General features: G+C 44.9%; 34 protein-coding genes. 22 read left to right on the top strand and 12 right to left on the bottom strand.

The genetic code is table 11. The features are described from left to right. Window positions 1-229: 229 nt before the first annotated feature. Window positions 230-463: a hypothetical protein gene (locus tag RIC07_RS09855; protein ID WP_446394362.1), complete on the top strand. Its 234-nt coding sequence runs from the start codon at window positions 230-232 to the stop codon at window positions 461-463. Here RIC07_RS09855 and RIC07_RS09850 read toward each other — a convergent pair. The 3 genes from RIC07_RS09850 to RIC07_RS09840 form a co-directional block, all read right to left on the bottom strand. After that, the gene (locus tag RIC07_RS09850; RefSeq protein ID WP_446349997.1) at window positions 451-2,166 is read right to left on the bottom strand and encodes a R3H domain-containing nucleic acid-binding protein; all 1,716 of its coding nucleotides are present in this window, start codon (window positions 2,164-2,166) and stop codon (window positions 451-453) included. The genes RIC07_RS09855 and RIC07_RS09850 overlap by 13 nt on opposite strands. Window positions 2,167-2,357: 191 nt before the next feature. Next, window positions 2,358-3,596, bottom strand: coding sequence for a circadian clock protein LdpA (gene ldpA / locus RIC07_RS09845; protein ID WP_446394361.1), 1,239 nt, complete (start codon window positions 3,594-3,596; stop codon window positions 2,358-2,360). A gap of 608 nt (window positions 3,597-4,204) precedes the next feature. Next, window positions 4,205-4,690: a hypothetical protein gene (locus RIC07_RS09840; RefSeq protein WP_446394360.1), complete on the bottom strand. Its 486-nt coding sequence runs from the start codon at window positions 4,688-4,690 to the stop codon at window positions 4,205-4,207. 708 nt (window positions 4,691-5,398) lie between these two features. Here RIC07_RS09840 and RIC07_RS09835 point away from each other — a divergent pair. The 3 genes from RIC07_RS09835 (at window position 5,399) to RIC07_RS09825 (ending at window position 10,468) form a co-directional block, all read left to right on the top strand. Then, window positions 5,399-9,520: a response regulator gene (locus RIC07_RS09835; protein WP_446394359.1), complete on the top strand. Its 4,122-nt coding sequence runs from the start codon at window positions 5,399-5,401 to the stop codon at window positions 9,518-9,520. Window positions 9,521-9,633: 113 nt separating this feature from the next. Further along, window positions 9,634-10,227, top strand: a complete 594-nt coding sequence (locus tag RIC07_RS09830; protein WP_446394358.1) for a hypothetical protein — start codon at window positions 9,634-9,636, stop codon at window positions 10,225-10,227. 58 nt (window positions 10,228-10,285) lie between these two features. Then, window positions 10,286-10,468, top strand: a complete 183-nt coding sequence (locus RIC07_RS09825; RefSeq protein WP_446394357.1) for a hypothetical protein — start codon at window positions 10,286-10,288, stop codon at window positions 10,466-10,468. Window positions 10,469-10,940: 472 nt separating this feature from the next. Here the strand turns inward: RIC07_RS09825 and RIC07_RS09820 are convergent, their stop codons facing one another. After that, entirely contained in the window at window positions 10,941-11,780 is an 840-nt protein-coding gene (locus RIC07_RS09820) for an SDR family oxidoreductase (protein ID WP_446394356.1), read from the bottom strand. Window positions 11,781-12,180: 400 nt separating this feature from the next. On the opposite strand from RIC07_RS09820, the gene RIC07_RS09815 reads away from it, so the two are divergent. The 12 genes from RIC07_RS09815 to RIC07_RS09760 all read left to right on the top strand — a co-directional run bounded on the left by RIC07_RS09815 (window position 12,181) and on the right by RIC07_RS09760 (window position 28,476). After that, entirely contained in the window at window positions 12,181-12,555 is a 375-nt protein-coding gene (locus RIC07_RS09815; protein WP_446394355.1) for a response regulator transcription factor, read from the top strand. Window positions 12,556-12,616: 61 nt separating this feature from the next. After that, the gene (locus RIC07_RS09810) at window positions 12,617-12,772 is read left to right on the top strand and encodes a hypothetical protein (protein WP_446394354.1); all 156 of its coding nucleotides are present in this window, start codon (window positions 12,617-12,619) and stop codon (window positions 12,770-12,772) included. Continuing rightward, window positions 12,741-14,984: a PAS domain-containing sensor histidine kinase gene (locus tag RIC07_RS09805; RefSeq protein WP_446394353.1), complete on the top strand. Its 2,244-nt coding sequence runs from the start codon at window positions 12,741-12,743 to the stop codon at window positions 14,982-14,984. Before RIC07_RS09810 ends, RIC07_RS09805 begins: the two co-directional genes overlap by 32 nt. Further along, a complete protein-coding gene (locus RIC07_RS09800) occupies window positions 14,981-16,705 on the top strand; it encodes an EAL domain-containing response regulator (RefSeq protein ID WP_446394352.1) in 1,725 nt (574 codons plus the stop codon). Before RIC07_RS09805 ends, RIC07_RS09800 begins: the two co-directional genes overlap by 4 nt. A gap of 122 nt (window positions 16,706-16,827) precedes the next feature. After that, complete coding sequence (locus RIC07_RS09795; protein WP_446394351.1) at window positions 16,828-17,922, top strand: hybrid sensor histidine kinase/response regulator; 1,095 nt, start codon at window positions 16,828-16,830, stop codon at window positions 17,920-17,922. 33 nt (window positions 17,923-17,955) lie between these two features. Next, window positions 17,956-18,171, top strand: a complete 216-nt coding sequence (locus tag RIC07_RS09790) for a hypothetical protein (RefSeq protein ID WP_446394350.1) — start codon at window positions 17,956-17,958, stop codon at window positions 18,169-18,171. 33 nt (window positions 18,172-18,204) lie between these two features. Next, entirely contained in the window at window positions 18,205-18,972 is a 768-nt protein-coding gene (locus tag RIC07_RS09785) for a YebC/PmpR family DNA-binding transcriptional regulator (protein WP_446394349.1), read from the top strand. Between the two features lie 14 nt (window positions 18,973-18,986). After that, window positions 18,987-19,565 (top strand): Uma2 family endonuclease, encoded by a 579-nt coding sequence (locus RIC07_RS09780; RefSeq protein WP_446394348.1) that lies wholly within the window; start codon window positions 18,987-18,989, stop codon window positions 19,563-19,565. Between the two features lie 219 nt (window positions 19,566-19,784). Beyond that, on the top strand, window positions 19,785-22,025 hold the full coding sequence (locus tag RIC07_RS09775) for a TOMM precursor leader peptide-binding protein (RefSeq protein WP_446394347.1): 2,241 nt from the start codon (window positions 19,785-19,787) through the stop codon (window positions 22,023-22,025). A 251-nt stretch (window positions 22,026-22,276) separates the two neighbouring features. After that, the gene (locus tag RIC07_RS09770) at window positions 22,277-23,713 is read left to right on the top strand and encodes a SagB family peptide dehydrogenase (RefSeq protein WP_446394346.1); all 1,437 of its coding nucleotides are present in this window, start codon (window positions 22,277-22,279) and stop codon (window positions 23,711-23,713) included. 290 nt (window positions 23,714-24,003) lie between these two features. Next, window positions 24,004-24,360 (top strand): hypothetical protein, encoded by a 357-nt coding sequence (locus tag RIC07_RS09765; RefSeq protein ID WP_446394345.1) that lies wholly within the window; start codon window positions 24,004-24,006, stop codon window positions 24,358-24,360. A gap of 195 nt (window positions 24,361-24,555) precedes the next feature. After that, window positions 24,556-28,476 (top strand): two-component regulator propeller domain-containing protein, encoded by a 3,921-nt coding sequence (locus RIC07_RS09760; RefSeq protein ID WP_446394344.1) that lies wholly within the window; start codon window positions 24,556-24,558, stop codon window positions 28,474-28,476. Window positions 28,477-28,633: 157 nt separating this feature from the next. Here RIC07_RS09760 and RIC07_RS09755 read toward each other — a convergent pair whose 3' ends face one another. After that, window positions 28,634-28,831, bottom strand: coding sequence for a hypothetical protein (locus RIC07_RS09755; protein ID WP_446394343.1), 198 nt, complete (start codon window positions 28,829-28,831; stop codon window positions 28,634-28,636). Further along, window positions 28,821-29,915: a DJ-1/PfpI/YhbO family deglycase/protease gene (locus RIC07_RS09750; RefSeq protein WP_446394342.1), complete on the bottom strand. Its 1,095-nt coding sequence runs from the start codon at window positions 29,913-29,915 to the stop codon at window positions 28,821-28,823. The genes RIC07_RS09755 and RIC07_RS09750 overlap by 11 nt, the downstream gene beginning before the upstream one ends. Window positions 29,916-30,151: 236 nt before the next feature. Between RIC07_RS09750 and RIC07_RS09745 the strand changes: the two genes are divergently transcribed. After that, entirely contained in the window at window positions 30,152-30,556 is a 405-nt protein-coding gene (locus RIC07_RS09745) for a DUF6335 family protein (RefSeq protein WP_446394341.1), read from the top strand. Window positions 30,557-31,046: 490 nt separating this feature from the next. On the opposite strand, the gene pyk is transcribed toward RIC07_RS09745, so the two are convergent. From pyk to RIC07_RS09725, 4 genes are all read right to left on the bottom strand, one after another. Continuing rightward, window positions 31,047-32,480, bottom strand: a complete 1,434-nt coding sequence (gene pyk / locus RIC07_RS09740; protein WP_446394340.1) for a pyruvate kinase — start codon at window positions 32,478-32,480, stop codon at window positions 31,047-31,049. 76 nt (window positions 32,481-32,556) lie between these two features. Continuing rightward, window positions 32,557-33,837 carry a M16 family metallopeptidase gene (locus RIC07_RS09735; RefSeq protein ID WP_446394339.1) on the bottom strand — a complete coding sequence of 427 codons (1,281 nt, stop codon included), beginning with the start codon at window positions 33,835-33,837 and terminating at the stop codon, window positions 32,557-32,559. Between the two features lie 375 nt (window positions 33,838-34,212). Continuing rightward, window positions 34,213-34,581 carry an aspartyl protease gene (locus tag RIC07_RS09730; protein WP_446394338.1) on the bottom strand — a complete coding sequence of 123 codons (369 nt, stop codon included), beginning with the start codon at window positions 34,579-34,581 and terminating at the stop codon, window positions 34,213-34,215. After that, complete coding sequence (locus RIC07_RS09725) at window positions 34,578-34,895, bottom strand: hypothetical protein (RefSeq protein WP_446383844.1); 318 nt, start codon at window positions 34,893-34,895, stop codon at window positions 34,578-34,580. Before RIC07_RS09725 ends, RIC07_RS09730 begins: the two co-directional genes overlap by 4 nt. Window positions 34,896-35,276: 381 nt before the next feature. Between RIC07_RS09725 and RIC07_RS09720 the strand changes: the two genes are divergently transcribed. The 5 genes from RIC07_RS09720 to RIC07_RS09700 all read left to right on the top strand — a co-directional run bounded on the left by RIC07_RS09720 (window position 35,277) and on the right by RIC07_RS09700 (window position 40,404). Next, window positions 35,277-36,254, top strand: a complete 978-nt coding sequence (locus tag RIC07_RS09720; protein WP_446394337.1) for a carbohydrate ABC transporter permease — start codon at window positions 35,277-35,279, stop codon at window positions 36,252-36,254. After that, the gene (locus RIC07_RS09715; RefSeq protein WP_446394336.1) at window positions 36,251-37,153 is read left to right on the top strand and encodes a carbohydrate ABC transporter permease; all 903 of its coding nucleotides are present in this window, start codon (window positions 36,251-36,253) and stop codon (window positions 37,151-37,153) included. The genes RIC07_RS09720 and RIC07_RS09715 overlap by 4 nt, the downstream gene beginning before the upstream one ends. Window positions 37,154-37,295: 142 nt before the next feature. Next, a complete protein-coding gene (locus RIC07_RS09710) occupies window positions 37,296-38,399 on the top strand; it encodes an ABC transporter ATP-binding protein (protein ID WP_446394335.1) in 1,104 nt (367 codons plus the stop codon). A 53-nt stretch (window positions 38,400-38,452) separates the two neighbouring features. Further along, complete coding sequence (locus RIC07_RS09705; protein WP_446394334.1) at window positions 38,453-39,643, top strand: AAA family ATPase; 1,191 nt, start codon at window positions 38,453-38,455, stop codon at window positions 39,641-39,643. Beyond that, a complete protein-coding gene (locus RIC07_RS09700; protein WP_446394333.1) occupies window positions 39,643-40,404 on the top strand; it encodes a DUF4276 family protein in 762 nt (253 codons plus the stop codon). The genes RIC07_RS09705 and RIC07_RS09700 overlap by 1 nt, the downstream gene beginning before the upstream one ends. Window positions 40,405-40,641: 237 nt before the next feature. Here RIC07_RS09700 and RIC07_RS09695 read toward each other — a convergent pair whose 3' ends face one another. After that, window positions 40,642-44,973: an amino acid adenylation domain-containing protein gene (locus RIC07_RS09695; RefSeq protein WP_446394332.1), complete on the bottom strand. Its 4,332-nt coding sequence runs from the start codon at window positions 44,971-44,973 to the stop codon at window positions 40,642-40,644. A 234-nt stretch (window positions 44,974-45,207) separates the two neighbouring features. Further along, window positions 45,208-46,189, bottom strand: a 982-nt coding sequence (locus tag RIC07_RS09690; protein ID WP_446394331.1) for a M10 family metallopeptidase C-terminal domain-containing protein, incomplete at its 5' end; no start/stop codon positions are given.

Raw genomic sequence — 46,189 nt, 5'->3', positions numbered from 1 at the left:
TATAGCCATTAGAACCAAGCCAAGTTTCGCATTGTATCCAAAAAATGGAGGTAAACAATTTGATACTCATTGCAAATATCTCAACACTATTCATAAAGCGGATGGCTTCGCCTTTTCATTTGTTGGCGGCGATTCCTCCAGCGCTTGACCTATCGGTACAAGCGTGGGACCCTCGCCGCATTTTTGCTGGCACAACTTTAACCTACCGATTAACGCTGGAGATTCACTAATGAGATTAATTCGCGAAATTGTTCAAGAAGCGGAAAAGACTGGCTACCTGACCCTACAAGCTGAAGACCAATTGCGTCAGCTTTTAGCGAACAAGTACGACTGGGAAGACTTTACAGCGTTTATCCAATTGCAGCAAGCGGTGATGGAAGAGCGGGTGAAGCAAGAGTCTCGTGAGCTACTCTACACGCTATCCTCTTGCTCCACTCCTACCCCTTGCCCTCAAGCGGGGTAGATTCGCAAGCGGCGATTGGGTTCATCACCAAAACTATCGGACTTGAGGCGATAGTGTTCCACCAGTTCGTGCTGCATCTTTCGCACTTTTGGCGATCGCGGCAGTAATTCGACGGGCTGTCCATTAGGAATCACGATTTGCTCCACGGCTAACCGGGCTTCTTCTAGCGCCTCAATCTCATCATCACTGCCACTTTGGGTAAACAACCGCAAATCCGCTGCATCGGGAACTCCAGGATCATCCATATCCAACATCCGCCGCAGGGCGCGACTCACTTGGGGAACGGTGCTGGCTTTAACGGCGTGAATTGGGATTTGCCGGGAGCGGGCAATTGAGCGCAGTTTCGAGTGACTTTTAACATGCGATCGCAAGCCTAAAATGGCATCGGCGCTATCCATGTCCTTGGTTAAGACAACGGGTAAATTTAGCACCCGAATCACCTGCTCAATTTGATGGCGACTCACCCCATACGGATAGACATGGAGGGGCAAATCTTCACCATTGGGTCCAATCGTGTCTATAACCTCGCCAACGGAATTGGGTTGTTGCCAAGAATCATGAAGCAGCTGATCAAAATAACTGGTTTGAGCCGCAGCCGATGATGAGGAACGCGATAGTGGTTGCATCTGTCCCGACGAACGCCAGCCACTTGGTTGTGCCACTAAACCGGACTGGGTACGGCGCTCCAGGGGAGCGGGTGCATCGGGGAATTCACGGGTAATAATTACCTTATTCTGCTCATCCACCGTCCGCACTTGGGGATTCGGTTTGCGTCCCCGCAGTAGCGCATCCACGGTATCCGCCACACTCTCATGCACTACCCAGCGCTGACGCTCCAGCATTTCCACGGCAATCTCAAACGTGGGCGGGGCTTTGCGTTCCAATACCGTCTTTTGAGAACCTCGGCGTCTGGCTTCATCATCACCCAAAGTTACGGCTTGAATCCCACCGACTAAATCGGAGAGCGTAGGATTTTTAATCAGATTCTCGATTTGGTTTCCATGGGCTGTTCCCACCAACTGCACCCCCCGTTCTGCGATCGTGCGAGCGGCGAGGGCTTCGAGTTCGGTGCCAATTTCATCAATGACAATCACTTCCGGCATGTGATTTTCTACCGCTTCAATCATCACCTGATGCTGAAGTTCTGGACGCGACACTTGCATCCGCCGAGCTCGACCAATGGCAGGATGGGGAATATCGCCATCGCCAGCAATTTCATTGGAGGTATCAATAATTACCACCCGTTTTTGCAGATCATCTGCCAGCACCCGGGCAATTTCGCGTAACGCCGTCGTTTTGCCCACACCTGGACGCCCCAACATCAAAATTGATTGACCCCGTTCGACGAGATCATGAATCAGACCAATAGTGCCAAACACCGCTCGTCCGACGCGACAGGTTAACCCGATAATGTCGCCGGGGCGATTGCGAATCGCGCTAATCCGGTGTAAGGTTTTCTCCAGTCCGGCTCGATTATCCCCACTGAAATGCCCAACCCGCTCAACACAATAGTTTAATTGTTCAGCGGTGACGGGGGTTTCGGACAGATATTCGGCACCAGAGGGGAAACGCACCTCAGGAAATCGACCCAAATCCATCACCACTTCAATTAAATTGTCGCGATGGGGGTGTTGCTCCAGGATTTGGCGAATATCCTCTGGCAAAATAGCGAGTAATTTTTGGAGATCCTCAGTAATCTGCATCCCAGCTAAATTGGTGGTGTTAGATAAGGCTTGATTGGATAACGATTGGGGATGGGATGGGTTCATCCCGTTGGCATTCACCATAGGCTTGTCATTCGTCATTTGTCTTATGTCATACTCGCTCCCTTGAGAAGCAAGCTACGTCCTTTGTCATTCGTCCTTTGTCCTTTGTTTATGTAAGGGTTTGAGGACTATTGACAGAACCTACTGAGTTCGGGTTGAACAGGCTTAGGCACAGACTTCAGTGGAGACACCAAGGAATGGGCTAGAGCCACGGCTTTTGCCAGCCGATGCGGATCATTTTCCAGGTTTGCCCTTGATGATAATGGAAATGCTTGGAAATTGATATTATGATTTGCTTCATGGTATTGATCGAGTTGGTCTAAAATTGGAGCCAGTAATACCCGGGCATAGCTTCCGTAAGCCACACCCGCGACAAAGGGCTGGATGGGGTTAGCGGTAGCGTCTTCTGGGGTTCCAGGGTTGAGGAGTCCTGCTGCTTTGAGTTTACTGACGGTATGGTGATTGGTTCCACCCGCCAGTTGCACGTATCCAGGTAAGTTGGCGGATAACACCTTTTGTGCCAGTTTCACGGCTTTGCGCGTGGTTCCTGTACCAATATCACCGCTCATGGGTTTGCCATCGGTTTGCCAGAGGAGGGGACAAGGTAAGGGCGTGATCAGGTGATAAAGTTCCCAGAGATAATCAATCATGCCCTCACCATCTGGACAACTGATAGCCAACAACTTCAGGGTATGCATCCAGGGAGCGATCGCGCCCCAGAGTCGTTTAAAATCGGTAAAATGCCCGACTTGGGTGTGAATTTCCAAAGCATCAACGCCCGTTGAAAGAATCAGTTCCGCTAACGTTGTGGGGGTGGATACATAGGAGCGAGTATAGATCAGTTGACTGGGGCAAACGGGTAAGCAACGTCCGCAGCCATAACAGCGTTGATCAATAACACCGGAGAATCCCTTGGGCGAGTGAGGATAGGTGAGGGGTTGGTCAGGTTTCGCCTGTTTTAGGGACTCCGGCGGAGTTGGCGGTGGCTCAAAGACAATGGCTTGAGCCGGACAAATCGTTTGGCAAGGGCGAGGACAGTCTGGAGGACAAGCATTGGGATTAAATTCAGCTTTGCGAAAATGGGGATCTTCCCCATCATTTAAACTGACCATTAACCAGGGTTGGTTACTGTATCCCATGCCTTGTGCTTGACCGGACTCCACCAGACTTGTCGCCACCCCTAAGGCTGTCTTTGCCGCCGCAATTACGGCAGGGTCAGCTGCCACATCAATACAATCAGCCCCAGCTAGAGTATACGCCAAGGTGAGGTTACGAACGGCAGGGAGGTGCTGAAAACTAGCGCCACAGATGAGCTTGAACCAGCGACCTTCCCTTAGGGATTGTAAGGGAGTGTACAGTTTAGTCACCCTTATATGCTAATTCCTTGTGCCAAAAATGGGGAGATTTATTTCTCAAGAAACCTGGGGGATAATCAGCCCTAGGGTTTAGGGTTAAGGTGGGGATGCTACCCCTGCGATCGCGACACTGATCGGTTAATGTCGCCATATCTAGGCAGTTGAGTTGGCAGTTCCCCTAAATCTGGGGAGTGAATCCCGACGGGGGTGTTTCTCATCTCCGACATGAATGAACCTGAATTTCACGTTTAAGTTTTGTAACATTAATGAATCCGGTTGATCCAGTACAGACATGCCATGGGGCATCTCTACTGATTCCCACAAAAAGACCCCGCTCTGTTCATTTGGCGGAGTCAACCTTAACTCTCTACTACACTAAAAAGATTACTGTAATCCCAGGGCTAGATCTATGAAGTTTCGGTAAAGTTCAGGGAGAAAAGGTTAAAGATTCTGTAAAGCTACTCCCCCTCAACCCCTCAACCCCTCAACCCATCACCGTAATTATGGGTATTCAACCGGACATGATATTGTTAAGCTGCAAGTCCCCAATATCCCAGAGTGACAATAGAGTGATAGAGTCATGGCAAGACTGTACCTCTATAGACATAAACAGATTTTTACTATTCATCCCCATCCAATGACTCTTCCGGAATATCTAAGATTGGCGAATTCCCCAGCGCATCAAGTCTTTCCCGATTAAAGCCAATGTGGATTTTATGCAGTTGAGCTAATTGTTGGTCAACCGATAAAATAAACTGATCCACGTTAGGGCGATCAAACTGCTGAATGATTTTGGGTGTTTCGGTGATTACTGTTCCCGTCGCCAAAAAACTGTAAATCTTATTTCTCAACGCTACATATTCTTGGTATTGGCGAAAATTATCCCTAAAGTTTTCTTCATACTTAAAAATTCGGGGAATTTCTCGAAACAATAAGGCACTGGTTGACGCCACGAGAAAAATACTAATCAATCCCTTATTGGCTTGTTTCCATCCCTCACGAGTAATGACAAACAGGCAAATCCCTGCCAAAATAGCCGCCCCAGTAGCTAAAGATGTGTTAGTGTTTGGATTGGGATTCGGTGTTTTATCGGAGGACTGACTCATCAGAATATCCTCTTCAGGCGGGTTGGTAAATAACGCAGACGGAAAACTTAGACCTGTTCAGCGTTTGGACGATTGATTGATTCTCCTTTCATTGCAAACAGCGTGAATATTAGTCTTTCTCAACTATGATAGTGATATCCGTAACGTTGGCGAGGATCTTTGATTACATTATTTTAACGTGTCATCAATGCTGCATTGTTGATCTAGCCAGGGTTTAGCGAATTTTTTCCCTTGGGGAGAGCGGCTGGGGGGTTGAGCTTAAGTTAACACGGATGAGCAATGCCTTGCCCCGACGACATTTCCTTGTCCTTCCACCTGGTATCCCTCCGCACCTCTGCTTCCCTGCTTGCCCAGCCAAAGCATCTATTATAGATAAGGTGTTAGGGATAAAGATTTCTTACAGGTTGTGCTAATAAATAGAGAGAAATGGATGATTTACCGTTAGCTATTAATCTTTTGCCATTTTCTACAGGAAACGGAATTCGATCAACTCACGGATCGACCTGTGCATTAGCCGGATAAGAATGGGCAGACTAGACAAGTAGACTAGGGGCAGGATCAAACTAATTGAGATCTCCAATACCTTGAGACGGACTCCTCCCCAACCCTCCCTTTGTCAAGGGGAGGGAACTCAAACTTTGCTCTGCTCACGGCAAAAACTCTTGATTGATCAGCGAGTCAATCTGCTGGATTATTGAAGGACTGACAATGCCAGATTTATTAACAACACTGTTGTATATTCCTCACGGTCATTGCTACTTGTGGCAAACGAATTTAGTTTCCCTACATGTTATTTCTGACGCCTTAATCGCGCTGGCTTATTTTTCAATTCCTGTTACTCTGCTTTACTTTGTTAGTCAGCGAGAGGATGTCCCGTTTCCCAGAGTATTTTTCTTATTTGGTGCTTTTATTATTGCCTGTGGAATGACTCATGCTATGGGAGTCTGGACACTTTGGTTTCCAGATTATTGGCTCTCTGGCTTGATTAAAGCGTTTACGGCTCTGGTTTCTTGTTACACGGCGTTAGTTCTGATTCCGCTGATTCCCCAAGCCTTGGCGCTACCCAGCCCCGCTCAATTACAAGCGGCGAATCAGGCGTTGGAAATTGAAATCCGCGATCGCAAGCAAGCAGAAGCCGAGGTGCGTAGTCTGAATGCTCAACTTGAGGAGCGTGTGAATGAGCGCACCAAGGAATTGAGACAGGTGAATCAGAAGTTAGAGCGGGAAATCACAGAACGTATCCAAGTCGCCGAAGCCCTGTTTGAAGCCGAAGAAAAATATCGCAGTATCTTTGAAAACGCGGGTTGGGGGATCTTCCAAACCACCCCCGATGGACGGTATCTTAGTGCTAACCCGGCTCTGGCTCAGATTTATGGTTATCCCTCTTCCGAAGCCTTGATCAGCCGACTCACGAATGGGGAACATCAACTCTACGTGGATCAAAACCAACGGGCTGAATTTAAACGCCTAATTCATCAACAGGGTTCTGTCTCCAGCTTCGAGTCCCAAGTATATCGCCAAGATGGGAGTATTATCTGGATTAGTGAAAATACTCGTGCGGTGCGGGATGGGAATGGGGTATTGCTGTACTATGAAGGCTCCGTCGAAGATATTAGCGATCGCAAGCAAGCCGCCGAACAGTTACAAGCTAGTGAGCAAAAGCTACGCCAAATCATTGATCTAGTGCCTCACTTTATTTTCGCCAAAAATTTAGATGGACAGTTTATCTTAGTCAATCAAGCGATCGCGGATGCTTACGGGACAACAGTAGAACATCTGCTCAACCACAAAGACGAGGACTTTATTAAATCCCCCGAACAACTGCGCCGCATTCGCGAAGAAGAACGGCAAATTATCCAACAGGGACAACCCAAACACATCCCAGAGGAACGGGTTCCCGATGCTCACGGGAATATCCGCATCGTGCAAACCACCCGCATTCCCTTTTATGTCACGGGTTCAGCAACACCCGCAATTCTAGGCATTGCCATTGATATTACTCAACGCAAACACATTGAACAAGAACTGCGCGAAAATGCTGCCATAATTCGCGCCTTATACGAAGTCACCACCGGACAAAATTCTGACTTTGAGCAAAAGCTGCAAAACTTACTAACCATGGGACGCCGCCAGTTTAATCTGGATGTCGGTATCCTCTCTCATATCGAAAACATTGACACCGAGAACGGGCGTTATGAAATCATCGCCGCCCAAATGCCCAATAATTTGAGCTTCAAAGGCGTCACTCTTGACCTGAAACAAACCTACTGCGGCGAAATCGTACACGCCAAAAAACCCCTTTGTATCTTATCCGCTAGCACCAGCCAGTGGCACAATCACCCCGGCTTCAAAGTTTTCCAAGTCGAAGCCTATATCGGTGTCCCTGTGGTTGTCGCTGGAGACTTGTATGGTACGCTCTGTTTCGCCAGTCTCACCCCCCGACAAACGCCATTCAAAGACATCGAAATTGAACTGTTACGACTGATGGCGCAGTGGATTGGTGGCGAAATTGAGCGTCAACAGGCGGCACAAGAACTGGCACAAGCTCGCGATGCGGCTTTAGCGGCGACTCGGGCTAAAAGTGAATTCCTCGCCACGATGAGTCATGAAATTCGCACGCCGATGAATGGGGTGATTGGTATGACTGGACTGCTTTTGGATACGCAGTTAACCTCTCAACAACAGGAATTTGTCACCACAATTCGTAATAGTGGCGATACCTTACTCACCATTATTAATGATATTCTCGACTTCTCCAAGATTGAATCCGGCAAACTGGAGTTGGAAGAAGTCTCCTTTGATCTGCAAGTTTGTATTGAAAATTGTTTGGATCTGTTAGCCGCCAAAGCCACTGATAAAAACTTAGAACTTGCCTATCAAATCACACCTCAAACTCCCCGAATGATTATTGGTGATGTAACCCGCTTACGGCAAATTCTGGTGAATCTGTTAAGTAATGCGGTTAAATTTACCCAATCGGGGGAAGTGATTGTTTCCGTTAACGCCGAGAAACTCGACTATGAACAATGGGATCGCCTGGAAACAAAAACTAGCCTAACTCCACGGATTACTCCCTCGGCGGCTACCCCTCATTATCGGATTCAATTTGCGGTTAAGGATACCGGAATTGGTATTCCTCCAGAACGATTAAATCGATTATTTCAACCCTTCAGTCAAGTAGACTCCTCAACCACCCGCAAATATGGTGGTACAGGATTGGGACTTGCCATCTGTAAGCAATTGTGCGAAATGATGGGTGGGACAATGTGGGTAGAAAGTCAAGATGGAGTGGGTTCAACCTTTTACTTCACGTTGGTGGTTCCGGCTGATCCGAGTACCCAGCAGAATACGAATCAGGTTTGTCGATTGGAACTCGATGGTCAACGACTACTAATTGTTGATGATAATGACACCAATCGTAAGATTTTGATGCGCCAATCTCAAGTTTGGGGAATGGAATGCTATGCGGCACAATCAGGGGTTCAAGCCTTAGATTGGCTGCATCAGGGAGAACGGTTTGACTTGGCAATTCTGGATATGCAGATGCCAGAGATGGATGGGGTGACATTGGCGCAAAAAATCCGTAAAGTTCCCGGTTGTCAAACGCTGCCTCTGGTGATGCTCTCGTCTCTGGGTGAGTTGCAAGTCGATACACCTGATGTGAAGCAGACGTTTGCGGGGTTTCTGACTAAACCGATTAAACAGTCTCAACTGTGTGATGTGCTGATGCAAGCGATGGCGGGGATACCGATTAAGGTGAAAATCCACAGCGCTAAGAAACCAGACATTGACGCCAAGATGGGTGAACGGTTACCCCTACGGATTTTACTGGCGGAAGATAATCCAGTGAATCAGCAGGTAGCGCTGCATCTGATGCAACGGATGGGGTATCGAGCGGATGTAGCCGGGAATGGGTTAGAAGTCTTGGAAGCGCTACAGCGTCAGCCTTATGATGTGGTGTTTATGGACGTACAGATGCCAGAAATGGATGGGTTAGAGGCATCTCGGCAGATTCGTCAAGCGTCGTCTGATTTGGATGAGGATACTCAATCACAACGTCCGCGAATAATCGCTATGACTGCTAATGCCATGGTAGGCGATCGCGAAATGTGCATCGAGGCAGGTATGGATGATTATATCAGCAAACCCATCCGTATTGAGGAATTGGTTGAGGCGTTAAAGAAAGCAGGGGGAGCAGAGGGAGCAGGGGGAGCAGGGGGAGCAGGGGAAGCAGAGGGAGCAGGGGGAGCAGGGGGAGCAGGGGGAGCAGGGGAAGCAGGGGGAGCAGAGGGAGCAGGGGGAGCAGGGGGAGCAGAGGGAGCAGGGGGAGCAGGGGGAGCAGAGGGAGCAGGGGGAGCAGGGGGAGCAGGGGGAGCAGGGGAAGCAGAGAAAGCAGAGGAAGAGGAAATTAAAGCCTCTGGGAGTTCTGTTGATACAACCCCATCGGATAGTACCACGGTGGCGGGATTGGATCTGTCCGATAAAGCCGTGTTTGATCCCGTAATTTTTCAACAATTACGTGAGATGCTCAACCAAGAGGAGGTATTAGCCGAAGTGATTACCCGCTATCTAGAGGATGCGCCTAAACTCTTACAAGACTTGTCCGATGGGATTACCCAGGGAGAAACCGAACTGGTGACGCGAACCGCTCATACATTGAAATCCAGCAGTGCGATGCTAGGAGCAACCCGTCTAGCTCATTTGTGTCAGGAGTTAGAAGCTCAGGCGAAGAGTGAGAATCTTGAAGTGACAGCCGCGTTATTATCCCAGATTAAGGTTGAATATGAATCCGTGAAAACAGTTTTATTAGAACACAAACCCGAACCTTAGTTCGTAGTAGGGAACCTTAGCCCTAGATTCTGTTGGGTTGAGCGAAGTCGTTGGGTTGAGCGAAGTCGAAACCCAACCTACAACTATTCCACTCTTTTGGTATAGTAATCGTTATGACCACAGACTTAACTGATCCGACACTTGATCAAGCGATCGCATATTTAACCACGCCTTCTGCCCAACCCCCTGAATCAAAGGCTGTGGTTGAGGCGCTGTTAACCGCTGAGAAGACAGCCAAACAGACAAAAGTACGCCATAGCTATTCCGAGTTACTGGGAACATGGCGATTAGGGTTTATCACCGGAACTAAACGCTCTCGTCAGCGTGCTGGCGTGGTTTTGGGTGCAGGGCGGTTTTTGCCCAAATGGGTGAAGATTCAGTTATCCTACTCCCCCTCAGAAGCCAGTCAAGAGCAAGGAACAGTGGTAAATTCAGTACAACTGGGATCTCTGCAACTGGTTGTCACTGGACCGACTCAGTTTTTTGCCACAAAGAATATCCTGGCTTTTGATTTCACCCGTATGAACGTGTCATTATTTGGGTTAACATTGTATAACGGATATATTCGCGGCGGTCAAGAGCGAGAGGCTTCTTTTTATGATAAACCGTTAAAAGATAAGGCATTTTTTAGCTATTTTATTGTCGAAAAATGGGCAATTGCTGCAAGAGGACGCGGTGGTGGGTTGGCATTGTGGACAGGAAGGTAGTCAATTTAAACTTAAATAATTTTCACAGAAGCTTAGATTTTCTATTTTGCAATAAATTATGAAAGGTTACATACAAGGACAAACAATTATTCTATTAGAACGTTTACCTGAAAATATTAAAGAAGGTGATCAAGTAGATATTGCCATTACTCCAATACCCCAAGAAAATTATCCTTTTCCCACTTTTGAACTAGCAGTCAAAGACGAATATATTAATAGAGAAAAAATGGGTCTTCCGTAGTTGGTGTGCTAAATTGTTAGTTGGAAAGTCCAAAATCTTGGACAGCAAGAGCTTCAACCATTTAGACCCGGATTTCAAGTCGTTTTGAGTAGCTTAGAGGCTACAGTCCTTATTTAGCTTACTCTTTGGCTATTAAAACTGATAGTTTAGCACACTAAGTCCGGAAGACCCGAAATTTTAAACACAATTAATCCCTAAATAGCAGATAAATAAAACGATGTAATTCCAAGTCACTCCCTTATCTGTCTCTAAAGTCCGTGCTTTAGCTGATGTAGGGGCGGGTTTAGGGACTAACGCTAGCTTGTTATATCAAGTCCGGTGAATTGCCCATAATAGCAATGCTTTAACCGCAAGGGTTTCGGGCTTTTTTATTAAGGGTGATTTGCCGGACATCATATTATCCATCAATGAAAAACAAAACCTGCCCTATCTCACCCATAACAGTAAAAAACACGCACCTTAAACGTCTCAACTATTCCAGACCAGAAAATAATGCTGTCCAATCAATTTTAGCGGGTCTTGCGCCTTTATTCACTAACTCAAAAACCTTCCCCTCTGTCACCGGATGATCAATACATTCCACACAGGCGGCGGCTACATCAATTCGACTGGTTTCACCGTTTAGGGTATCGCCTGTCCCCACAACCACACCTAATTTGCCGTCGGTTTTTGCCTTCAATAGCGTGTTTAAATCATAGGAAGTGTAGGGGCCATCAATGAGCCGTGCGGGGCGAATAATTGTGTAGGGTAATCCTGAATTAATAATAGCTGATTCCCCCTTTTCTTTAGCATCCAGTACACCGAAAGCATTCAAAAGATTGAAGGGGGGTTTATCTTTCCGCAAAACACCGCAGGAGGAGATAAACACAAATCGCTTTAAATCCTTGGGTGCAACATTGACTAAATTACTCACCCCTTGAGCATCCACTTGTTCCGGACTATTGCGAGCATGAGTGCGGCGATAGTCGGCATCCAGATAAATTTTACCCCATTCAATTAAATTTCCTAACCCCTCCCCTTGATCCATTGTGTCGAAATCCCATTTATTAGAGGGTAAGGCTGTAGTTCCAGTACAACAAATAATGTGAGTAATAGTCTGAGTGGCGGCGGGGAGAGTAGCTGGCTGACGGATATCGCCAATAGCAATTTCTACCCGGTTATCAAACATCGTCCGGGCTTTTTCGGCGTTGCGGGTAAGTACGCGCACAGGAAACCCTTTCTCTAGGAGTTTGGCGACGGTTAATTGTCCCACTCCGCCTGTGGCTCCGGCGACGAGTACCCGTTCTTGAGTTCTGGCTGTTGGTGAAGTCATGATGCTCTATCCTCTCTGGATACTGTACCTTAGAACCGGGAATAGAGCAATGCGATCGCGTATTTCCTTCCAGAGGGTAGAGACGTTGCATGCAACGTCTCTACAACGGTTTTACTCAGGATACCCACCCCCTTCAAGGTGAATTTACGGAGATGAAATGTTGAACCCAGGTTCACACCCCGTATTTTCCACGAGGACTAATCAGAATCACTATGCAACAATTTATCAAAGTGGACAGTAAACCCCCCATTTAACGCTGGGTTCTCTCAGTCTTCTGATCCATTTTCAGGAGATGAAACCGGAATGGGTTGAGTTATAGATAAGGAGATTATCGCTGTCATGATTGTAGCCATATTTTTAAACACGTTAATACAGGTTAGGCATTTTAAGGAGAGCAACAATGGTTAAAATTTTAGTGATTGAAGATGAGGATTCTGTACGCGAGAATATTCTGGAACTGCTGGACGCAGAAGGGTTTGATGCGATTATCGCGGAAAATGGACAGAAGGGTTTGCATCTGGCACAACAACATGATCCGGATTTAATTTTGTGCGATGTACTGATGCCAGAAATGGATGGTTATGGGGTTCTTTCTGCCTTGCGTTCTCAAGGTAAGACGGCTAATATTCCGTTCTTATTTCTCACCGCTAAAGCCGCCAAAACTGATATTAAGCAAGGGATGAATTTGGGCGCAAATGCCTATCTAACTAAGCCCTTTACCTTGGCAGAATTGCTGGATGCGATCGCGACTCATGTTGGGATGATTCATCGGTAGTTCATTTATCGGTGAGGCAGGGCGGGTTTTGTTGTTCATGTATTGGTGACAAGTCGTTTTAATGGCTAAACCCGCCCCTACAATTTTGACTCAATCCGATGGTTTGGAGGTGGAAATTAACCAGATAACGTTTATTCTAGGATTCGCCAATGTCAAACCTTTTATGTTTCATCCATTCATGACTTATGGCTATCTCATCCAAGCATCTATCAATTAACGCTAATGAACTGGGGACAATGGAGAATCATCTGTTAACCCTACAAGTGGCAATTATGCAGCAGATTGCCCAAGTAAGCCAAGGGAACGGTGTTCCCCAAGATGGGCTGCAAACGACGGTGGATCAATTGCGCCACGTTCTAGACGTTGATTCCTGTCTGATGTTTATAGTATCAGACTTTGAACCGATTAAGACACCCTTTGAGGGAGAGGTAAAGGGAAAAAAAAGACAAGAAAACCTGTATCAACTACTGCGAGGAAAGGGAACTGTAGATGACTCATCCTCTCGGCTAATTTGTGAGTTCTACGGGAAATATTATACTTGGCTAATTCAGGGAAAACCACTGATTTTTCCGATCGCGGATGAACCCCCCCCAGCGCCAATCCAAGAATGGCAGAGGGTTTCCAGTTTACCCCTGTTAATTCTACCCCTTTGTCATCGTCAATCCTTTTTTGGGGCGATTAGTCTGATGGCGACGCAAGCGCAACGCCAGTGGAGTCAGGCGGAAATTGATTGTGTCTGTGCGATCGCGTCTCAATGGGCGATGGTATTCTATCACATTCAACAAGAACAAGAGTACCACATTCAACAGCAAAAACACCAGCAGGTTATCGCCGCCTTAAATCGGGCGGAATCGCGAAACCACGCCCTTTTAGAAATTATCCCCGATGCTTTGTTTCGGATTAACAGTGCGGGGATTTATTTAGATTGCTATGGCACAAAAACCGACACGCTTCCTATTCCCGCCGCCGATATTATCGGTAAACATTTACATCAAGTTCTGCCGACGCCAGTGGCGGGATTAATTTGGGAACATATTGAACAAGCACTGGAAACGAAAACCATTCAACGGGTAGAATATCAACTCTGGGTGAATGGCAAAGCCCGCAATTTTGAAGCGCGAATTATTGCTAGTGGGTTTGAAGAAGTTTCGGTGATTGTCCAAGATGTCACGGATCGGGTGCAAATGCGACTCAGCCTAGAACAAGTGAATGATGCTTTAGAAATGCGCGTGGAAGAACGCACGGCGGCGTTAAGGAAAGTGAATGATGTTCTTCAAGCCGAAATTATCGAGAGAAAACGGGTGGAGGAACAACTCCGCACCAGCGAAGAACAGTTACGTCAACTGACGGAAAATATTCGCGAAGTCTTCTTTTTAACCACCCCTGATTTTAGCCAGATGATCTATATTAGTCCAGTGTATCAGGAGGTATGGGGACGTTCGACTAAAAGTTTATATGAACACCCTTCATCTTGGTTAGAATCCATTCATCCTGAAGATCGCGATCGCGTGGCGCAAGCGTTACGAAAACAGTTCCTAGGGGAAGAGAATTTCCAGGAAGAATATCGGATTGTTCGCCCCGATGGTTCGGTACGTTGGATGGGAGTACGGGCGTTTCCGGTGGTGAATGAGGCGGGAATTACGACAAGGATTGCCGGAATTGCCGAGGATATTACGGAACGCCAACGAGTTCAAGCGGAAATCCTCAATGCTTTGGCACAAGAAAAGGAATTGAGTGATTTAAAGTCACGCTTTATTACGGTAACGTCTCATGAGTTTCGCACCCCTCTAACTACGATTCACTCTTCAGCCGAGTTACTGGAACATTATCGTCATAAATGGTCAGATGAGAAACAACTGATGCATCTGCATCGAATTCAAACCTCGGTTAAATATATGACAAAATTATTAAATGATGTATTAATTTTAGGTAAGGCAGATGCAGGGAAAATTAGCTTAACCCCAGAACCGATTGATTTGGAAGTATTTTGTGCCACATTAGCCAAAGACCTACAATTTAATCAGCCCGAACTCTCTGGTATTAACATCAGTTATGAGTGGCAACCGACCCTTAATGCCCAAGAAATAAATCTCGATAAGCAATTACTCCAGCAGATTGTAGAGAATGTGTTAAGCAATGCAATTAAGTATTCATCCCCAGAACAAGCGATTGAGGTTAAACTCAAAGGGAATCGCGAACAAATTATCATGGAAATTCGCGATCGCGGCATTGGTATTCCCCCAGAAGATCAAGACCGAATATTTGAAGCATTCCATCGGGGAACCAACGTTGGCACGATTCCAGGAACCGGATTAGGACTCGCCATCGTTAAAAAATGTGTGGATATTCATCAAGGTGATATCCACATTAATAGTATCATCGGGTTTGGCACTACAGTAACCGTTACTTTACCTATATTAAACTCATGAAAAAGATTCTAGTCATTGAAGATGAAGAACTCGTCCGGGAAAATATCTTAGAACTCTTGGACGCCGAAGGATTAACTGGAATTGGCGCAACGAATGGTTATAAAGGGATCGATTTAGCCAAAGTCGAGAAACCGGATTTAATTATTTGTGATGTGATGATGCCGGGATTGGATGGGTATACTGTGTTAAAAACACTGCGTCAGGAGACAACATTTGCCACCACACCTTTTATCTTCTTAACCGCTAAAGCGGCTAAAGCCGACTTTCGACAAGGGATGGAATTAGGGGCAGATGATTATCTCACCAAACCCTTTACCCGGGCAGAATTACTGGGCGCGATCGCGACTCGGTTTAAAAAGCAGCAGCAGTATCGTAGCGAACTTGAGCAAGCAAAGGATCAACTCGATTATTTAATGCATCATGACTCCTTAACTAACTTGCCTAATCAGTTATCGTTACGGGAACAATTTAAACAGATAAAATCGACGCATAGCCAGCAATTAATGACGATTATGTGTGTCGGTTTAGACCGATTTAATCAAGTTAATGACGACTTAGGGCATAGTGTAGGCGATCACTTATTACAAGCGGTAGCCCAACGTTTAGTTAACGGAGTCACCTTTGAGGATTATGTAGCACGATTAGGCAGCGGTCAATTCGCGATTATTCTGCCCACAACCCCCCATAAAAAAGATGCAGTTTTCGTTGCCCAAACTCTCTTAGAACAATTCTCCCAAACTTTTGCCATTGATGACCAAGAAATTTTTGTCACCGCTAGTATTGGTATGGCACTCTATCCCCGTGATGGCAGGGATATTGAACAGTTACTAAACCAGGCTAATAAAGCCATGTTTCAGGCAAAGCAACAGGGAGGAAATTGTCATCAGTTTTACTCGATTGCCTTAAGTAAAGGAACCTCAGATCGGGTCGCTTTAAAAACGAGTTTACGCTATGCCTTAGAACGAGATGAACTTCAGGTTTACTATCAACCGCAACTTGATTTGGAAACAGGCAAAATCATCGGTACGGAAGCCCTTTTGCGCTGGGAACATCCCGAACGGGGACTGATTTCTCCGATTAAGTTTATTCCCCTAGCAGAAGAAACGGGATTAATCCTGCCGATTGGGGAATGGGTATTAAAAACCGCTTGCCAGCAAACTCGCCATTGGCAAAAAATGGGTTATCCTCATTTAAAAATTGCCGTCAATTTATCCGGGCGTCAATTTCAACAATTAGACTTGCGTCATCGATTAGTCAAGATTTTCACCGAAACCGGATTGCGCCCGGAGTATTTAGAATTAGAATTAACCGAGAGTATGCTGGTGGAAAATACCGATGTAGCGATTCGCCGCTTACAGGCATTAAAAGCGCTGGGTGTGGAGATTGCCATTGATGATTTTGGCACAGGGTATTCGTCTTTAAGCTATTTACAGCAGTTTCCCTTTGATACCTTGAAAATTGACCGCTGCTTTATTCGCAATATTCAGGATAATCCGAGTCAGGCGGCAATTACCCAAGCGATTATTGAAATGGCAAATACGCTGGATTTAAAATTAGTGGCGGAAGGGGTGGAAACGGATGCGGAACTTTCCTTTGTGGTGCAGCATCACTGTCATAAAATGCAAGGGTATCTGTTTAGTAAGCCTTTGCCCGCCAAAGCGTTTGAATCCTTATTATTCAGCGGAAAATCTTTAGCGGGGGTAAATCTTTCATCCGTTTGAGGACACCTGATGTTTCCGAATGTAGGGGCGGGTTTTACAACTATCCTTTCTTCCCTCACCCAGATGCGACTAAACCCGCCCCGAAGGAGTTTTTAGTTTGGTAAAAAATGTTAATACAAACCATGAAAAAAATTCTAATTATCGAAGACGAAGAAGCCGTCCGGGAAAATCTCATGGAATTGCTGGAAGCCGAGGATTTTGAAGTCTGCGGCGCTGGCGATGGTTGTGCGGGATTAGATTTAGTGCAGCAGTATCAACCGGATTTAATTTTATGTGATGTGATGATGCCCAAATTAGATGGGTTTGGCGTCTTAAACACATTACGGAAAAATCCTGTAACTGCAACCATTCCATTTATGTTTCTCACCGCCCGAACCGATAAAACGGATTTGCGTCAAGGGATGGAACTAGGGGCAGATGATTATATTACCAAGCCCTTTAGTGTCGATGAATTACTGAATGCCATTGCCTCCCGGTTACAAAAACAAGCGATAATTGAGGAACAACAAACGCAAAAACTCGACCAGTTACGCACCAGTATCAGCCTGTCTCTCCCCCACGAAATGCGATCGCCGCTAACGAATATTCTGGGATTTTCCCAGTTATTAGTGGAAGAAGTAGATACCCTGGAACGGCAGGAAATTAAGGAAATGTCGGAAAGCATCCGCAAGTCCGGCGAACGATTACATCGACTGATTCAAAACTTTTTACTCTACGCCGAACTAGAACTCACGGTGACTGATGCGAATCGGATTCAAGCCTTACGTAGTTCTCGAATCAGTTCAGCGGCTTCGGTGATTGAAGCAACGGTTTGGCAGATGGCGAAACGCAGGAATCGAGACGCTGATGTGACTCTTGAGGTGCATGATTCCAGTCTACAAATAGCCAAAACTCGGCTGGAGAAAATCCTAGAAGAATTAGTGGATAATGCGTTTAAATATTCGACGGCTGGCACTCCGGTTTCGGTGATGGGGAGGACGGTTCCCAATCAATCATTCTACGCCTTATCAGTTAGCGATCGCGGACGGGGGATGAGTCGGGAACAAATTACCAAGTTGGGGGCGTATCAGCAGTTTGAACGTAAACTTTATGCCCAACAAGGTTCAGGATTGGGATTGAGTATCAGTAAGCGGTTAATCGAACTGTTGGGGGGAACTTTAACGATAGATAGCATACCCAATCAACACACTACCGTTCGCGTTCTTCTTCCTGTTTAAAAGGGAACAGGGGAAGCAATGTAGAGACGTAGCATGCTACGTCTGGAAGCTGGGGAAGATGGGGGAGATGGGAGACAAAATTTCTATAGCCCATTACCCTATTGCCTATTGCCTATTGCCTATTGCCTATTGCCTATTGCCTATTGCCTATTGCCTATTGCCTATTCCCTGTTCCCTGTTCCCTGTTCCCTGTTCCCCGTTCCCCGTTCCCTAATAAATGACATAAGACGAATGACCAAGCTACCCTAGGGAAGCGGGATTCGACCGATTTTGGTTTCAGTTATGGCAGGACACAGTAAATGGGCAAATATTAAGCGCCAGAAGGCGAGAGTGGATGCGGCGAAGGGGAAAACCTTTGCCAAACTCTCACGAGAAATCATTGTAGCTGCCCGTAGCGGCGTTCCTGACCCGAATGGGAATTTCCGGTTACGCACGGCGATTGAGAAGGCGAAGGCGGCGGGTATTCCCAATGATAATATTGACCGGGCGATCGCGAAAGGGTCAGGTCAGTTTGATAGTGGTGGTGACAACCTGGAAGAGATTCGCTATGAGGGCTATGGTCCTGGAGGTGTGGCAATTCTAATTGAAGCCCTTACCGATAATCGTAACCGCACGGCGGCAGATTTGCGATCGGCGTTTACTAAAAATGGCGGAAATCTGGGGGAAACGGGTTGTGTGAGTTGGATGTTTGAACAAAAAGGAGTGGTAACGGTAGCCGGAGAGGTGTCCGAGGATCGGCTATTGGAAGCATCACTAACTGGTGGTGCCCAAACTTATGAGTGGATTGAAGACGACGAGGAACCGGGGGTGGAAGTTGTCACCGAAGTCACCAATCTAGAACACCTAAATCAAACCTTACAGGATCAAGGCTTCAGCGTGCGCGATGCTGAGTTACGTTGGATACCGGGGAATAGCATAGAAATTACTGATCCGGATGTGGCGCGATCGCTCCTAAAATTAATGGATGCCCTAGATGAGTTGGATGATGTGCAGAACGTCACCGCCAATTTTGAAATGGCAGATGATTTGGTGTCGTTGACGATGGCGTGAGACGAGGATCAACCATGACACAGGCACTCTTACACCCCAAAGCCCAACGGTTCGTCCATTCTGGAATGAGTTGGCAACAGTTTAAATTACTACAGGAAAGTTTTGCCGACTCTCCGGGAATACGGCTGGCTTACTACAAAGGAGAGGTTGAAATCTTGACCGTTTCCCCAGATCATGAATCAATCAGCCGCATGATTGCCGGTTTGCTAATCCTGTATTTTCTGGAGAACGAAATCGAATTCAACCCATTAGGGAGTTGTACTAAAGAGAAATCTGAGGACGTTTCCGCCCAAGCTGACGAATCCTTTGCCATCGGTAGTTCAACAGCGACTACCCCTAACCTCTCGATTGAAGTGGTTTTTACCAGTGGCGGCGAACGAAAGTTAACCCGCTACAAAGCATTAGGGGTTCCAGACGTATGGTTTTGGGAAGATGGTGTACTCAGAATGTACCAGTTGCAGGAATCGGGATATAAACGGATCACGCGATCGCACGTTCTACCCAATCTTGATATTAACCTACTGTCTCGGTGTCTGATGATGGCATCCAAAGTTGAAGCCACCCGCGAATTCAAACGCGGTATCTCTGAATAAGTTTGTAGTTTGTCGTTTGTAGTAAGGGCTTTAGCCCTATTTTATCAGGCATGAGACATCAACCCCACCGACAAATAAAATCGTAGGGTGGGTTAGGCGGTATTTAATCCAGACAGTTTGTAGTAAGGGCTTTAGCCCTATTTTATCGGGCAGGAGGTATCAACAATAACGATTTCAGTAGATATCCGCCATAACCCACCACTCACTTAACCCCCTATCATGATCAATAAACCCATAATTAAACCCTATTTTCATATTGAAATTCTCGATTCCACCGTATTTTTAATCTCAGAACAGGAATCCTTTGCCCTCAGCGGACAGCTTTACACCCAATTAACCCCCTTACTCACCGGACAAACCGTTGACGATATTATTGAACAACTACAAGACACCGCCTCAGCAGCGGAAATTTATTATGCCCTCATGTTAATGGAACAAAAGGGGTATATTGTCGAAGCCCAGCATCACATCTCATCCGAAATCGCCGCTTTTCTAGCAACCTTACCCGTTAATCCCATCTCAGCATGGCATCGCTTACAAACCACAACCGTATCGGTGCAATCCTTGGCAACCTGTTCGGTTCCAGACATAAAAACCCATCTGGAATCCCTCTCCCTAAACCTGGGGAAAGACGGTGATTTAACCCTAGTTGTCACCGATGACTATTTGCGCCCTGAACTCGCTGATATTAACCACCAAGCTTGGCAAAACCAACAGCCTTGGCTATTAATCAAACCCATCGGGACAACCCTCTGGCTAGGACCCCTATTTCTACCTGGAAAAACTGGATGTTGGCACTGTTTAGCGCAACGGTTACGCACCAATCGCCCGGTGGAAACCTATATCCAAAACCAAAACCCAAAGGCATCACTTTTTCCCACCGCCAAAGCCCTCCTCCCCTCCACCTGGCAAACCGGATTAAATCTGGCGGCGACGGAACTGATTAAATGGATTGTCCAAGGCGAAAATCCCCAAGTTACGGGACAAATTATTACAGTAGATACCCTATCCCTAAACACCGAAACCCATACCTTAGTTCAGCGTCCTCAATGTTCCTGCTGTGGCAATCCGCAACAGTTTAACCAAACCCCATCTCCTATCTATCTCAACAGTCAGAGGAAAACCTTTACCCAGGATGGCGGACACCGTTCTGTCTCACCAGAAGCCACGCTGAAAAAATACCAGCATCATGTGAGTCCGATTACGGGAGTTGTACATACATTACACCCGAAAAAACTGACAGACAATGGGGTGATTCACAGTTATTATGCGGGACACAACTTTGCCATGATGTTTGACCCTCTCTACTTTTTGCGGCAAACCGTGCGCGGGAAAAGTGGCGGGAAAGGGAAAACCGATAGTCAGGCAAAAGCGAGTGCGTTATGTGAAGCGATTGAGCGCTATTGTGGCATATTTCAAGGGGATGAGATTCGCCAAAGGGGATGTTATCAGGAGTTAGGCGATCGGGCGATTCATCCGAATCACTGTATGCTTTATAGTGAAGCGCAGTATGAGAATCGTCAGGAAAGTAATGAACAAGCGACGCCAAGTCAACAGGTTCCCGAACCCTTTGATCCGCAACAGGAATTAGACTGGACGCCTGTTTGGTCATTAACCCATCAACAGTTTAAATATCTTCCTACGGCTTATTGTTATTACGGCTATCCCAGAGAACAAAATCCCTATTGTTGGGCAAATTCTAATGGCGCAGCGGCAGGGAATACGGTAGAAGAGGCAATTTTGCAAGGGTTTATGGAGTTAGTAGAACGGGATGGAGTGGCGTTGTGGTGGTATAATCGGGTGCAGCGTCCAGGGGTCGATTTAGCGAGTTTTGATGACCCGTATTTAGCGGAGGTGGTTGAGTATTATCGCTCAATTGATCGGGAGATGTGGGTGATTGATATAACGACGGATTTGAATGTGCCGACGTTTACGGCGATTTCTCGACGAGTTAATCGTGAGATTGAAGATATTGTCTTCGGTTTCGGCGCTCATTTTGACCCGAAAATTGCGCTATTACGTGCGATAACGGAGATGAATCAGGTGCTTCCGGCTGTGTTATCGGTGGCGGATGATGGAACAACGGCGTATCGTTTTAATGATCCAGTGGCGTTGGATTGGTGGCAAAGGGCGACGATTGCCAATCAGCCCTATCTGGTTCCTGATTCGAGGGTGAAGATGAAGGGTTATGGTGATTATTCCCGGATGGGACGCGAGGATTTGGCGGACGATGTGAGGAGTTGTGTTAATATTGCTGGAAAGCAGGGCTTGGAGGTGTTAGTTTTAGATCAGACTCGTCTGGATATTGGTTTGCCTGTGGTTAAGGTGATTGTGCCGGGATTGCGTCATTTTTGGCGGCGATTGGCGTTTGGACGGTTGTATGATGTTCCGGTAAAATTGGGCTGGTTGTCTCAACCGTTGCTGGAGTCTCAGCTTAATCCGATTCCTATGTTTTTGTGATTGTAGGGGGCAACCGCTTCCTTCTTGCTTCCCTCTCCCCTGGTTGGGAGAGGGGCTGGGGGTGAGGGGGTTTTCCGTTTAAGTTGACACCAATGATAGATGTGCGCCCAATAATGTGTGTCCAACTGATTTTGTGGTGGGGATAGGAACGTTGAACCGGCGCTAAAGCGCAACTACAAGCGCAACTACAAGCGCAACTACGCAACTACAAGCGCAACTACAAGTGCAACTACGAACCCGATTAATGCCTTATGTCACTTCCTTTTATTCTGTCATTTCGTAAGGATATTACTGTAACTGAAGAGTCGCGCGATAGCATGATGATTCAGTCAACCCGTATTAAGGGTAATCTCCCTCAGTATACGCTGAATCTGGAACAGGTATCGCCGGGATTATTAAGTGCGATAAATAGTTTATCGACAGCCGGGGGAACAGAGGAGAGTCTGAGTGATAGTGTTCTCCAATCTGATGGGTTTGAGAGATTGGCAACGTTTTATTATTATCTGAATCAGTTTATTCAGTTAGGGTGGATTTGTCATACGGTTGTTGGGGATGGGTTTCCTATCGCTACACGAGTTCCGATTTATCCGTTTAAAAGGTTTCAGGTTCAATCGGCGACAGTTGAACAACAATATACTCTCTCGCGTTTTGCCTACTGTCATAAACAGGACAATCAGCTAATCCTGGAATCTCCTTTATCATACGCCCAAATTAGTTTAGCCGATTGGCGCGGCGCTGCACTGGTTTCTGAATTAGCGCAACCGAGAACCGGGGAGGAATTGTGTCAAAGGATACCTGGATTGACGCCAGAAACAGTACAATTATTTTTCAGTTTGCTCTTGAGTAGTCAAATGCTGGGTGTTGTGCAGGATAATGGCAAAATTGAGGAGGATGAGAGTCATTCGCTCATATCCTGGGAGTTTCACGATTTGCTGTTTCACGCCAGAAGTCGCAAGGGGAGACATAGCAATGATTCTGGGAAAACGTTCCGCTTTTTGGATAAGATTCCCCAGCCTCCGATGATTCAATCTAGGATGTCCGATGAGATTATTGAGTTGTATCAGCCGGATATCGAGAAACTCAAGGCGGAGGATTATTCCTTTACTTGGGTACTTGAGGAGAGGAAATCGATTCGGAGTTATAGCGATAAGCCGATAACCGTGAAGCAATTGGGGGAATTTCTGTATCGCTGCACTCGGAATAAGCGAATTACGGCGAAGGATTATGGGGAATGCACCCACAGACCCTATGCCAATAGTGGTGGTCGATATGAGTTAGAATTGTATGCGATCGCGAATACCTGTGATAATCTAGACTCTGGAGTTTATCATTATCGTCCTGAATCTCATCAGCTTTGTCGATTGACGGGCAGGAATGAGAATGTGGAGGCGCTGTTAGAAGAGGCATATTTTGCAACTGGCAAAGCTTGTACATCCCAGATTTTGTTAGTATTTGCAGCCCGGTTCCAACGAATGGCTTGGGTTTACGAATCTGCTGCTTACTCTCTCATCCTCAAAGATGTCGGTTCCTTAATGCAAACGATGTATCTGGTAGCAACAGCGATGAATCTGGCACCTTGCGCGATCGGCTGTGGCAATTCTGATTTGTTTGCGGCGACAGTGGGAACAGATTATTATCGGGAAACTTCAGTCGGCGAGTTTATTCTGGGTAGCCCATCTGTATATTAGCCGAATGATACCATCCAGACTGATTTAATTTCCCCGACCCTCTTGCATAGATAAAATAAGCATTGTATATTAATATAACTATAACTTGGCGTAGCGGATTTAAGGGAAACAAGAGTCCCTAGGACATCGGTCAAGGAACCGAGTTTCTTTGGGTGAAAGGTTTATATTACGTTGTCATCCTCACGAGAAACCCGGTTTCTAGGAATACTTGTTAGACTAACAGCCTTTCACGCTACGTTGACTATCATTACTTCCCTTGACTAGATTCTTGGAATAATAGGAGAAAAACAATGTCAGTTTTGGTAAAGAATAATCCAGCAACTCAAAAGATTTTGTCCAAGATTATTGCCCAGACATGGGTAGATGAACAGTTTAAATCGCAATTTCTCTCGAAGACAAATCCTGTTTTAGAAGAGAACGGGTTAACGATTCCCAGTGGTGTAGAGTTTGAAGTGATTAACAACACCTTAGTAGGAACAATGACTAACAAAGTTCCTGGTCAAGACGGTAATGTAGTTTGTGAAATTCCTCTCCCCTCCAAGCCAATGGGACTGACGGATCAACCGATACAGTCTTGGACTAACAATCAAAACTCTAATTATCCTGTCGCCGACGGCGAAGAGGGTGACTGTAGAATAACTTTATGATTTTCCCAAACTACTATAGTAATCCTACTCTCTGCCTGGTCTAAGATTATCTACTACCAGGTAGCGAAAACCTCTGATTTTTGTCTGAATAATGATAATTTTGTATATATATACGGTGTGTATATTACTAATTTATTCTTGGAGATAAGTCGTAAAACCCTAGGATTATTTCCAGGCATAATCATAACAATAATTTTGGTAATTTCAATATTAATTAACATCCCAACGAATGCTTATGCAACAGAAATTAATCATGAATTTTTCCACATTGGGGTTGAGGAGGGATTGCCTCAAAGTTGTATTCTGGCTATACTTCAGGATAGTCAAGGTTGGATTTGGTTTGGGACTCAAGATGGACTAAGTAGATATGATGGATACAAATTTACTATCTATAAATACAATGAACTCAATTTAAAGACATTATCTGATAATTTTATTTTGTCAATTTATGAAGATAAGTCAGGTATTGTATGGGTTGGTACTGATAATGGAGGACTAAATACATTTGACCGCAAAACTGAGCAGTTTACTCACTATATCCATAACCCTGCTAAACCCAATAGTTTAAGTTCTAATTCTGTCTGGTCAATCTACGAAGACAGCTACAATAAGCTCTGGATTGGTACTGGTGGGGGAGGACTAAATCAATTTAATCGTGAAACTGGGAAATTTACTCATTACAAACACAACCCAAATGATCCTCATAGTTTAAGTAACAACACTGTTTTGTCAATTTATGAAGACAAGTTAGGTAGACTTTGGATTGGTACTGGTGGGGGAGGACTAAATCAATTTAATCGTGAAACTGGGAAATTTACTCATTACAAACACAACCCAAATGATTCTAATAGTTTAAGTAACAACACTGTTTTGTCAATTTATGAAGACAAGTTAGGTAGACTTTGGATTGGTACTGGTGGAGGAGGACTAAATCAATTTAATCGTGAAACTGGGGAATTTACCCATTACAAACACAACCCAAATGATTCTAATAGTTTAAGTGATAATATTGTCAGTTCAATTATTGAAGATGAATCCGGCAATCTCTGGCTGACAACCAGTACTTGGTATAAGACTTTATATGGTACAGCACTCAACAAATTTAATCCTGAAACAGGGGTTTTTACACATTATACCAATGAATCGAATAATCCAAATAGCTTGAGTGAAAATACAGTTGTTTCCATCCTGAGAGACGACTCAGAAATTATTTGGATTGGCACTGGCTTCAGTGGCATTAATAAGTTAGACACAAAAGAGCCTAAGTTCTTTAATCCCCAAAACGAATATTCTAGGCTGTATAGCTTAATTGATAATCATATATCGTCGGTTTATGAAGACCGAAATCGAACGTTATGGATTGGCACTTTCAACAGTGGATTAGATAAAATTAGCTCCGAAACTGGGCAACTTACCCACTATATCCATGAACCAGATAACCCAAGTAGTTTGAGTAGTAACAAGATTTGGTCAATTTATGAAGATCATTCGAGCATAGTCTGGATTGGTACAGGGGGTGGAGGATTAAACAAGTTTGATCAAAAAACTGGACAATTTACTTATTACACTCACGATAAGGATAATCCCCATAGCTTAAGCGATGACTATATTTGGTCAATTTATGAAGACCATTCTGGTGTGTTATGGATTGGTACATTACATGGTGGATTAAATAAATTTGATCGGAAAATAGAGCAATTTACCCATTACATGTATGCTCCAGATGACCAAAATAGCTTGAGTGACAACAATATTTTCTCAATCTATGAAGACAAGTCCGGGACACTCTGGATAGCTACAATAAACGGCGGACTCAACAAATTTGACCGCGAAACTGAAAAATTTACCCGCTACACCCATGACCCCAATAACCCCAATAGCCTAAGCTATGACCGAGTATTGTCAATCAATGAATACCCAGCCGGGACACTCTGGTTAGGCACCTACGGCGGCGGACTCAATAAATTTGATATCGCCACTGAAACCTTTACCCATTACACCGAAAACGACGGTTTACCCAGCAATTCCGTTGTCGGTATCCTCGCAGACGATAATGGAAATCTCTGGCTAAGTACAGGCAATGGCTTATCCAAATTTAACCCCGAAGCGGAAACCTTTAGAAACTACGATGTCGGTGATGGACTTCAGGGAAACGAGTTCGATGGCGTGAAAGCCTACGCCAAAACCAAAGATGGTGCGATGTTATTTGGCGGACTCAATGGCTTCAACTTATTTTATCCCGACCAAGTTAAAGATAATCCCCATATTCCCCCTATTGTCATCACCGACTTTAGAATCTTTGATCAAACTGTCAAACTCAACCCCGCCATCTCCGTTGCCAAAAACATTAAATTATCTTACAAAGACGACTTCTTTAGCTTTAAATTTGCCGCCCTTGACTATACCAATCCCGAAAAAAACCAATACGCCTACAAACTCGAAGGATTTGATCACGATTGGATTTACTCCGGAACTCGACGCTACGCCAGTTATACAAACCTCGACCCCGGTACCTACACCTTTCGAGTTAAAGGTTCTAATAATGACGGAGTTTGGAACGAAGAAGGCACATCTGTGACGATTACGATTATCCCGCCCCCCTGGAAAACAGGCTGGGCTTATACCCTTTATGGGATTCTTATCTTCGGCGCTATTTATGGCTATGTTCAATGGAAAACGCTAGCCCACATCAGAGAAAATAGTTTACTACGTGCCAGTGAGAAAAAGCTGAATCAAATTTTAGAAGCCATTCCCGTCGGCATTACAGTATTTGATAAATTGATCCAACCCGTATTTTTTAACACAGCAGCATTTAAACTATTGGGCGTAGAACGGCTCACTGATGCTCCGATTACGGACTATTCTCATCTTTATCAATTCTATATTGCGGGAACGGATCAGTTATATCCCCCAGAAAACTATCCAGTTTGTCGGGCGTTACGGGGAGAACAAGTCAAAGTTGATGATTTGGAAATCCGCAACAATGGCAAGAAAGGCTTATGGGAGATTTTAGCGACTCCTATTTATGATGAACAAGGCAATATTATCTATAGCATCGCTGCTTTTCAAGATATTATCCATCGCAAACAGCTAGAAGCCGAACGCCAGCAGTTTATTGAAGCCCTACAACAAACGAATGAACAACTGCAAGTTATTTTAAATACTGTACCCGGTTGTGTGGCTTGGATTAGTGCAGATGGGCGATATCTCGGTGTTAATCAGTACTCAGCAAATCTCTGGGGCTTGTCTCCCAGCGACTTTGTTGGTCAAGAGGTTGGCTTCCACAATAAAAGCACAGAGTATATCCATTTTGTACACCAGTTCTTGGCAAACTCAGAACTTACCACCTCTCAGGTGATTGATTTAAAAATTAAGGATTCGATTCGCCATTATTTGATTATCGCGCAAAAGTACAAACAAGGTCAGGCGGCGGTTTTAGTGGGGATTGATATCACGGAACAAAAGCAGGTTGAAGCTGAACTGCAAACCTCCCTGCGGGAAAAAATAGTCCTACTAAAAGAAGTTCACCATCGAGTCAAAAATAACTTACAAATTATTTCCAGTCTCCTGGATCTCCAGTCCCAGACGTTAACCGATCCCCAAGTCTTGGATATTTTCCAACAGAGTGCGAATCGGGTTAAGTCTATGGCGCTGATTCACAATCAATTGTATCAATCTACCTCTCTAGAAAAGATTGATTTTGCCGAGTATATCGAAACCTTAGCCACATATCTATTCCAGTCTTATGGCGCGAATCGCAACGTAATTGAATTGCAGATTGACATTGAACCGATTTCTCTCAACCTAGACACGGCGATTCCCTGTGGCTTACTGCTAAATGAGTTACTGTCCAATGCCTTAAAATATGCCTTTCCGGAATCCCGTCCAGGTGTGATTACCATCAAACTGAAATCAGAGTGCGATCGCAGACTGACTCTCACGGTTCAAGATAACGGAATTGGCTTACCTGAAGGGTTTGAGCCGGAGAATCCAAAGACATTAGGATTTCAGTTAATCCAGGCTTTAACTGAACAGTTGGAGGGAGAATTGGACATCAAGCCAGATCAAGGAACCCAATTCACAATTCGGTTTTTTGAGGTTATGAATCATTCATAAGTAGTCGGACAAAATTAACGCTACAACGCTTTTCAAGTAAGTGAGGTACACAGACAGATCCCCGACTTCTCCAAGAAGTCGGGGATCTTGCTTAGATAGTTGGTCAGATCAAGGAGCGCAACTCGGTATTAGCGGATTGTTTGGGTTTCTTTATTCCTTAACCCTTCTTTTTCGTGATCCAGACGCAGATCCCCGGCTGGATATCCAGCGTCCCGTATTGGTTAATCGTCGCTTCCACACAGGCTTGAGCAGGATTCATGTCCGAGACATCGCCTCGATCTGCGATCGCGTCCCCACCAAAGTCTTGGTAAATGACCAATGACCAATGACCAATGACCAATGACTTAACCGCCAACAGCCGCTAAGGTAGTCGGTTCAGCAGGCGTCGGCTCTTGTTCTCCCAGACGATTATGATAAAGGTCAGCTAAACGCTGTTCATAGTCTGCCAACTCGGTTTCAATCTGAGTAAACAGCACCGTTGAGGTGGGATCGGTGAATTGTTTCCGCAGATTATAGGCATCAACAACACCCGTTTGAATGTCACCGAGAGCATGGCGTAAAATTGATAAACTATCGTTGGGTTGTAGCCAATTTTGTAAAGCAGCATAAGCATCTGTCGCCACTTCCGGAATCGATTCAAACGCCTGCAAATCTCTCAAACGATTCTCCAGCATAATAATGTGATGCTGCTTATTTTCGATGATTTCTTGCAGTAGCGATCGCAACTCTAAATCAGTGGCTTTTTGGGCATAATACTCAAAGGCTTTTCGCCCATATCGTTCCCCGGCTAAGGCAGTATTCAATCCATTCACAATGTCAAGCTTGCTACTCCCCCCCCAAGCTTCGGCTAATTGCCACCATTGAGCCGTCATATCCGTTTCATCGGGTAACGCTTGATCGGGAATCCCTAACCCCAAGCGGGTGAGAATTGCCGTGGTAAATATTGCCAAATCACCGGGTTGACGAGAGGTAATCAGATTTCCATCCACGACTAAGGGTTCATCCACATAGTTCGCCCCAGCATTGGTCATATCCTTGCGAATCGAGAGAAATCCGGTAGCATTTTTGCCCTGAAGTAAATCCCCTTCAATTAACACTTGGGGACCATGACAAACCGCCGCGACGAGTTTATTCAACTCCATCGCCTTCTGCACAAATTGGACGGCATTAGGGTTATTTCGCATCGTATCCGGTGCCATCCCGCCTGGGATAATTACGGCATCAAAGGTGTCTGGACGGGTTTCGGTGACTGTACCATCCGGTTTAATCGAAACTTTGCCTTGTTTCCCCTGATAGGTGTCATTCATGCGCGAACCCAGAACCACAACCTGCGCCCCCGCTTGTTGCAGCGCTTGATAAGGGATTTGAAATTCGGCATCTTCAAACTTCTGATCAATCAGAATGGCAACTTTTTTGGGTGTATTATCGGTTATCATCATTGGAATTGTTAACGACTTTATTACTTGATCGAAGGTAGAATTTTTCTGGGGTATTCTTTCCGCCACGAAAATTCTACGGGCTAAACAGGTAGTATTGATAAGCATTTTCAGCTTAGGAATGACTCATAGAGTTGTCATCCCTCAAAAGAAATAAATTGGGATTCGCTCTGGGGTAATAAACTGATGTGCCTGCGAAAGGCTAAGCTGTGAGTGCGGATAGTAATATACAAGCCAATATGCAACCTGAAAACATTAACAAATCTCAGTCCAACCCCCTATCAGAATCAGACACACGTAAGGAAACCAACGAAATAGAACCGACTTATGAGGGACTGAGCGATCGCGACACGGCTGATGGTAGATTAATTGAAGAATCGAGAAACCGTATGGCAAGCGGTGAACCCACCACGAGCGATGTTGATGCCAACCTCTACCAGGCAAAAGTAGGCGGTGAGGAAGCCGTTGGCGGTTTAACGCCCACGCCAGAGCAAAATGTGACCCAGGAGATGGAGCGAGCCGTTGGTGTCGAAGGCGCTCAAAAAGAACCGGTGCAAGTCACCAATAAGCTCGAACGACGGGATGAGCAGCGCTGGGAATTAGATCCGAAGTCCTCTGAAGATTATCAAGAACACGGCGTCTAGTGCAGCGCGGCGGAAAGAGGTGAGCAGCTTTGGAGGTGTGGAGGAGCTGGGGGAGATGGGGAAGCTGGGGAAGCTGGGGGAGATATTAGCTGTTCAGTTATTTCTGCCTTCTTGCACTAGACTGTTAATCAGTAGGGGTTGCTGAATCAATAGTGTGGGGAGGGGAGCTCACAAGGGTAGGTTTTTTAAGATGGGGGTTTAGGCAAGACAAGGTAGACAGGTAGACCATCACTTCGACTTCGCTCAGCGACCGTAGACAAGGAAGAGTGAGAACGAAAAATAGGGCGTTTCGGCTTTTAGAAGTTAGCTTGACCGAACAAAATGCTGTACGGTTTTTCCCCCTTGTCTTCTTTCCATCCTTGTCCTCCTTGTCTTGTCCCCACCCTCAAGTAAAAAACCTACACCTGTCAGGAGGGGAGGGGAGGGAACTGTAAGTAGGTTGGGTAGAGCGTAAGCGTTACCCAACAGGCTAACCGTAGTTAACCCAGATTTAGGATTCAGCGCTAATCGTGTGAATCTTGAGCAAATTAGTCCCGCCGGAGACTTTTGTCGGAATCCCAGCGATAATTAAAATTTTATCTCCAGCTACCACCAAATTCCGTTTTAGTAACTGAGTTTGGGCTTGATTCACTAACTCTTCAAAGGACTCAACTTCTTGCTCGAGTAACAATGGTTTTACCCCCCAAACCAAATTCAAATTGTGGTAAACTTTCCGATTAGGCGTCAGAGAAATAACAGGAACTCCTGGACGCTCTGCGGCGGCTAGTTTGGCAGTATGACCGGTACTGGTGAAAGCAGCAATACAGCGCAAATCCAGAATTTTATCAATCGTGTTGAGCGCTTCACTGAGGGCATTGGCTTCATTGGTTGCGGCTGGGGGATAATTAACAAACTTAATTTCCGGTTCCACATCCGTAGCAATACGGGCTAGCATGGTCACGGCTTTAAGTGGATATTTTCCCACGGCTGACTCCCCAGAAAGCATCACCGCATCCGTGCCATCGATAATTGCATTCGCCACATCACTGGCTTCAGCACGAGTTGGACGGGAATTATTAATCATACTATCGAGCATTTGGGTGGCTGTGATTACTGGAATCCCTTTTTGGTTACATATCCGAATAATTTTCTTTTGCAGAAACGGCACTTTTTCCGGACTCATTTCCACACCCAAATCGCCCCGTGCTACCATGATTCCATCACTCTCATTGATAATGGCTTCTAAGTTCGCGATCGCTTGAGGTTTTTCGATTTTGGCAATCACAGGTAGGGATGAGGCATTGTGTTGCTGGAGAAATCCTTTGAGAGTACGAATATCTTCGGCAGACCGAACAAAGCTTAAGGACACCCAGTCAACCCCTTGAGCAATGCCAAATTCTAAATCTTGTTGGTCTTTGTCCGTCATCGAGGGTAGGCGATTTAGGCTCAATCCGGGCAGGTTAACCCCTTTACGGCTTTTGAGTATCCCCCCTTCGACAACTTGACATTTAACGGTATTACCGTCAATGTCCTCAACCCGCAGTTCTAAGAGTCCATCATCCAGGAGAATCTGCACTCCGGGTTCCGCTTCTTGAGCTAGGTGGGGATAGTCGATAGCCACCGTTTTCGGTTGATGATTGAATTCAGAAACGGGAACTAAGGAAATGGATTCTCCTTGAACTAAGTTAAGTCCTGCATCGGGCAGTTTCCCGACTCGAATTTTTGGTCCTTGTAAGTCTTGGAGTAACGTAATCGGTGTATCTAATTCCTCTTCAATAGAACGTAGCAAGGAAATGGTATGAGCATGGTCATCGTAGCTACCATGAGAGAAGTTCAACCGTGCCACATTCATGCCCACTTGCACCATTTGCTTGAGAATGTCTGGTGAATTACTCGCAGGACCAATGGTAGCAACAATTTTAGTGCGATTGCTTAGAGGTTTCATTATCAATTATCCCTAAATTGTAGTAGGGGCACGGCATTGCCGTGCCCTATTATCTTATTTATCTCGTCCCGTCTATTTACGCTGGTTTCATCGTCACAATACCATAGGCATCCGTTGCCAGATAATCCTGAGCAGCCTGTTGAATATCGTGAGCCTTGACCGCTTGAATGCGAGCCGGATAATTTAAGGCTGGGGTTAAATCCCCTAATTGCGAGTGATAATACCCATATTGACTGGTGCGATCGCTCGGTTTCTCATTACTAAAGGTAAAGCGATTCGCCACCTGGGTACGAATTCGGGCAATGTCCGTCGCCGCGACAGATTCCGTTTGTAGCTGACGAATATGTTCCCCAATCGCTGCTTCCACAATGTCCAAGTTCTCTGTGGGAAGCTGGGCGGAAATATAAAATATCCCCTGTAGCTGCTGAGTCATATTACTCACCCCAATATGAGTCACCAGTTTACGGTCTTCGCGCAAATCTCGCACCAACCGCGACATCCGCCCCTGTCCTAAGATAGCGGCTAAAACATCTAATGCATAGGTACTCTCCAATTGTTTTAATCCCGGTACTCGCCAAAGCATGACCAATCGCGCCTGCTGTAATGTCGAGTCTACGTACTCTCGGCGCACAATATCCGTAAACGGCGCTTCTGGCTTATAGGTGAGACGGGAGGTATACTCAGAGTCACCCTTAACCCCAGCTTGAGCAAATCCCTGCGCCACTGTTTCAATCAACTCCTCCACGGGTAAATTGCCCACCGCAACGGCTGTCATCGTCTTGGGTTGATACCAGGTGCTGTGAAAGTCCCGCATCTGCTGAGAAGTTAAGGTTTCAATCACAGAGGTGGGTCCAAGTACCGGGCGACGGTAGGGGAGGTAATCAAAGCTGGTTTCTAACGCCCGCCGAAAGGTGCGGCGACGGGGACTATCTTCCGAACGCCGAATTTCTTCTAACACCACTAGCCGTTCCCGTTCAAAGGCGTCATCGGGAATCAGGGGATTTAACACCACATCCAGTTGCAAGGGCGCGAGTTGAGCAAAATCCTTCGGTGCTGTGGTGATATAGTAGTGGGTATAATCATGACTGGTTGCCGCATTCGTCACCGCACCACATTCTTCAATCAGCCGCTCAAACTCGCCACTGTTCAGGCGTGGTGTTCCCTTAAAGACCATGTGTTCGAGAAAATGCGCCATACCGTTAATCGGGTCAGGTTCAACGGCGGAACCCACATTCACCCAGACATTCAGGTTAACCGCATCGACAGGCATCTGCTCTGCCACAATGGTTAGACCATTTGGTAATGTCTCAATAGTTGGGGCATTTAGAGGTGGAGTTTTGAGCAGAGTTGAAGTCATCAGTTACTCGCTTGCTTTGCAGTTGTGCCATGTCTCTCTATATTAATGGGTTTGTCAGATTCCCCCGGCATATCCTAGGGAATGCCAGAGGAGGCGATTGAAATCGCTGCTACACCAATGTATGCGAAGCCTTCCCGAAGGGTAGTCCGCCTGCGCGGACTGGGTTATAACGAGGGTGGCTAATCCGGATTTTGTATTAATTATTATCGCTGTTTTCTGCATTGGCGGAAACAGCAGTTGGCGTTGATTCAGGGGAATTTACGGTTAAATTTGTTACGGTTAAATTTGATGGCAATCGCGAGAAATGCCGGCTTAGGGGGTATTCTTCCCTAGGATATCCGAATTACTCTAAGCCATGCGATCGCGTTTCGCCATTTACCCCAGCGTCAACATTCCGGCTGCAAAATTCACCGCCAATGGTAGCATTTTCAACCACTGTAAACCGAGTAGCGGTTCGGATATACCTGATCCAGCTAACACTGGAATAATATATTCCCTTTCATCCAGGAAAACCCTGCCCTCATATACATCAAAAAAATCCTCCCCTTGTACCATTCGCATCGCACGTTCACCTTCAATCATCGACCAACCCAAGCTTTGGACATCTTGAGCATCAAGCGCTAAATAGCCCGTTGTAAAGCCTGTATCTAGTAACACATCAATGGGGTATCGTTCTGCATCAGCGCCAACTAAATCAATTTCAAAGATCAGTTCACCAATCTCACCAAACTTGCCTGAAATCATATCTTGCCACAAGTTCCGGTTTCGTTAAGGCGCATAATTCCCACCATACCGCTTGGGTATTTTTGACGCGCTTTTTGCATCGCTACGTCTTCTTCCGGATCAATAAAATAATCCCCACTGTTTGGTTCAATAATCATAAACCAGTTGTAATGATCTGGGATGAGTTGAGGGCTGACTTGAGCGAAAATCTCTCGATAGCGCTTTATCCGGGCATTTTTTTCCGCTTCCCGTTTGGCTAACTCCTCTGGGGGTATAGTATATTCCGGAAATAGTCTGCCTTGACGACGAGGACGAACGGATTTGGTGCGAGTCATCGGTTTAATGCTTAGAGGATAGCGAGAATACGACTATTTTACAACACTGTAAACCAGCCGAATTGACAGTCCCCGCTTTAGCACAGCTAGTGCATGACGACTTTTTAACTACTAGGCTTGCAAGCTAGTGGCGTGGCACACCTTAGTTGATGAATTAGAATTGGTTCGTAGTGAGGGCTTCAGCCCTCTCCAGCTAAGCGTTATAGCACTAAAGTGCTTACTACAAACAAAACCCTATTTTAGCTGTGTCAAGCCACTAGGGTGAATGTCCCGCTCTTTAAGTCACCCTACTTAGCACAGACAGATAGGAGAGAACGATTATTATAGATGATGGCAACAGGATTGATCGGTATTGGTTTCCTCCAGTCAAAGTAAAACCTTATGTCAGTTTTTAGTAAAATTCTCAGTGTAATTATCGCCGTAATTATTGGCTGTGGCGGTGTACTTGGCGTATTTTATGCCATGAATTACCTAGCCAACACCTTACCTCATAAATGGCGATCGCGAATTCTACCTTGGATTTATCTCGCCCCCGCCCTGCTGGTGCTGACGGCGTACTTAATTCTACCGACGCTGAATACAATTTACATCAGTTTTCTGGATCGGCGATCGCAAAATTTTGTCGGCTTGGAGAATTATCAGTTTGCGTTTACCAGTGAGGCGATGCTGGTGGCGTTTCGCAATAACCTGTTATGGCTGGTTCTGGTGACGGGGTTTAGTGTTGGGTTTGGCTTGATTCTGGCGGTACTCATGGATAAAGTACGCTATGAACCCCTCGCCAAATCCTTAATATTTCTACCCATGGCAATTTCTTTTGTCGGCGCAAGTGTGATTTGGCGGTTTGTTTATGCCTTTCGCCCAGCCGGATCAGCGCAAATTGGCTTACTTAATGGTATCGTGACTAGCCTGGGATTTGAACCTGTGGGGTGGTTAGTGGAACGTTCGATTAACAATTTTGCCCTGATTGCGATTATGATTTGGCTGCAAACGGGTTTCTGTCTGGTGTTGCTTTCCGCCGCCGTTAAAGGGATTCCCACAGATATTATCGAAGCCGCCCGCATGGATGGCGCGAGTGAGGTGAAAATTTTCTGGCGGATTACCATCCCGATGATTCGTTCCACCCTAGCCGTGGTAACAACGACGGTGGTGATTATGGTGCTTAAGGTGTTTGATATTGTCTTTGTGATGACGGCGGGGAATCAAGGCACCGAAGTGATTGCTTCGCGGATGATTAAAGAAATGTTTAACTATCGCGACTATGGCAGGGGGAGTGCGATCGCGGTTATCTTATTACTGGTAATTATACCAATCATGGTCGTGAATATCCGCCGCTTCCGTCAGCAAGAAACAAGCCGATGAAATCTAAACGTCGCCGTAAATCGAATCCTGTGAAACATCTGTCTCATCAGTTACAAAATGCCTTTAATAGCCTTCCGGTTCATCTAAGTTTAATCGTCATTTCCTTAATTTGGACATTACCCACCGTTGGCTTATTGATTAGTTCCCTACGCCCGAAAGATGATTTGTTAGAAAGTGGCTGGTGGATGGTATTTCAACATCCCTTTGATTTTACCCAATATCAGTTAGGGAATTATATCGATGTTTTGACGGCGGAAGGAATGGGACAAGCGTTTCTAAATAGCTTTACCATTGCCATTCCCGCGACAGTTATTCCCATCGCTATCGCCACGTTTGCCGCTTATGCATTTTCTTGGATGCAGTTTCCAGGGCGTCAGTTGTTATTTATTTTAGTCGTGGCGTTGCTGGTTGTTCCCTTACAGATGACGCTAATTCCGGTATTGCGATCCTATAATCATTTGGGATTATCGGGTTCCTTTTTAGGTGTATGGTTAGCCCATACGGGGTATGGGATGCCGTTGGGGATTTATTTACTCCGGAATTATATCGGTTCCCTACCCAAAGATTTAATCGAAGCGGCGGCGGTAGATGGGGCGTCGCATTTGACCACATTTACACGCTTAATTGTACCCCTTTCCCTACCCGCGATCGCATCCTTTGCCGTGTTTCAATTTTTATGGGTATGGAATGATTTATTAGTCGCCTTAGTCTATCTGGGCGGAACACCGGATGTCGCCCCGTTAACCATGCGCTTAACTACGTTGGTGGGTTCTCGCGGCGAAGCATGGCATTTACTGACAGCCGGGGCATTTGTCACCATGATTATACCCCTAATTGTGTTTTTTGCCCTACAACGGTATTTTGTCCGGGGGATTTTGGCAGGTTCGGTTAAAGGGTAATGTTATTTGTCATTTGTCCTTTGTCATTTGTCCTTTGTTAGTTTCGCTTGCGCGAGTATGACGTAGCTTGCTTTAATGAAAGTCCACCTACTTACACTTGGGGTCTCTACAGCTAAATTACCATACCAATTCAGGTTCTAAAATGGCTAGTGTTGTTTTTGAAGGCGTCAATAAAAAGTTTGATGATTTTATCGCGGTCAATGATTTAAATCTGACCATTGACGATGGTGAATTTCTCGTCTTTGTCGGTCCCTCTGGCTGCGGAAAAACCACCTCCCTACGGATGCTGGCGGGACTTGAGGATATTACCCAAGGCAGTATTTATATTGGCGATAAGCGAGTCAATGAGATTCCACCCAAAGACCGGGATATTGCCATGGTTTTCCAATCTTACGCCCTGTATCCTCACATGTCTGTCTATGAAAATATGGCATTTAGCCTGGAGTTACAAGGGAAGCGGAAAGGCGAAATTAAAACCCGTGTTGAAAGTGCCGCCAAGCAATTAGGAATTGACCATTTACTGTACCGCAAACCCAAAGAACTCTCCGGAGGACAGCGCCAGCGAGTGGCGGTAGGTCGCGCTATTGTTCGCAATCCGGCTGTATTTTTAATGGATGAACCCTTATCCAATTTAGATGCGAAATTACGGGTACAGGCGCGGGCAGAAATTAATAAATTGCATAACGAATTAGGCACTACGTTTATTTATGTTACCCATGATCAAGTGGAAGCAATGACCATGGGAAGTCGGATTGCGGTGATGAATCATGGTGTCTTGCAGCAAATTGATACCCCAGAAAAGCTGTACAATTATCCGAATAATGTCTTTGTCGCGGGTTTTATTGGCTCCCCAGCGATGAATTTTTTTGAGGCTCAATTAATTAGTAAAGATGATAATCTGTATGTAAAAACAGATTCATTTGAAATCCATATACCTTCAGAAAAAGCCCTATTTTATCAACATTATTCAGGAGAAGAGGTTATCTTTGGCATTCGCCCGGAAAATATTCATGATCCTGACTATATTCCCCCAGATATTCGTCCAGCTTCTATCAAAGCGACAGTATCCGTTACGGAAATGATGGGGAATGAAATCATTGTCTATTTGACGACGCCAAGCAATCACGAATTTATCGCCAGAGTCGATCCGCGATCGCGCATGAGTGTGGGACAATCAATTAGTGTGGTGTTTGATCGGTCTCAGTTTCACCTGTTTGACAAGCACAGCCAACAAGCGATTACCTGATTCTCGGTTCCCTTGAACAGGGTGGAACGTCTGTATAGAGGCAAAAACTGATTATGTCTAATCCATTGGTCAATCTCCAAATCAACAATTTTCGCTGTCTGGCGAATGTTCCCATTACCACCAATCCCCTCAATGTTTTATTTGGACCCAATGGATCAGGAAAATCAACGTTTCTCGATACAATCTGGTTTGTTCGAGACTGTGCAATTCGGGGAGTGTCCTTAGCGGCTTCTGATAGAGATCATGGAATTGGTTTACTGTGGGATGGTGCTGAGGATGGAGAAACGATATCGATTACTATTCAAACTCAATCCGCTACCTATCAAATTACGTTTGGTTATTCATCGGGGAGGATAGAACCCTTTGTCGGAGAACAGTTGTATACAACTGATGACAATATTTGTTTAATTGACCGCAAAATAGGAAGTGATAAAGCGTCTTTTTATCAGGTGGGGCGAGGACAATCCCAATACATTTCTCTCAAAGATCCCGAAAAACTGGCTTTAACGCGGTATGTAGACTGGGAAGATAGTGCATCAGCGGCGGCTGATATTGAAAACTTACTGCGCCTTGTCTGTCGCTATGACTCCCGTTCTGCGTCCCTATTTAAACTGAAACGATTGGGTTCGGAATCAGATTATGGTGATAGATTACAGGATCGGTGTGAAAATTTATGGTCAGTCTTGCGAAATTTACATGATCGGCGAGTGGTTGATGACCGATATGACACGATAATTCATTTCATGAAAGAAAGTTTTCCGTCGTTCAATGGTTTAGCCTTTGAGCAAACAGGTCGATATACAGTTTATACGAATTTTTTAGATGAAAGGCGTCAAGGTTTAATTCGAGCATCAGGGGTATCCGATGGTCATCTTCAGATGCTGATTAATCTCACCGCTTTGTTTTCTGAAGGGTCAAACCGATATTCATTAATTTTACTCGATGAACCGGAACTATCCCTTCATCCTTGGGCATTAGCGGTTTTAGCTAAAGCGGTGAAACTGGCGACCAAAGAATGGAATAAGCAGGTTTTTATAGCGACGCATTCTCCTGTTTTGATCAGTCAGTTTGAGCCAACTAATATATTAGCAGCGGAACTTGACGGGCAAGGAAAAACGGTGATCAAACGGGTCAGTGAGATAGAAGCTATCCAAGATTTGCTAGAAGACTATGCTACGGGTTCGCTGTATATGGCTGAGATGATTGCACCTCAAAGTAAGTCTCCATTTGAGGAGGAGAGGTGATGAGTAGTAGAACTAATACGGATAGTCAAAAATATCATTATTTTCAATTCGGATTGCTGGTTACAGGCGAAACAGAAGCCGAACATCTGCCTAAATTATTTAAATCTCTAATGGAATCGGGTTGGTGTACGTTTAAAGTCCTGCGCCGTGTTCCTCAACTTCCGCCCGACTATTCACAGAAAAAGAAGAAAAAACTTAAAGCTACTGGAACGAATAAGGGAATTCCGGATAAATATATTCAACAAATTGCCTGGGAAGCGAGAAAACATTTAAACAGACCAGATACTTATGTCATCATGGTGGATGACCTAGAGCATGATCGTAGGCAACAAGCACAACAGGTTTTTGAGCGATACCGAGAAATCCTTGATACGCTTCCGGCGACCCAAAGAACTCACGCTTCTGTTCATTTTTTGGTGAATATGCTAGAAGCTTACTATTTAGCTGATGCCAATGCCATTAACGCCGTCCTAGGAACATCTTTAGCTGATTATCAAGGGGATGTGGAAGATATTCGTCATCCTAAAAATTATCTCGGAAACCTATATCCTAATTTCAAGGAAAAGGAACATGGCGGGAAGATACTTCAGCGACTTAATGTCGAACATGTTTTGTCTTGTCCGGATACCTGTAAATCTCTAAGAACTCTATTCAAATGGTCTGTTTTATGTATGGGACAACCGTTGAGTGATCAGTATCAACTTCTTAATGGGAAATTATTTGATATCACGCGATCGCAACTCGATTATACTGATCAATGAACCCTAATATCCCCGATTGAGTAAAGGGCGACCCAACTCCACTGGAGGGATTCTAAGCAAGATCCCCGACTTCTCCAAGAAGTCGGGGATCTGTCTGTGTACCTAACTTACTACCAAAAGTGCTGTAATTGATGCCAGGGGGATACCCCTACAATGAATTCTGGATCATCCATATCACCGAAACCCTTGATCTACCGTAGGGTGGGGATTGTCCACCAGCTTATGCGTCAGTATCATTCAGGTTAAATACGTTTGCAATTTTTCGGCAAGTCGTTCAATTTGAGGTGACTGCAAAAAACTATTATGATATCCTGGAATCTCTTGAACGTCTAAACCTGCCCTAGCTAAATTGCTAAACATTTCATGGCTCAAGTTTCTTAACTCACTGGAAATAAAGAGATTGATTTTACCTGGATAGGCTTGGGGTATGTAATTATTCGTCGCTTGTCTAAACTGTTCCAGAACCTCGTTTGCTTTTAGCCGACGCGGTATGGGCGTGTCTAAACGTGAATATAATTTACTTAGAGCTTTTTTGAGATTCAATCGTATCCTCTCAATTAAACAAAATAATTTTCTTTGATATCTGATTTTCTGAAACAAATAACTTAATCCTAATTCACGCAAATTCTGATAGTGAAAATTGAACCCAACTTGCTCAATTCCCCATATCGCATCAATTAACCCTAAGAAATTTACCTGATCACCTTGATCATAAAGTTGTTGAGCAATTTCAAAGGCTAAATAAGAATCATTACAATATGCCACTAAAGAATAAGGACCTTGAGGTTGAATTTGGCGCATGTCTTCGATAAACTTCTGAGCAATATCGTTGAGCGTAAATTGAGAAAAATTTTGTGTCAAATAGTCAATAACTTCAAAAATATTAACACAATAAACGGGTTGATCTTTGGGAAAATATGAGCTAAGCTTCCAGGCATAGTTGATCGAATTAACAAAAAATAAAGGCGGTTTATTTCCGTTGGGGTTAATTGTAACAACTGAGGATTCAGGAACAATCTCTTGTTCCGTCTGTAATATCTTAGCTAATTCTTCAATCGTTGGGGCTTCAAATACTGTCGTCACCGGAAGATCTTGACCTGTCTGTTGTTGAATTTTACTAAATAGTCGTAGTCCGAGCAAAGAATGCCCGCCTAATTCAAAGAAGTTATCACGAATACCAATAGGTTTAAGATGAAAAACAGTTTCCCAGATGTTCTGGAGTTGCCGTTCTAATTCATTGCGCGGTTCAACAAACTGATGTTTGCTGCCAGCAGTATTGGGTACAGATAACGCTTCGTCAGCACTTGGACTTGGTAATAGTTGACTTGCTTCAGCTTCGGTTAACAGAGGCAACTGTTTAATCGGTTGTTCGGGATGGGTAATAATTTCCTGGAGTAATTGTTGAAAATGTCCAATCAAACGAGTAATTGTCTGATCGTTATACAGAGCCGTATTATATTCAATTGAGCATTTTAATCCTTGCGCTTTCGGCTCAACTAAAAAAACCAAATCGCAAATCGCCGCTCCTTTATTGAACCTTTTATCAGTAATTTTAAGTCCAGGTAATTCAAGATCACGCTGAGGAACATTCAGCAAAATGAAAACCACCTGAAACCAGGGATAATAACTAAGATTTCGTTTATATTTAAAGTTTGATAACACCTTCTCCGCCGGAAAATCTAGATAGGTATACCCCTCTAATGATACCTTTTTGACCTGTGCCAGGAATTCCCGGAAAGACGGATTGTTATTGATCTGAGTCCTTAACGGAATAATATTGGCAAAGCAACCAACTAAATTTTCTAAGCTGCTATAGTTGCGGCTAGCAATTGGAGAGCCAATCACAATATCGTCTTGATGACTATAACGATGAAGTAAAATTTGGAACACAGCGATTAGCACCATAAATAGGGTAGCGCCATGAGCTTGACTGAACGCCTCAATTTGATTCCTGACGTCTTGGTTAATGTGAAAATATTGAATCGTTCCTTTAAATGTTTGTCTAGCAGGACGAGGATGATCTGTGGGTAAGTTTAACAAAGGTAAAACACCCGTAAGTTGATTCGTCCAATAGTTGAGGAGTGCGGTTTCAGTGTCTCGTTGTCGTTGTTGATGCCATAGGGTGAAATCACCATAATTCACCTTAATTTCTGGTAAGTCTAATTGACGTCTTTGGACAAAATGAGTATAGAATAGCGAAATTTCATTTAATAAGACGCCCAACGACCAACCATCACTGATAATGTGATGGCAAGTCATCATTAAAATAGAATCATCTGTTCGCAATTGGAATAATTTAACCCGAATCAGAGGATCGGCTTGCAGATTAAAGGCGTGGCTGGCTTCTTGATTAATTAAGGTTTGAATATGTTGTTCTTCCTCGGCTTGACTCAACTGTTCAGTGTTCACATCTACAACAGCAATCTTAATCTTGAGTTCAGGGAGAATGTGTTGTCTGGGTAATCCATTCACCACCGAAAAAATAGTGCGTAGAGATTCATGGCGTTTGATCACCTGATTAATCGCTTTTTCCAATAGTGTAATATTCAGCGTCCCCTGAAGACGGAACACCATGGGTAAGTTGTAGATGGGGTGTTGTTCGGCGCGTTGTGCCAATAACCAGATTCTTTCTTGGTAAACAGTTAAGGGTAAATCATGACCATGATTAATTGGCTTTAACGGATTAATTTCACTCACATCCTCCTGGATAGCGCGATGCGTCACATATTCAGCTAAACTGGCAACAGTTGCTGCAGAGGATTCACCGTTTTGCAGCATCGCTGATACCGGAATATCCACGCCAAATGCATCTCGAATCCGAGACAAAATGCGAGTCGCTTGTAAAGAATTTCCGCCTAACTCAGTAAAGGTTTCATGAACACCCACTTCAAAGCCTAAAATTTCTTGCCATATCGCTGCAATCTGATGTTCTGTTGGGTTACAAGGCTTGACTAATTGGCGATTTGACCCTAAATTCTGATCAGGTTTCGGTAACGCTTGTCGATCAACTTTGCCATTAATATTCAGCGGAAATTGCTCTAAGACAATAAAGGCTGAGGGGATCATATAACTGGGCAGTTTTTTGAGCAGAAAAGATTTGATGTGATCCGAATCTAAGGTTTGATGATGCTCTTCGGGGACAAGATACGCCACTAAACGTTTATCCCCAGGTGTATCTTCCCTGGCTAAAACCACAACAGTTTGTACGTTCGGATAGTCTTGTAAAACGGCTTCAATTTCTGCTAGTTCAACACGAAATCCCCGAATTTTAACTTGGAAATCAAATCGTCCTAAAAACTCAATTACGCCATCGTCTCGCCAACGCACCTTGTCTCCTGTTTTATATAGACGAGAATTTGACTCCTGACTAAAGGGATTAGGTATAAACCGCTTTTGGGTTAAATCCGGTTGATTCAGATAACCCCGGGCTAATCCATCGCCACCAATATATAATTCTCCGGGATGACCAATGGGAACGGGTTGTAACTTAGGATTGAGAATATAGACTTGGGTATTGGCAATGGGACGCCCGATAGGAATAGAGGGTTTTGTGGTGTCCTCAAGTGTAATTTGATGACAACAGGTAAAGGTGGTGTTTTCAGTGGGACCGTACCCATTAATTAATTGACAATCGGGTAACTCAGTTAAGACTTTTTTGACATGGGGAACTGATAAAACATCACCACCTGCTAAGAGTTTCCGTAAGGGTTTAAGGGCTTCTATCTGTTCCTCAACCATTAAATGAAATAAGCCAGCGGTTAACCATAATGTGGTGATTTTGTGTTGTTGAATAGCAGTACCAATTTCTTGCAAAGAGGGTATCTTCGCGGGCATCAAAACCAGTTTACCGCCATTGAGTAAAGCTCCCCAAATTTCAAAGGTTGCCGCATCAAAGGCGATAGAAGCTAGTTGTAACACGACTTCATCGGCACCAAAGTGGGCATAATTGGTATTTTTGACCAGCCGAACTACGCCGCGATGGGGTACACAAACGCCTTTTGGTTTACCCGTGGAACCGGATGTGTACATCACATAAGCTAAATTGTGACTATTAACGTGATGGGTTGGTGGAACAGGAGGAGAAGATGTTGTTGAATTGAAATAATCGTCCAGACATAGGAGATGCAGGGAGTCTGGGAGTTTTGGCAGAGCGGTTAATTTATTTTTTTGTGTAATTAAAATAGGGGCTTGGGCATCCGCTAAGATTGTGTTTAACCGCTGGGGTGGGGTGGAGGGTTCTAAGGGTAAATAAGCGCCACCTGCTTTGAGAATGGCTAAGATTGTAATAATTAATTCTGGAGAACGTTCTAAATAAAAGCTAACTAGGGTTTCTGTGGTTACGCCAAGACTTTGTAAATACTGGGCAAGTTGATTAGATTGTTGCTCAAGTTCCTGGTAGGTAAGCTGCTGATTCTGGTACGCGATCGCAATGGCATCAGGACTTTTTGCTGCTTGGCGTTGAAATAAGTCATGAATGGTAGAATTGTAAGGATAGTCCGTTTGTGTGGTTGTCCATTTTTGCAGCAATTTATGGTGTTTAAATTCAGGTAGTGAGAGTGGACTATTCATTTTTATTTCATTGATATAGTGCGTTAAAACTCAAGTTTTTTCGCATTTGTTTGACATAAATAACTTGAGTTTAAACCTGGTTCGTAATAGCTATTGCTTTAATTTTACTCAAAAATGGTAGGCTAGTCAATTTGATCATTCCGATAGCGTTTGATCGGAATAGGTAAGACAAAGCATTAGCCTTGCCTCACCCATGTCATTGGTTCAGGACAAGCATTCCCTATCCCCTAGGAATTAGAAAATGAAGTGGCTAGCAGACAAGCTGTTGACATTAGCATTTGCCATCTCAACTAGAGCTACCGGATCATAATCATCACCAAAACCATCTTGATCAACGCTGACAACTGCACCGTAGGAATTGGAGCCAAGTTGTACATAACCATCGCTGATCGGATCATTGCCGACATAGCCAATTGCATCAAGAACTTGACTCACATCAATGACATCAGCACCGACTTCAAAGTCAGTAATCTGATCACGGCGATCGTTGAGACTGGTGAAGACAAATTTGTCAGCACCGCCACCTCCGGTTAAAAGATCCCAGCTAGCGTAACCCACCAGCGTCTCATCAGCATCCGTACCCACCAGTTCATCAACACCAGATGTTCCGGTAATTTCATCCGCTGCGGCTGCGTTCGTCGCTGCATCTGTATTGACCAACTTGATATAGTCAAATCGGGCATACTCATTGCCATCTTCCCACCCGAATAACTTGATGGTGTCACCGTTTTCGATGTGAACATCATTCCCCACTTGGCGGGTGACAAAGTTGTCAGGCGAAGCCAGATGAGAGGCTAAGTCTTGGTCAAATGTCCAATAGTCTAGAACATCGCCACCAATTTTCACTTTGGCATCAGCTTGACCATCGTTTTCGTCGTAATAACCGACAATCACATTATAAGTTCCGGTTTCACCATCAAAGGTGGTACTGGCATAACCACTATGATCAGACAGCTTAATCAGTTCGCCACCAGAAGCGAAGTTCTCATGCTCAGTTTGGTAATCATTTAGGTGCATATCCTCAGCTTCAATCAGGATATGTGCTGATGTGGAAGCGGTATCAGTAGGATTCACGTAGCCACTGGTATCACTGTCGCTGACGGTATCGGCTTGAACTGTCGCCACATTTTGATATTCCCCAAAACTGGTTTCGGTGACGGAAACATCCAGTTTCTTCAGCTTAAAGGAGTCATTGCTGCCGTGGGTGTAGGCAGAA

The organism is Coleofasciculus sp. E1-EBD-02, assembly GCF_040218245.1.
In the GTDB taxonomy this organism is placed as follows: Bacteria; Cyanobacteriota; Cyanobacteriia; order Cyanobacteriales; family Coleofasciculaceae; genus Coleofasciculus.
The sequence above is the reverse complement of the archived record's forward strand: the minus strand, read 5'-3'. Positions and strand labels throughout refer to the sequence as shown.

Excerpts from the sequence above, each read along its gene's own strand:
- RIC07_RS09745 (WP_446394341.1), top strand. The coding sequence starts at position 30,152 with ATGCAACCTGAAAACATTAACAAATCTCAGTCCAACCCCCTATCAGAA.
- RIC07_RS09820 (WP_446394356.1), bottom strand. The coding sequence starts at position 11,780 with ATGACTTCACCAACAGCCAGAACTCAAGAACGGGTACTCGTCGCCGGA.
- RIC07_RS09835 (WP_446394359.1), top strand. The coding sequence starts at position 5,399 with ATGCCAGATTTATTAACAACACTGTTGTATATTCCTCACGGTCATTGC.
- RIC07_RS09850 (WP_446349997.1), bottom strand. The coding sequence starts at position 2,166 with ATGCAGATTACTGAGGATCTCCAAAAATTACTCGCTATTTTGCCAGAG.
- RIC07_RS09790 (WP_446394350.1), top strand. The coding sequence starts at position 17,956 with ATGCTACGTCTGGAAGCTGGGGAAGATGGGGGAGATGGGAGACAAAAT.
- RIC07_RS09840 (WP_446394360.1), bottom strand. The coding sequence starts at position 4,690 with ATGAGTCAGTCCTCCGATAAAACACCGAATCCCAATCCAAACACTAAC.
- RIC07_RS09800 (WP_446394352.1), top strand. The coding sequence starts at position 14,981 with ATGAAAAAGATTCTAGTCATTGAAGATGAAGAACTCGTCCGGGAAAAT.
- RIC07_RS09810 (WP_446394354.1), top strand. The coding sequence starts at position 12,617 with ATGGCTAAACCCGCCCCTACAATTTTGACTCAATCCGATGGTTTGGAG.
- RIC07_RS09700 (WP_446394333.1), top strand. The coding sequence starts at position 39,643 with ATGAGTAGTAGAACTAATACGGATAGTCAAAAATATCATTATTTTCAA.
- RIC07_RS09815 (WP_446394355.1), top strand. The coding sequence starts at position 12,181 with ATGGTTAAAATTTTAGTGATTGAAGATGAGGATTCTGTACGCGAGAAT.
- RIC07_RS09735 (WP_446394339.1), bottom strand. The coding sequence starts at position 33,837 with ATGACTTCAACTCTGCTCAAAACTCCACCTCTAAATGCCCCAACTATT.
- RIC07_RS09720 (WP_446394337.1), top strand. The coding sequence starts at position 35,277 with ATGTCAGTTTTTAGTAAAATTCTCAGTGTAATTATCGCCGTAATTATT.
- RIC07_RS09770 (WP_446394346.1), top strand. The coding sequence starts at position 22,277 with ATGTCACTTCCTTTTATTCTGTCATTTCGTAAGGATATTACTGTAACT.
- RIC07_RS09705 (WP_446394334.1), top strand. The coding sequence starts at position 38,453 with ATGTCTAATCCATTGGTCAATCTCCAAATCAACAATTTTCGCTGTCTG.
- RIC07_RS09695 (WP_446394332.1), bottom strand. The coding sequence starts at position 44,973 with ATGAATAGTCCACTCTCACTACCTGAATTTAAACACCATAAATTGCTG.
- RIC07_RS09765 (WP_446394345.1), top strand. The coding sequence starts at position 24,004 with ATGTCAGTTTTGGTAAAGAATAATCCAGCAACTCAAAAGATTTTGTCC.
- RIC07_RS09785 (WP_446394349.1), top strand. The coding sequence starts at position 18,205 with ATGGCAGGACACAGTAAATGGGCAAATATTAAGCGCCAGAAGGCGAGA.
- RIC07_RS09780 (WP_446394348.1), top strand. The coding sequence starts at position 18,987 with ATGACACAGGCACTCTTACACCCCAAAGCCCAACGGTTCGTCCATTCT.
- RIC07_RS09855 (WP_446394362.1), top strand. The coding sequence starts at position 230 with ATGAGATTAATTCGCGAAATTGTTCAAGAAGCGGAAAAGACTGGCTAC.
- RIC07_RS09730 (WP_446394338.1), bottom strand. The coding sequence starts at position 34,581 with ATGATTTCAGGCAAGTTTGGTGAGATTGGTGAACTGATCTTTGAAATT.
- RIC07_RS09715 (WP_446394336.1), top strand. The coding sequence starts at position 36,251 with ATGAAATCTAAACGTCGCCGTAAATCGAATCCTGTGAAACATCTGTCT.
- RIC07_RS09830 (WP_446394358.1), top strand. The coding sequence starts at position 9,634 with ATGACCACAGACTTAACTGATCCGACACTTGATCAAGCGATCGCATAT.
- RIC07_RS09805 (WP_446394353.1), top strand. The coding sequence starts at position 12,741 with ATGGCTATCTCATCCAAGCATCTATCAATTAACGCTAATGAACTGGGG.
- pyk (WP_446394340.1), bottom strand. The coding sequence starts at position 32,480 with ATGAAACCTCTAAGCAATCGCACTAAAATTGTTGCTACCATTGGTCCT.
- RIC07_RS09825 (WP_446394357.1), top strand. The coding sequence starts at position 10,286 with ATGAAAGGTTACATACAAGGACAAACAATTATTCTATTAGAACGTTTA.
- RIC07_RS09750 (WP_446394342.1), bottom strand. The coding sequence starts at position 29,915 with ATGATGATAACCGATAATACACCCAAAAAAGTTGCCATTCTGATTGAT.
- RIC07_RS09725 (WP_446383844.1), bottom strand. The coding sequence starts at position 34,895 with ATGACTCGCACCAAATCCGTTCGTCCTCGTCGTCAAGGCAGACTATTT.
- RIC07_RS09795 (WP_446394351.1), top strand. The coding sequence starts at position 16,828 with ATGAAAAAAATTCTAATTATCGAAGACGAAGAAGCCGTCCGGGAAAAT.
- RIC07_RS09775 (WP_446394347.1), top strand. The coding sequence starts at position 19,785 with ATGATCAATAAACCCATAATTAAACCCTATTTTCATATTGAAATTCTC.
- RIC07_RS09710 (WP_446394335.1), top strand. The coding sequence starts at position 37,296 with ATGGCTAGTGTTGTTTTTGAAGGCGTCAATAAAAAGTTTGATGATTTT.